The sequence below is a fragment of the Finegoldia magna genome, assembly GCF_003182075.1.
Taxonomy (GTDB): Bacteria; Bacillota; Clostridia; order Tissierellales; family Peptoniphilaceae; genus Finegoldia; species Finegoldia magna.
The window spans coordinates 57,672-98,768 of record NZ_QGTH01000007.1 but is presented as its reverse complement, the minus strand read 5'-3'; the positions used below and the strand labels follow the sequence as shown (position 1 = coordinate 98,768).

The 41,097-nt window shown below is 33.4% G+C and carries 35 protein-coding genes (1 of these 35 cut by a window edge); 26 read left to right on the top strand and 9 right to left on the bottom strand.

The window, feature by feature from the left end; translation table 11 throughout:
- Positions 1–114 precede the first annotated feature (114 nt).
- Together DES33_RS04355 and DES33_RS04350 are read right to left on the bottom strand one after the other, a co-directional pair.
- Positions 115–1,440 (bottom strand): Na+/H+ antiporter NhaC family protein, encoded by a 1,326-nt coding sequence (locus DES33_RS04355; RefSeq protein ID WP_094224290.1) that lies wholly within the window; start codon positions 1,438–1,440, stop codon positions 115–117.
- Entirely contained in the window at positions 1,427–2,500 is a 1,074-nt protein-coding gene (locus DES33_RS04350; protein ID WP_094224291.1) for a uroporphyrinogen decarboxylase family protein, read from the bottom strand. Before DES33_RS04350 ends, DES33_RS04355 begins: the two co-directional genes overlap by 14 nt.
- Positions 2,501–2,880: 380 nt before the next feature.
- Between DES33_RS04350 and DES33_RS04345 the strand changes: the two genes are divergently transcribed.
- From DES33_RS04345 to DES33_RS04285, 13 genes are all read left to right on the top strand, one after another.
- Positions 2,881–3,759 carry a GTP-binding protein gene (locus tag DES33_RS04345; protein ID WP_227930615.1) on the top strand — a complete coding sequence of 293 codons (879 nt, stop codon included), beginning with the start codon at positions 2,881–2,883 and terminating at the stop codon, positions 3,757–3,759.
- Complete coding sequence (locus DES33_RS04340) at positions 3,752–4,534, top strand: uroporphyrinogen decarboxylase family protein (protein ID WP_094224293.1); 783 nt, start codon at positions 3,752–3,754, stop codon at positions 4,532–4,534. Before DES33_RS04345 ends, DES33_RS04340 begins: the two co-directional genes overlap by 8 nt.
- A 1-nt stretch (position 4,535) precedes the next feature.
- The gene (locus tag DES33_RS04335; protein ID WP_094207607.1) at positions 4,536–5,189 is read left to right on the top strand and encodes a corrinoid protein; all 654 of its coding nucleotides are present in this window, start codon (positions 4,536–4,538) and stop codon (positions 5,187–5,189) included.
- Between the two features lie 7 nt (positions 5,190–5,196).
- Positions 5,197–6,222, top strand: coding sequence for an MtaA/CmuA family methyltransferase (locus DES33_RS04330; RefSeq protein ID WP_094208156.1), 1,026 nt, complete (start codon positions 5,197–5,199; stop codon positions 6,220–6,222).
- Positions 6,206–7,783, top strand: coding sequence for an ASKHA domain-containing protein (locus DES33_RS04325; protein ID WP_110058179.1), 1,578 nt, complete (start codon positions 6,206–6,208; stop codon positions 7,781–7,783). Before DES33_RS04330 ends, DES33_RS04325 begins: the two co-directional genes overlap by 17 nt.
- Before the next feature lie 2 nt (positions 7,784–7,785).
- Positions 7,786–8,232: a DUF4430 domain-containing protein gene (locus DES33_RS04320; RefSeq protein WP_225559912.1), complete on the top strand. Its 447-nt coding sequence runs from the start codon at positions 7,786–7,788 to the stop codon at positions 8,230–8,232.
- On the top strand, positions 8,232–8,741 hold the full coding sequence (locus tag DES33_RS04315) for a hypothetical protein (RefSeq protein ID WP_002835680.1): 510 nt from the start codon (positions 8,232–8,234) through the stop codon (positions 8,739–8,741). The genes DES33_RS04320 and DES33_RS04315 overlap by 1 nt, the downstream gene beginning before the upstream one ends.
- Positions 8,742–8,839: 98 nt before the next feature.
- Complete coding sequence (locus DES33_RS04310) at positions 8,840–9,580, top strand: YdjY domain-containing protein (RefSeq protein WP_094224296.1); 741 nt, start codon at positions 8,840–8,842, stop codon at positions 9,578–9,580.
- Between the two features lie 12 nt (positions 9,581–9,592).
- Complete coding sequence (locus tag DES33_RS04305) at positions 9,593–10,777, top strand: TVP38/TMEM64 family protein (protein ID WP_227930616.1); 1,185 nt, start codon at positions 9,593–9,595, stop codon at positions 10,775–10,777.
- A 178-nt stretch (positions 10,778–10,955) separates the two neighbouring features.
- Complete coding sequence (brnQ, locus tag DES33_RS04300; protein WP_110058178.1) at positions 10,956–12,251, top strand: branched-chain amino acid transport system II carrier protein; 1,296 nt, start codon at positions 10,956–10,958, stop codon at positions 12,249–12,251.
- A gap of 165 nt (positions 12,252–12,416) precedes the next feature.
- Positions 12,417–13,355 (top strand): ABC transporter ATP-binding protein, encoded by a 939-nt coding sequence (locus DES33_RS04295; RefSeq protein ID WP_110058177.1) that lies wholly within the window; start codon positions 12,417–12,419, stop codon positions 13,353–13,355.
- Position 13,356: 1 nt separating this feature from the next.
- Entirely contained in the window at positions 13,357–14,454 is a 1,098-nt protein-coding gene (locus DES33_RS04290) for an ABC transporter permease (RefSeq protein WP_110058176.1), read from the top strand.
- Complete coding sequence (locus DES33_RS04285) at positions 14,441–15,553, top strand: ABC transporter permease (RefSeq protein WP_110058175.1); 1,113 nt, start codon at positions 14,441–14,443, stop codon at positions 15,551–15,553. Before DES33_RS04290 ends, DES33_RS04285 begins: the two co-directional genes overlap by 14 nt.
- Positions 15,554–15,601: 48 nt before the next feature.
- Here DES33_RS04285 and DES33_RS04280 read toward each other — a convergent pair whose 3' ends face one another.
- Positions 15,602–16,867: a GntP family permease gene (locus DES33_RS04280; protein WP_110058174.1), complete on the bottom strand. Its 1,266-nt coding sequence runs from the start codon at positions 16,865–16,867 to the stop codon at positions 15,602–15,604.
- Between the two features lies 1 nt (position 16,868).
- The gene (locus DES33_RS04275) at positions 16,869–17,999 is read right to left on the bottom strand and encodes a glycerate kinase family protein (protein WP_110058173.1); all 1,131 of its coding nucleotides are present in this window, start codon (positions 17,997–17,999) and stop codon (positions 16,869–16,871) included.
- A gap of 103 nt (positions 18,000–18,102) precedes the next feature.
- On the opposite strand from DES33_RS04275, the gene DES33_RS04270 reads away from it, so the two are divergent.
- Positions 18,103–19,185 carry a CdaR family transcriptional regulator gene (locus DES33_RS04270; RefSeq protein ID WP_094207596.1) on the top strand — a complete coding sequence of 361 codons (1,083 nt, stop codon included), beginning with the start codon at positions 18,103–18,105 and terminating at the stop codon, positions 19,183–19,185.
- Positions 19,186–19,435: 250 nt separating this feature from the next.
- Here DES33_RS04270 and DES33_RS04265 read toward each other — a convergent pair whose 3' ends face one another.
- Together DES33_RS04265 and DES33_RS04260 are read right to left on the bottom strand one after the other, a co-directional pair.
- On the bottom strand, positions 19,436–20,293 hold the full coding sequence (locus DES33_RS04265; protein WP_249033609.1) for a YihY/virulence factor BrkB family protein: 858 nt from the start codon (positions 20,291–20,293) through the stop codon (positions 19,436–19,438).
- A complete protein-coding gene (locus tag DES33_RS04260) occupies positions 20,294–22,189 on the bottom strand; it encodes an alpha/beta hydrolase family protein (RefSeq protein ID WP_110058171.1) in 1,896 nt (631 codons plus the stop codon).
- 384 nt (positions 22,190–22,573) lie between these two features.
- Here DES33_RS04260 and DES33_RS04255 point away from each other — a divergent pair, with 384 nt between their 5' ends.
- The 4 genes from DES33_RS04255 (at position 22,574) to DES33_RS04240 (ending at position 27,385) form a co-directional block, all read left to right on the top strand.
- Positions 22,574–23,173: a hypothetical protein gene (locus DES33_RS04255; RefSeq protein ID WP_110058170.1), complete on the top strand. Its 600-nt coding sequence runs from the start codon at positions 22,574–22,576 to the stop codon at positions 23,171–23,173.
- Positions 23,174–23,291: 118 nt separating this feature from the next.
- Entirely contained in the window at positions 23,292–25,040 is a 1,749-nt protein-coding gene (locus tag DES33_RS04250; protein ID WP_110058169.1) for an ABC transporter ATP-binding protein, read from the top strand.
- Positions 25,041–25,143: 103 nt separating this feature from the next.
- Positions 25,144–26,304 carry a GspE/PulE family protein gene (locus DES33_RS04245; RefSeq protein ID WP_110058168.1) on the top strand — a complete coding sequence of 387 codons (1,161 nt, stop codon included), beginning with the start codon at positions 25,144–25,146 and terminating at the stop codon, positions 26,302–26,304.
- Positions 26,294–27,385 carry a type II secretion system F family protein gene (locus DES33_RS04240; RefSeq protein ID WP_110058167.1) on the top strand — a complete coding sequence of 364 codons (1,092 nt, stop codon included), beginning with the start codon at positions 26,294–26,296 and terminating at the stop codon, positions 27,383–27,385. Before DES33_RS04245 ends, DES33_RS04240 begins: the two co-directional genes overlap by 11 nt.
- Before the next feature lie 247 nt (positions 27,386–27,632).
- Here the strand turns inward: DES33_RS04240 and DES33_RS04235 are convergent, their stop codons facing one another.
- Positions 27,633–30,533, bottom strand: coding sequence for an insulinase family protein (locus DES33_RS04235; RefSeq protein ID WP_110058166.1), 2,901 nt, complete (start codon positions 30,531–30,533; stop codon positions 27,633–27,635).
- 173 nt (positions 30,534–30,706) lie between these two features.
- Here DES33_RS04235 and DES33_RS04230 point away from each other — a divergent pair, with 173 nt between their 5' ends.
- The 4 genes from DES33_RS04230 (at position 30,707) to DES33_RS04215 (ending at position 34,395) form a co-directional block, all read left to right on the top strand.
- The gene (locus tag DES33_RS04230; protein ID WP_110058165.1) at positions 30,707–31,468 is read left to right on the top strand and encodes an exodeoxyribonuclease III; all 762 of its coding nucleotides are present in this window, start codon (positions 30,707–30,709) and stop codon (positions 31,466–31,468) included.
- A gap of 9 nt (positions 31,469–31,477) precedes the next feature.
- Positions 31,478–32,323 carry an SDR family oxidoreductase gene (locus DES33_RS04225; protein ID WP_110058164.1) on the top strand — a complete coding sequence of 282 codons (846 nt, stop codon included), beginning with the start codon at positions 31,478–31,480 and terminating at the stop codon, positions 32,321–32,323.
- A gap of 36 nt (positions 32,324–32,359) precedes the next feature.
- The gene (locus DES33_RS04220) at positions 32,360–33,625 is read left to right on the top strand and encodes a dicarboxylate/amino acid:cation symporter (RefSeq protein WP_110058163.1); all 1,266 of its coding nucleotides are present in this window, start codon (positions 32,360–32,362) and stop codon (positions 33,623–33,625) included.
- An 86-nt stretch (positions 33,626–33,711) separates the two neighbouring features.
- Positions 33,712–34,395 (top strand): TVP38/TMEM64 family protein, encoded by a 684-nt coding sequence (locus tag DES33_RS04215; RefSeq protein WP_110058162.1) that lies wholly within the window; start codon positions 33,712–33,714, stop codon positions 34,393–34,395.
- A gap of 91 nt (positions 34,396–34,486) precedes the next feature.
- Here the strand turns inward: DES33_RS04215 and DES33_RS04210 are convergent, their stop codons facing one another.
- Positions 34,487–35,851 carry a UDP-N-acetylmuramoyl-tripeptide--D-alanyl-D-alanine ligase gene (locus DES33_RS04210; protein WP_110058161.1) on the bottom strand — a complete coding sequence of 455 codons (1,365 nt, stop codon included), beginning with the start codon at positions 35,849–35,851 and terminating at the stop codon, positions 34,487–34,489.
- A 2-nt stretch (positions 35,852–35,853) separates the two neighbouring features.
- Positions 35,854–36,906 carry a D-alanine--D-alanine ligase family protein gene (locus DES33_RS04205; RefSeq protein WP_094207581.1) on the bottom strand — a complete coding sequence of 351 codons (1,053 nt, stop codon included), beginning with the start codon at positions 36,904–36,906 and terminating at the stop codon, positions 35,854–35,856.
- Positions 36,907–37,078: 172 nt separating this feature from the next.
- Here DES33_RS04205 and DES33_RS04200 point away from each other — a divergent pair, with 172 nt between their 5' ends.
- The 4 genes in view from DES33_RS04200 to DES33_RS04185 are tightly spaced (at most 15 nt apart) and all read left to right on the top strand, a layout consistent with a single transcriptional unit that may run on beyond the window.
- The gene (locus tag DES33_RS04200; protein ID WP_110058160.1) at positions 37,079–39,457 is read left to right on the top strand and encodes a glycogen/starch/alpha-glucan phosphorylase; all 2,379 of its coding nucleotides are present in this window, start codon (positions 37,079–37,081) and stop codon (positions 39,455–39,457) included.
- Positions 39,444–39,776: a thioredoxin family protein gene (locus DES33_RS04195; protein WP_110058159.1), complete on the top strand. Its 333-nt coding sequence runs from the start codon at positions 39,444–39,446 to the stop codon at positions 39,774–39,776. Before DES33_RS04200 ends, DES33_RS04195 begins: the two co-directional genes overlap by 14 nt.
- 12 nt (positions 39,777–39,788) lie before the next feature.
- Positions 39,789–40,838: a magnesium/cobalt transporter CorA gene (gene corA / locus DES33_RS04190; protein ID WP_110058158.1), complete on the top strand. Its 1,050-nt coding sequence runs from the start codon at positions 39,789–39,791 to the stop codon at positions 40,836–40,838.
- A gap of 15 nt (positions 40,839–40,853) precedes the next feature.
- Positions 40,854–41,097, top strand: the beginning of a protein-coding gene (locus tag DES33_RS04185; RefSeq protein WP_110058157.1) for a hypothetical protein. It continues 311 nt past the right edge of the window; the window shows 244 of its 555 coding nt (coding positions 1–244); its start codon is at positions 40,854–40,856; its stop codon lies off the right edge, out of view.

Genomic DNA, 41,097 nt, shown 5'->3' with positions numbered 1-41,097 from the left:
TTAAAACAAAATTAAACGGAATGTCCCCTGTTATGTACAGATTACATTCCGCTTAAAATATTATTAAATTATTCCGTGTTTACGGGTTCAGGTCATATGAGGTGTTTTGTTTTACTATTTAGCGTCTGGAACTTCTGTAGCAGGATCAGATTTTGTTCCGAATCTTGTTATGATTGTTAGAATCATCATAGCTAACAATACGTATTGGTTTACCATGAATGGAAGAATATCTGTTGGTGCAACTTTTCCTGCAGTAAGTCCTGATGCGATTAAGATTTGTGCTCCGTAAGGGATAATTCCTTGGATAACGCAGCTTGTTGTATCCAAAAGTGATGCAACACGAGAAGGTGATACGTCGTATTCTTTTGTCATTTCAGCTGCTACTTGACCAGTAATCAAAATAGAAACTGTATTGTTTGCTACAGCAGCGTTTGTAAGTCCAACTAATGTTGCAATTGCAGCTTCAGCACTTTTTTGTCCTTTAACTTTCTTCTTAACTTTCATTATGATCCAATCAATACCGCCGTGTTTTCTAACCATGTAGGCAAGACCACCAGTGAACATTGATAATAAGAAGATTTCTAATACTCCTGTAAATCCTTTAAAAATTGTTTGTGACAACATAATTGTGTCGAACTTTCCGTAAATCATACCGATTATCCCAGCTAGTAATGTACCAGAGAATAATACCAATAATACGTTCATTCCCATTAATGCAGTTACAATTACTAATAAATAAGGAATTACATAAACCAAGTTGTAGCTTTCTTTAACCATTGTGATTGTTGTTTCTGGTCTTCCTATGATTGCGAAAATAATTGTAGAAATTATAATTGCTGGGAATGCAAATCTTGAGTTCATTACGAATTTTTGTTTCATTCCGATATTTTGTGTTCTAGTAGCTGCGATTGTTGTATCTGAGATCAATGATAAGTTATCTCCTGCCATTGCTCCACAAATCAAAGCTGCAAGCATAAGAGCAGGATTGATTCCTATTTTTTCGGCAACCCCGAAAACTATAGGTCCCAATGCTACTACTGATCCTACAGATGAACCAGTCGCAATTGACAAGAATGTCGAAATCAAGAAAATTCCTGGTACCAAGAAGTTTACAGGTACGATTGATAAACTGAAGTTTACAACAGAATCTACAGCGCCACTTGCCTTAGTAACTTGAGCAAATGCTCCAGCTAATAAGTAAATAATACACATGATAATTATGTTTTCATCGCCACAGCCTTTTACAAAATCGTCGGCTTTTTCGTTGATAGTTCCTTCAAAAATAATGAATGCTACAGCAACACCAATCATTATAGAAATAGGTGAAGGAATTTGATAGAATGGCATTTCTACTCCACGAAGTGACAATACTACACCTGATAATACATAGAATAGCACAAACACTACAAGTGGAAGAAGTGCTTTTTTATTTGGTTTCATTTTTTAGCTCCTTTAATCTTTTATAATTTCCGAATTCACGTCCGTATTCCATGAACGCATCGATATTTTCCATTTTTGTTCCTTTTGGAATTTGACAACCTGTAGACAACACATATCCACATGGAGAATCGTAACCGATGTCGATACATTCTTTTACAGATCTTTTAACATCTTCAGTATTTCCCAAATACATAACATCTACTGGAGGAACATTTCCTGTGATAACAATGTCGTTACCAAGAATTTCCTTAGCTTCCAATAAACTTTCACAGTTATCAAGTGAGAAGTTACCAATTCCAGAATCTTTTAATAGTGGCCACAAATCTTTAGAATCACCACAAATATGTAACCCTGCAGAAGAACCACAGTATTTTTTAACATCTGCAATATTTCTCTTCAAATATGGAAGTGAAAATTCTTCGAATTGTTTCTTACGAATCAAAGTAGTACTTGAAACTGGATCGGCAAATCCCATTCCAAATCCTCTACTACCAACTTCCTTAATGTATTCTCCGTTATTGATTGTTATGATATCCATAATTTTATGAACGGCATCCTTTTTCTTAACCATCCAACGAAGTAAAGTTTCAGTACCCAAAACACTTGCGGCTACAGAGAATGGTCCAGTCATTGCAGCACCGATTGATGCAACATCTCCGACTTGATCTCTGATTTTTTCCAATGCTTCGATTAACACTGGTAGCTTTCCATCTTTTAATGGATTGATGATTTTTAATTTTTCGATATCTTCGACCTTTTTCACAACTGGATCTTTTAGTTGGGAAATACTGTCTTCTGGATACCAAATTTCAGTTCCCATCGCTTCTGCCATTCCTCTTAAAGTAGTGGACACACTGATGGAATCGTGGTAGAACCTTTTGAACAAAGCTACTTCCGTATCGGCGATTACATCAGAATTTGAATAATAATCCCAAGTTTTATATCCCAGAAAATCACTCATTGTAACGCCCATATCAGGAACAACTGGAATTCTGTCCATTTCTTCACCTTTTGAGAAGGCCTCCATTCTCTCCTTTGGAGTCATCTCATCTTTGAACATATAAATCCTCCTTTTTAAATTTTAAAAATAATTTAATGAATTTGTTGCTATAAATTTCATTATAATTTTATCATAGAAAAATTCAGTCATTTATTGAAATATTTTATAAGTTGTAGTTTTTATTCATTAAAATTAAATAAAAACTTAATAAAATTGATTTGTAGGTTAAAAACATTTAATTTAACACAAAAATATTTTTGTGATAATGATTTCTTAATTGACAAAAAGGAATATAAGATAAAAATAATCATAAAAATTTATCATAGCAAAGTAGATGCTTTATCAAAATCGGAAAGTTGATTTATTTAATTATCCAATAAGTAATTATTATTTAGATAATATTCAATATATAATATGATAAAATTAGAGTGGGTGATAATATGAAAACAATAATAGTGTCGGGATTTTTAGGTTCAGGCAAGACAACTTTTATCAATCACATTTTGGGTTTTTCCAAAAATACTTTGGTATTGGAGAATGAATTTGGTGATGTGAGTATTGATTCAATGTTGATTAAAAACGACGATATAATTGAAATCAATTCGGGATGTATTTGCTGTGGATTGAAGAGCGATTTTAAGGAAATTATTCACAAAATCGACAAAGACCAATTTGAGTACATCATAATTGAGCCGACAGGAGTTGCAAAGCTAACGGATATATTGGAAGTTTTGAAAGACGAAGAGAATTTGCAAATCCAAAAATGCGTGACAATTGTCGATTGCGACAGTTACATTTGCTTTCACGATGATTTCGGAGAATTTTTCAATGATCAAATAAAAAATGCTGATATAATATACATAACGAACATTGAAAACTTGGAAGAAGAAAAAATCGAAGAAGTGAAGAATTCAATCGAACAATTTAACAAGCATGCAATTATTCATAAGGAAGATTTCAGAAAGATAAATCCAAATGATATTGTAAGTGAATTTTATGATAATAAAAAGCAAGACAAACACGAATGTTGTTGTCACGGTGACGGTCACAAATGCTGTGGCAAACACCATCATCACGACCACGATAAGCATTCTCACGAGGATTCTAAGTTTAAGACCAATGTTCAAAAGAAATTGAAATTCAATTCAAAAGAAGATTTGGAAAAGTTTTTGGATTCAAAAAGTATCGTGAGAGCGAAGGGAAATGTAGAGATTGCAGATAAGAAAGTTTTCGTTAGCAAAACTTTGAGTGGATTAGAAGTATCAGATTCGTTATCTGATAGCGATGATTTTGTAATAATCGAGGTGAATAATGAGTAAAGTTGGAACTTATGATTGTATTGTAATGGAAACTACACCCATCACTGATCCGGGATTATTTGAAGATGCGGACTGTTTGGTTGAATATTTTAAGGACAAGGATTATGCGAGTATTCCGATGTCTTCTACATTAGAATCAGAAGCCATGGGTGCTGTTGCAGAACTTGGAAAAGTAAGCAAGTACAAGTACGATAATGTGGATGATATTGTGATTGATTTTGATTACAATCAAAAACATGTTAAGGCTTTGTTTGAAGCAATTGATAAGATGAAGGATGATAAAAGAGTAATTGTTGAGGTAGCTGGCCCATTGGTTATATTAGATAACTTGGCAAGCTCTGAGGTGGTTTTCAGATCTTTTAGAAAAAAACACGATAAAATCGTTGAACTTTATGATGAAATCAGAAAAGCTTTGGTGGAATATATCGAAAAATTGGTTGACAGTGGAATACAATTGATTAGTTTTTCCGATAGTTTGGCGGGTGCTGATATTATTGGTCCTAAGCAAATGCAGTTATATGTGGACGAGTTTTTGATGAAATTTTTGGAAGATATTCAAAATATCGACAAGCCATTTAATTTTCACTTATGCCCAAAATCAACGATGGCGTTGATAAGCTTGGATAAAGCAGAGTTTAAACCTATTGAAAATGACGAAGAACAAAGATACGTAGACTTTTTGTTTGAAGGAGAACACAAGATTTTCGGAGACAGATGTATGAATTTGTCAGATAAGAAATTTAAGAAGATAAATGAGATTTTAATTAGGGGGTAGTATGAATACACAACAAGAATATTTAGATAAAATGGCAGAAATGGTAGTAGAAATGGAAGATGAAGACATCGCTGAGGTGTGCCAAGAATATATAGACAAGGGATTTGATGCTAAACAAGGTATCTTCGACGGACTTATTAAAGGTATGCAACAAGCAAGTAAGCTTTTTGATGAAGAAGAATATTTTATCACAGATATTTTGCTTTGCAGTGATGCAATGTATGCTGGTTTGGACGTTTTACAAAAACATGTAGAAATGAATGACGACGACATACTTGGCGTTGGGGTTATCGGAGTTGTTGAAGGAGATACTCACGATATCGGAAAAAACTTGGTAAAATTGATGATGCAAACTGCAGGATTTAAGATGATTGATTTGGGTCGTGATGTTAAATTACAAAACTTCATCGATGCAGCAGTCGAAAACGATGCTGATTTGATTTGTATGTCAACTTTAATGACAACTACTATGGACAACATGGGTAAAGTTATCGAAATGTTAAAAGAACAAGGTCTTAGAGACAGATTCAAAGTTATGATCGGTGGGGGACCTATATCTCAAGCTTTTGCTGATAAAATCGGTGCGGATTCTTACACTGAAAATGCTGTAGAAGCTGTAGAAGCTGCTAAGAAATTAGTTGGAAAAGATAAGTAGGACAGAAATGATTAACGAAAAAGATAGATTGAAGAATGCTTTAAATCATATTTTCATCGACAGAATTCCTGTGATTTGTCCGGGGGGAATGATGAATATGATATCCAAAGAGCTAATGGAATTGAAAGATATCTATCTTCCAGAAGCTCACTTGGATGCTAGGAAAATGGCTGATTTGGCAAAAGCTATCTACGACGAGAAAATTTTTGAGAATATCGGAGTTCCATTCTGCATGACGATTGAAGCCGAAGATATGGGTTCTGTTGTCGATTTTGGAAATGAAATTTATGAACCACACGTTATTGAATACGCATTCGATAACATCAAAGATTGGGAAAAGATAAAAGATTTCAAGAAGGAAGATTCCAGAAGTGATATCGTGATTGAGGCTATTAAAATCTTGAAGGACGAAGAAAAAAACGCCCCAATTATTGGAAATATCACAGGACCTGTTAGCACTGCATCATCAATAATGGATTCTGTAAAATACTACAAGGCTCTTAGAAAAGACCCACAAAGAGTTCACGAATTTATGGATTATGTGACAGATCATTTAATAGAATTTGCGAATAGACAAATAGACGCAGGAGCAGATGTTATCGCAGTTTCAGATCCTTCTGGTACTGGTGAAATTATGGGACCTAAATTCTTCAAAGAATTCACTGTACAATATTTGAATAAGTTTTTGGATGGAATAAAAGACGTTCCAAAAATTGTTCACATATGTGGAAGGATGACTCCTGTACTTGATTTGTGCAACGACATTCACTCTGATTGCTTGAGCTTCGACTCAATCGTATCTTTGAAAGATGCGAAGAAAGTTTTGAAGCATCACGTGTTGATGGGTAATGTGTCGACTTATGCGCTTGAATATTCAGACAGTGAAAAAATCCAAAAACTAGCAAAAATATCAGTAAACAACGGATCAAATATCCTGTCTCCAGCTTGTGGAATAGGTATGAGATCGCCACTTGAAAATTTGAAATCAATAATAACAGCATCTAAGAATTACGATTATGAAGATAAGAATTAATAATTTAAATAGAACAATTGAATTAGAAGACAACAAAAGCTACAATTTGATGAATGCTTTGCTTGAAAACGACATCTACATCGATAACTCATGCAATGGTAAGTTAACTTGTGGTAAGTGTAAGATAAAAGTTGTAGAAGGAAATGTCAACGAAATAACTGATACCGAAAAAAGACTTTTGAAAAAAGAAGAAATCGAAAACGGCGTTAGGCTTTCGTGTGCAGTTACAATGAGTGGAGATGTTATCGTGGAAACTTTGAGCGAAAACAGCTCCATTGATGTGCTCGATTCAGGAGATATGCCAGAATTTGAAAAACAATACAGAGACGGCTACGGGATTTGCGTGGACATTGGTACTACAACTGTGTGCATGAATTTAGTAGATTTGAAAACTGGAGACATCATCGCGAAAAACTCCGCACTTAATGCCCAAACAAAGTACGGCTTGGATGTGCTTACGAGAATTACGTTTGAGTTTGAAAATGAAAATGCAGCGAAAATTCTCCAACACAGCATTGTAAGTTCTATGAATAAACTTATTGATAAAATGATTGTCGAATCAAAAATCGACAGAAAAGATATAAAAGAAGTTGACATTGCGGCGAACACTACGATGGTTCACATGCTTTTGGGAGTGGATGCAAGAAGCTTGGGGAAATTCCCGTACAAACCAGTGTTCACTGAAGCAAAGAGTGTGATGTGCGAAGATATTGGACTGAATTTGGACGCAAAATTGTACACTTTGCCAAATGTTTCAGCGTATATTGGAGCAGATATTGTAGCAGGTGCTTATGTTACTGATATGAGAAACAGAGAAAACACACTGTTTATAGATATCGGTACGAACGGCGAAATAGTTTTGAAGACTAATGATAAATTATATTGTTGTTCTTGTGCAGCTGGTCCTGCACTTGAAGGTATGAATATAAAATGTGGAATGAGAGCAGAACAAGGAGCCATCGAAGATGTTTTAATTGACGGGTCAAATGTCAAATTACAAACTATCGGCGACAAACCTCCAAAAGGAATTTGTGGAAGTGGTATTCTTGCTGTAATCAGTGAAATTGTTAGAAATAAAATCGTCAACAAGAGAGGTAGGATTATCGATCCAAACTCTGTCGATGATTTTAGAAAAGATTTGGTAAGAATTGTAGATGATAAAAGAGAGTTCATGATGACTGATGAACTTGTTATCACGCAATCTGACATCAGACAAGTGCAACTTGCAAAAGGAGCGATACTTTCTGGTTTTATAAAACTTTTGGATGAAGAAGGATTAGATATTTCCGATTTGAACGAATGTATTGTCGCAGGTCAATTTGGAAGTCATTTGAAACCGTCTTCAATCGTAGGTGTGGGAATTCTGCCTTACGAAATTGAATCCAAAATAAGTTATGTAGGTAATTCATCTTTAATAGGGGCGTACATGTGTCTAATGAACGATAAAATAAAGGAAGAAATGTCCACTCTTGCTGAAGATATGAATTATATAGAATTATCAATGACAAAGGACTACGAAAAAATATTCGCTAAGGCGATGGAATTTCCAAAGGAGAGATGATTATGAAGAAAAAATTATTGGTATTAATGATGCTTGTGTTCTCATTGACAGCTTGTAACGCTGACAAAGATAAGGCCCAAGAGCCACAAAAAACAGAACAAACACAAGAACAAGCAAAAACAGACGAAAACAAAACAGAAGAAAAAGCTTCTGAGAGTGAAGCTACTAAGGTTTCAATCGTTGTAATGGATGAAGTTAACAACAAAGAAATCTTAAAAGAAGATGCAGAAATCAAAAAAGATGAAAACTTGCAATCTTACCTTGAAAAAAATCACAAAGCAGTTTTTGAAAAAGGTATGATGACTGAATTAGAAGGCGTAAAACAAGATCCAGCTAAGAAACAATACTGGATGTATTATGTTAACGATAAAATGGCAGAAGTTGGAATCGGCGATTACAAAGTTAACGAAAACGACAAGATAGAATTCAAATTTCAAGAAATGAAATAATGAAAACTAGTGATTTGACTAGAATTGCAATATTATCAGCAGTATGCATCCTGACAAGAATTTATTTGAATATAATTCCGAATGTAAAAATCTTGTCGGATGTCATACTGATACTTGCAATTGAAAAAAACCTAAAAGAGTCACTATTTGTAAATGCAGTCACGATGGTAGTCACAAGTTTTGTGCTTGGATTTGGAATATGGGTTTTGTTCCAAGTGGTAGACTTTTTCATCTTGGCTGTATTTAACTATGCAATTTTCAATGTATTTAAATTGAAAAAAACATTGGTAACGAAAACTATCGCATTGTCTGTGTCGGGATTTTTGTATGGACTTATAATCACGTTGATGGAATGCATGACTGTCATGGGGATGAATGTATTCATTGCAAGATACATGACATCAATTCCGTTTGATATCAACCATATGATAGGAAATGCTGTGATATATATTTTTCTGATATACAAATTAGAAGACTATATTACCGGCAAGAAAAAAATCATGAATTAAAAATCTTAAAAAATATTTCATTGACTTTAATTTGTATACAGTATTAAACTTATATGATATAATAAAATCAAATCAAATTGATAATGGAGGGATTATTTATGAATTTAAGAAAAAAATTATTGGCTGGATTGTTATGTCTAGCAATAGTAGGATTAGCTGGCTGTTCACAAAAAGCAGACGATAAAAAAGAAGAAACAAACAATACTCAAACAACTGAACAAGCGAAAGATGATTCTAACAAAGAAGAAAAGAAAGAAGAAAAGAAAGCTGATGAAGTAAACGGTGTTTCTTTGGATAACCCAATCAAAGTTGACAAAGAAGCTAAGAAAATTACAGTATTATCTTCAGTTAACGGAAAATACTTCACAGAAAACACAAGACATGCTTCTGTAAATACTGACGGTAGTAACGGAGCAAAATCAGTTCTTACTGCTTATGCTACTCCAGAAGATTTCTACAACGCATTAATCGAAATTGGTGCAAAACCTGGTGAAAATATGACTCCAGATAATGCAGCTGAAACTCACGTTGAAGGATCTAAAATAGGTGCTACTGTAACTTGGGAAGGCGCTGGAAAAGATTACGACATTAACGAAGTAATAACAGATAGCAATGGAAAGAAAATTGATTTTAGATTTGGTGGAAACTTAGAAAGAGCAAAAAACAAAAAAACAGGTTGCCTAACTTGCTTGGACTCTTGTCCAGTAGGAATTATTTCTAATACAACTTACACTAATGGAGCTGTAGAAAAGAGAAACGAAGTTAAATTTACTGGTAACCCTGATGTACTTCCAGAAGATGGAACTTATGTAGCTGTAACTTATACTCTAGAAGATTAATAGAGGTATCAAGTGAAAAAGTTAAGGGCGATATTTTATTATTTAACTACGGGCGTAGCCATCGGGGTTTTATGTTGTTTACTTTTGTTATTCAACGTAAATTTTGAGATGATGGTTAGCCAGCAGCTAGTAATGTTTATCTTTACGGCTTTTGGATTGATACTAGGAATTGCTTATACAAATATCAACAGATATGTATTCTTTGCTTTGGAAGCGGCGATATTCTTAATTGCACTAATAGGTGGGAAAACTCAAAGTCTTATCTACATTGTAAAAGAGTTTATAATGTATCATGGACCAGTTAAGAATATTCTCGTTCCTACAATCGCAGTTATCGTAATTGTTAACTTAATCAACCTCTATATAGTTCTTACTCAGAAGAAATATCAAAAGTATTATAGTAGAGAAGAACGTAAAGCTATGAGAGAAGAAGAAGTTAAACTTAGCGATTTAAGAGAAGAAAAAACACCTGAAGAAATAGCTGAACTTAAACACAAGAGAAAAATCCAAAGAATTATCGCTTTAATTATTCTTGGAGTGTTGTTGGGATTATATTTCTTCGTACCTTCAATCAAAGCAAAGACTAATGAAGCCTTCTCCACGATTTCAAAATTAGATACGGATGTCGTAGTAGCTTATTTGAGATCTTACGGAAAACAAGCAGCAGTCGTATCATTTGTTTTAATGATATTACAATCAATCGCGGCCCCTATCCCAGCATTCTTGATTACTTTATCAAATGCTGCAATATTTGGATGGGTTAAGGGAGCTATGCTTTCTTGGTCATCAGCGATGGCAGGAGCTGCACTTTGCTTCTTCTTAGCCAGAGCTTTGGGAAGAGATGCTGTTGAAAGACTAACAAGCAAAGGTGCTATGGAAAGTGTTGACGTATTTTTTGAAAGATACGGAAAATATGCAATATTAATTTGTAGACTTTTACCATTTGTTTCATTCGACTTTGTAAGTTATGGTGCAGGTCTTACTAACATGGGATTCTGGTCATTCTTCATAGCGACTGGAATTGGTCAATTACCTGCAACAATTGTTTATTCATATGTTGGAGGAACATTGACTGGTGGAGCGCAAAAACTTTTCTTGGGTCTTTTGACATTGTTTGCATTATCAATCATGATTGGTATAGCTAAGAAAGTTTACAACGACAAACAAAAGAAAAAGGGCGGAAAAGTAGTAGAATAAAATTATAATCATAGGTCATTGATGTGGCCTATGATTTTTTTGCAAAATTTTATTTGTAAAAATCTTACGCTTTATTTTGATAATGGAATAAATAAATTTGACAATAAAACTTTTTAGAATTAAAATTTAATTATGAAATCATTTTCTATAAAGATATAGAAATACATAGGAGGATATTTTGAATAAGAAATTTAAGGACGTCATTATCGTAGGATTTGCATTATTTGCAATATTCTTTGGCGCAGGAAACCTGATTTTTCCACCTTATTTAGGTGTGCTTTCGGGAACTGAGTACAAAAAAGCGATGCTAGGATTTTTGTTGACAGACCCTGTACTACCTATACTTGGCGTAATCATCACCGCTAAGCTAGGTGGAGGAGCAGAAGATCTTGGAAAAAGAGTTGGGAACAAATTTGCTAAGATTCTTGGAACCGTTATCATATTAACCATTGGACCGCTTTTTGCAATTCCTAGAACTGCAGCGACAACTCACGAAGTTTTTGTGTCGAAAGTTTTTCCAGGAACTCCAGAATGGGTAACTGCATTAATATTTTTTACGTTGACTGCGATTTTTGTATTTAATGAAACGGGAGTTATCGATAAAATAGGGAAGTATTTGACGCCAGGATTGGTAGTTATTTTATTAGTTATTATAGGTAAGTGTATCGTAGATCCTATTGGTGTTATGAATATCGCAACCGAAAATCAGATATTTATGAAAGGATTTGCAGAAGGATATCAAACCATGGACGCTCTTGGAGCAGCACTTATGACGGGGATTGTAGTTTCAGATTTGAAAAGAAAGGGATATGTCAATGACGAAGAAAGATTGAAGCTTGTCAAGTGGGTTGGACTTGTGGCATTTGTTTTATTGGCGATTATTTACGGTGGATTGATTTATGTTGGGGCGACAGCATCCAAGATTTACACAGTTCAAAACACAAGAGTGGACATATTACTTGGAACTGTGCAAAATATTTTAGGTTCAGCTGGTAAAATAGCCATAGGAATTGCAGTGTCATTGGCATGTTTGACTACATCTGTTGGGCTCAGTGCGATTGCTGGAGATTTCTTCTCGAATATTACAAAAGACAAATTGGGCTACAAACCAATTGTTTTGGCAACAGTTGTGATTTCTGGTGTGCTTTCACTTGTTGGGGTTGAAGCGCTCATTAAAGCAGCAGTTCCAATATTGTCGACAGTTTATCCAATTATTATGGTACTTATATTTTTAGGAATTTTCGAAGAGCATATCAAATACGATTTAATATACACAGGGGCAGTGCTTGCGACATTTGTTGTGAGTTTCGTAGAAGTTTTGAATAAAAATTTCAAAATTTTACAAGGTTTTGCGGATGCAATCAAAACCCTTCCTCTAAGTTCTGTTGGATTTGAATGGTTGTTGCCAGCGATTGTTACGGGTGCAGCATTCGGAATAATTGCTTATATCCAAGATAAAAAGAAATTAGCATAGACGAAAAATTTCAGCATAAAGTTGTTCTTTGTGCTGATTTTTTTGGCAAATTTAAGGAATTTAGTGATTTTATAATTAATTTTGCACTTTGTTTACAAACTTTTTACACAATAATGATTGATTAATTATATAATAAAGATAGAAATAAAATTTATGGAGGATTTTATGGAAAATCTTATAGAGGTCAGAGGTCTTGTAAAAAAATACAAGGAACTTACTGCGGTCGACAATTTGGATTTGGACGTGAAAAAAGGAGAAATTCTGGGACTACTTGGTCCAAATGGTAGTGGGAAATCCACAACTATCAATTGCATGTTGTCGCTTTTGAAAAAAGATTCTGGAAGTGTGAAGATTTTCGGAAAAGAAATGTCTGCTGATGCTTATGATATCAAAAAAAGGATTGGCGTGGTGTTTCAAGATGTCGCAGTGTATGATGAGTTGACTGTCTACGAAAACATCGACTATTTCTGTGGATTGTACATACAAGACAAATCTGAAAGAAGTAAGCTTGTGAAAAGGGCGTTGGATTTGGTAAGTCTGAATGATTTTGTTAAGTTTAAACCGAAAAAATTATCAGGAGGTTTACTAAGAAGACTTAACATAGCTTGTGGAATTGCACATAAACCTGAGCTAATTATCCTAGATGAGCCTACAGTTGCTGTTGATCCGCAATCTAGAAATAGTATTTTGGAAGGCATAAAAAAACTAAACGAAGATGGATCAACGATAATTTATACATCGCATTATATGGATGAAGTTGATTTCTTGTGTGATAATATCGTGATAATTGACAAGGGCAAAGTCATTGCAAAGGGCTCATCGGAACAACTCAAAGATATGATAGAAATGAACGAGAAGATAAGCTTCACAGCGAAAGAATTAAATGAAGATGTGATATCTCAAATCAAAACTCTTCCACACTTGATGAGCTTTGAAAATAAGGACGATAATGTTAAGTTGAATTTTTCTCATGGAGATGGGTATTTGATGAAGTTGATTAAACTTCTCGATGAAGAAAATGTTCAGTACAGTTCTTTGAATGTCGAAAAGCCAAGTCTTAACGATGTTTTCTTGGAATTAACGGGCAAAGATTTGAGGGATTGATATGTTTCTACATTCATTTAAAAATACTTTTAAGCTGCTTTTGAGACAAAAAGCGATGCTTTTTTGGGCGTTGTTGTTTCCAATTGTTCTGGGGATTTTCTTCAAATTAGCATTTGGAAATATCAATGAAAATAGTAAATTCAAAACCATTGATGTAGCTGTTAATGAAACTCTTATGCAAGACGATAATTTCAAAAACTTCATTAATGAGATGGAAGATGAAAAATATTTCAAGGTTGTAGAATCAAAAAACGAAGATATATTGAATACTAACGAAGATGTAAAAGCGTACATTGATTCATTAGACAAAATCTACACGAAAAAATCTGGTATTTCTGAGACAATCGTCGAAACTATTATGAATTCATATTCTCAAAAAGTATCCATGATAACTAAGATAATGCAGAAAAATCCGACGGCTGATATCGGGAAAATCTTAAATGTAGACGATCACATCAAAGACGTTTCAAGAAAAAACATGAATCCTGTGAATGTGTTTTTCTACACGCTTTTAGGGATGACGACGATTTACGGATATATGTGGGGACTTTTCGTTAGTTTCCAATACGAAGCGAACTTGTCTACAAATGCGAAGCGTAACGCAGTTTCTCCAACTAAAAAAAGCGTAATGCTTTCTGCATCAGTTCTAGTCAGCTGGATTATCAATTTTGCAATCACAGTTTTATTTATCGCATATTTGAAATACGCACTTGGAGTTGGGTTCGGAGATAGGATAGGAGCATTGATTGGACTTGCAAGTATTTCATCTTTTTGTGGAGTTGCTTTTGGCATCTTAATTGGAGTATCCAACAAAAAAAGTCTTGATACAAAAATCGGAATGGGAATCGCTATTACGATGCTGATGTCTTTTTTAGCGGGAATGATGGTTCCAGAAATAAAAGTAATCATCGCAGAGAAGCTTCCCATTATCAACAAAATAAATCCTGTTGCTGTCGTTACAGATGCGGTGTATTCATTGTATTATTACGATTCGATGGCACGATTTAACAAAGATATAATTAACCTTTTGATAATTACAGTTGTATTTGTCGTAGCGTCACTATTTTTCATGAGAGGTAAAGAGTATGAGAGTCTTTAAAAATTATTTTAAAATCACATGGGCACACAAAACTCCTATACTTTTGTACACGATAATATTTTTCGTATTGATGAGCTTTGCGACAAAAAACACGACACAAACTTCCTACAAACCCGTTGATGTAAATATTTATGTGCAAGACAAAGCGAACACCAAACTGTCCAAATCTTTGTACGATTATTTGGACAAGAACGCCAAGATAAAAACAATGGATGAAACAATCGTAGACGACAAACTTTTCTATGATATTATAAACGCAGCTGTAATAATTCCAGAGGATTTCGATAAAACAAAGGAAGTTTTGTACAAAGTTGCCCCTAATAATGCTTATGCGATGGATATCAAAGAGAAGATAAATATTTATCTAAGCCAAGTAAGTTCCTACGAAAAAAGTGGATTTACTGAAGATGAGGCTATAAAAAACGCGAATGAGGATTTGGACAAAAAAATTAATGTCAGCATTAAAGAGGGAAGTGTAAATTCCAAAAAAGATAAATCCAAATTCTACTTCAACTTTTTAAATTACCTGCTACTTGCACAAGTAATATTAGTCGTTTCAAATATCGCCTTGGTCTACAAAAAACAACCAATTCTTATGAGAAACAACGTATCACCATGTCCAAGAACTAGAATTAATATGGAGTTGATGCTGGGTCATATCGTCACAGGACTTGTGTTCTGGTTAATTTACATGATACTTTTCTGTGTTTTGTACAAATACGATTTTACAAAGACTCACGTCAATCTTATGATGCTTAATTCGTTTGTATTCACGATATCTGTGGTGTCGATGGCTGTGATGATATCAAACGTAATCAAAAATTCTAACACAGTTCAAGGAGTAATGAACATCGTTTCACTAGGATCGTCGTTTTTGTGTGGGGCATTTGTTCCGCAAGAATTACTAGGGAAAACTGCATTGAGTATAGGTAGAATTTTCCCAGGATTTTACTATATAAGTAACAATGAAATTTTAGAAGAATTTCCGGAAATATCTAAAATTCTTCCTAATCTTTTGATAATATTAGGATTTAGCGTAGTATTTATAGTGATTTCTGTTTTGGCAAAACCAAAAGGTAACGATAATATCAACAAATAAAAATAAGGCTATGAGTTGTGTGCTCATAGCCTTTACTTTTGAGAAAAATTATTTTGTAATTAAATATACTAATACTGATGCGATTGTAGTCGTCAAACCTACAGCAGCTTCGTAAGGAATGATTTTCAATCTGTCAGCGATAGACATTTTGACAGATCCACCAGTTGCATGGAAGAATGATCCGTGAGGAAGTGAGTCGATAACTGTAGCACCTGCATGAACCATAGCACCAGCATTTAGTGCAGTTACATTTGCATCGATTAATGATTTGGCGAATGTTTGAGATGCTATTGTACTTCCAGCAGTTGTACTTGCTGTTGCACCTCCCATTAAAATACCCGCTACTGGAGCAAGTATAAATGCAGGAAGATTAAATGCAGTAATCAAATTAATCATATCAGTTTGTAGTGTTGAATTTTTGATAATTCCTGCTATTGTTCCCGTACCGATTAAAAGTGCGCAAACTCCGATTATTTTTGAGAAACCGTAGTTGACATATTCTTTGGTATTCTTAGTTTCTTTTGTAGCTAATAAGCACACAAATCCTCCCAAAGGAAGTGCAATCAATGGGTCGATTGTGATTTTGGCAAGTGGTCTAAGTGCCAATAAAACAATTACAGTAACGGGACCTATAATTGATGCGAAGAAACTTGGCAAGTTCGTTCTTTCAGAAGATTCCAAATCAGTAGAATCAATAACATCAGTTTTTTTCTTTGCTAAAGCCATTGCAATAATAATCGTTACGATTAATGCGCAAATTGCAGGAATGATATTCACATACATCAAAGATGTAAGATTTAGTTTGAATCCTTCAGCAGTTGCAATAGTGTTTGGGTTAGGGCTGATTACATTACCAGCTTTTCCTCCACCAATCATAGCCAATAAAATGCTGGATTTGGAAAGATTTGATTTCTTACCAACTGCAAGGGCGATAGGTGCACAAGTGATAACTGAAATGTCAATGAATACACCGACAGCACAGATAATCATAGTAGAAATCGCAATAGCAATCAAAGCCTTTTGTTCGCCTAATTTTTTGATAATCGTGTCTGCGATTTTTTCTGCAGCGCCTGTTTTAACCAAACAGCCTGCCAAAATACCACTTGTCATAATTCTTAGAACTGAACTCATCATTGATTCAGAACCTTTTACCATGGCAGACACAGTTCCCACAAGTCCGCCTCCACCGATAAGTCCACCAACCAAAGCGCCTATGATAAGTGCGTAAGTTGCGTGGAAGTTTTTGATGATTAGAAAAATTGATAACGCTAAGCCAATCAATGCTCCAATCGTTGAAAATGTTACGTTGTCCATACTACCTCCATAAATTTATTAATTTCATTATTTGGTCAACACTTCTGTACAAGTTTTCTTCTGAAACTTTTTTATCCATAGCTTCATTTGTTTGCATACATTTATTAAGAATAGGGAAGAATGCATCGATTCCTCTTTCATTAACAGAGACTGCATCGTTATCGCAAACGCCGCAAAAAGCGATGACTTTTTTGTTGTATTTCTTTGCGAGCTTTGCAATTCCTACAGGAGTTTTTCCCATAGATGTTTGGAAATCCATCTTGCCTTCGCCTGTGATAACCAAATCAGAATTTTTGATTAACTCATCTGCACCAAGCATTTCCAGAATTATTTCAATTCCTGGTTTTAATTCTGCATTTAAATAATTTTTGAAGGCATATCCCAAACCACCAGCAGCACCAGCTCCCTCAATCGTATCATTTGCATCAGGAATAACTTTTTTTGTAACTTCGTGATATTTGCCCAAAAGTTTATCCAATTCTTCGACTTGTTTTGGAGTTGCGCCTTTTTGTGGTGCAAATACTCTTGCCGAACCACGTTGTCCACACAATGGATTATCGACATCACAAGCTATTTGGAATGTGCATTCCTTAAGTCTTTCGTCGAAGTTTTCCAAATCAATTGTTTCCAAATCTATAATTCCTATTGGACCGTTTGAGATTTCGATTCCATTTTTGTCAAAAAATCGCGCTCCCAAACTTCTTAGCATTCCCATGCCGCCATCTGTAGTTGCAGAGCCACCGATTCCAATGATAAATTCTCGGATATTTTTATCCAAAGCGTCCTTGATCATATCGCCAACTCCGAAAGTCGTAGCATTCATTGGATCCAAGTTATCTTTTATAAGGGTAAGTCCGCTGGATTCACTCATTTCCATAATTGCAAGTTTATCATCTACTATCAAATATCTAGCTGTGTGATGTTCCATCAAAGGATTATGTACATCGACTTCAACTATTTTAGCGTTTTTAATATCCTTTAATGAATCAATAGTTCCTTCTCCACCATCAGCAACAGGTTTTACTATTACTTTGTTTGAAGGATTTTTTTCACAAGCTTTTTTTATGATTTCTCCTGCTTCCAAAGAACTCAAACTGCCTTTAAAAGAGTCTATCAATACTAATATATTCATAACAACCTCCTATCTCAATTTTATAACAAACGATTGCACAAATGTATGTTTTATGTAATAATAATGTTAAATGAACAAATAAATTTATTATTATGGAGAACAAATGAGAATTTCAGATCACACTGCAAAAATGATAGTCGAAAAATTAAAAGATGTTATTGATTACGATTTGAACTTTTTTGACCAAGAAGGATATATTATTTATTCTACAAATTCAAATAGAATTGGCACTTATCACGAAGCTGCGAAGGAATGCGTAAAGCAAAACAAAACCATATTTGTTGATAATGAAAAAGAGTACGTTGGAGCAAAGAAGGGAATTAATATCCCGGTTACAATCGATGGAGAAATCATTGCCGTTATCGGCATCACTGGAAACAAAGACGAAGTTATGAAATACGGAAACATCATCAAAAAAATGACCGAAATACTCGTAAAAGAACAACTCGTTGAGAAGAATAAACTCAAGAAAAAGGACATGAACAAGTATTTGTTTGAGAGCTTGATAAATGAGTTGGACGATTATGGATTGTACAGATATCTGGAAAGTGAAGACGAAAAATACGTAATAGTCGGGAAAAATTCCGAAAACAGATTTTTGTTGAAAGACTCCGATAAAATTTACAAAATCTTGGAGAATAATCTGTCCAATAATTTCGTATACAGCGTTTTTTACGGAGAAATTGTAATTCTTTCAAACAACGTAGATAAGATTATCATAAAGAAAAAACTGGAGAAAATTAGAAACCAAATTCACGATGCCATCGATAGTAGGGTGTATTTTGGCATCAGCGGGTCATTCAAAATGATTAGCCAATTTAAGAAAAACTATGATAATTGCATGGTTGCGTTGGATTGGTTGGATAATTTGCAAAGAAAAGACTGTGTTGTGGATTATTCCACATTGGATTTGGGAATTTTGCTTGGAAGTATCAAAAAAGACAGAATCAAAAAATTCAAGCAAGTCGTATTGAAAGATATTTCCGACGAAGATTACAATATTTACAAAGATTTGATAAAAATTTATGCGACAAATAATCAAAGCATAACAAAATGCGCAGAGGATTTGTTTGTGCACAAAAACACCGTTCAGTACAGACTGAATAAACTTAGAGATATCACAGGACTTGACCCTAGAAATGTAGAAGATTTTATCAGGTTGTATTTAGCTTTTATATTGAATTAAAAAAGTTGAAAGAGTAGTAAAAGTAGAAAACTCTCATGTTAAGAACATCATACGGAAAAAATTGATATAATTTCAAATCGAACAAATCCGTCCAAAATCGCACCGCGTAAGCGTTAGCGTGCTTGCGATTTTAGGATTTTGAGATTAAGAAATTAACAATTTTTGTAGTCTAGATGTTCGTGCATGAGAGTTTTGCTACGTATTTTTTCCATCTTAGCATGATGGTTTTCTACTTTACGAATAATTTATTCTAAGTTGAATATATAACGCCTCTTTTAACTTGGTCGTAGTTGGCTGTGATTTCTGCTGAAATCAAAATTATTTGTGAAGATAAATTAATCCACACAAAAAGTGCGAACACGCCTACCAATGGACCGTAGGTTAAGGACATATTCGAAATGTTGGATACGTAGAACGAATACAACACTGTAATTAAAAGCCATCCGATGGTTGCGATAGTTCCTCCTAGCATTGCGGATTTCCATTTGATACTTCTCGTTGAACCAAAATCAGGTGCGAATTTGTATAGCAATGTGAATCCAAAAATCATGGATACAATAGGTATTAAATATCTAAAAAATTGCGCCAAAAATGATATCCTGATTTTCATGTATTGTTCAATTAATCCGAAAATCAAACCACCAAATGCGATAAATACCAATGTCACCATCAACAATAAAAGTAGTACCACGGTGAACAGAATGCTTTTAAGTTGTGTTTTCAAAAATCCATTCTCGCTTCTCACATCAAATGCTTTGTTCATAGCTTTGATTAAAGATTTCAAAGCTTTAGAACTAGACCACAACGCCACCAACAAAGAGATGGAAAGTACAGATGAAGATCTATTACTTATAATCGTGTTGATTAATGTCATTAGTATATTTCTCGTTTCAGAGGGAATTACTTCCATCCATTTGAAAATCAAATCAAGTTTACTAGCAGCAACCATCAACACAATATTTAATAAAACTATTAGAAATGGCACCAAGCTCATTATAAAATGATAAGTTGTCTGTGCGCTTAATAATGGGATTTGGTCTTCTTTTATTGATTGCAGTAATTTTTTGAAGAACAAATTCTTTTTTTCTTTTTTCTGTTTTTTCATCATCTACCTCAAATATTCATCGAACCAATCGCAGATTTCTTTTAATCTTCTAATTCTGTTTTTAGGTTTTCCAGAACGTGAAAGTTCGTGGTTTTCTCCGTAAAACATCACAAACCTTGTTTGTGTGTTGTTAAGTTTCAAAGCTTGAAACATTTGCATTCCTTCAGACAGCGGACATCTGTAATCTTTTGTGGAATGAATAAAAAGAGTTGGAGTGTGTGCATTTTTTGCGTATTTTAGCGGAGATTTGTCCCGCAATTTATCATAATCATCTAACACTGTTTCAGTGTGGTTTTGATCCGTTCCAAAATAATATCCAATATCTGAAATCAAACTGAAAGAAATCCAATTTGAAATCGAACGTTGGCTTATAAAACAATCAAACCTGTCAGTGTGAGTCATCATCCAATTTGCCATGAATCCTCCGTAAGATCCTCCGGTGTAGCCAAGTTTGTCGATAGGGTATTTGTCCATAACAATATCTGTGAATTTCATCAAATCTGAATAATCTACATCTCCGTATTTTCCTCTTATATCCATAAATTCATTTCCATATCCGTCACTTCCACGTGGATTTGTATAGAAAACAAAATATCCTTTTGCAGACAATAACTCCATTTCGTGAAACAAAACTTCACCGAAAACAGTTTTTGGACCGCCGTGTACGGACAAAATGCCTGGATATTTTTTATTTTCGTCGTAATCTTTTGGATAAATCACCCAGCCTGTGAATGAATTACCATCATTTTCAAACGTAAACTTGTCTTTTTTGCTTATATGATATTCGTCATTATTCAAATGAGTTAATTGTTCTTCGTTTAATTTGTAAACTTCTTGTCCGTGATTTTCAGTTATCAAGACGTAGTAAACATCATCGTTTTTTACAGAAATCATATTGATAGAATGATTTGTGGAGAAAATCTTTTCGAATTTGTAATTCTTATCCATTCTCAAAATCGCACTGCCATATCCTTCTAAAATCACAAAATACATGAACTCGTCAGTTTTTTCGATTTGACTACCAGAAGAATATTTCAAATCACAGCCTATGGAATTATACAAGCAGTAATGCTCTTCGTTTAGCTTTATAGCTTTATTATCTACAATTTTGTAGATTTCGCAGTCTTGGTTTAGTCCATGTTCTTTTCCATCTGTGGCGAGAATCACAATATCGTCATTGAAATATTTCGCAGACATTATCATAAAACCTTGTAAAATCACAGACTCTTTTCCAGATTTCAAATCGTATTCAACTAATTCATCTTCGATTTTCTTTACGTTTTCGTAGGAATTTCTCACGAAAATAAGTTTTGATTTGTCATCATTGAGATCGACTGATGAAATATTTGAAAATTCATCTGTTAGTATATCCATTTTGTAGATGCTTGGAAAATACCTTGCAAGTCTAGTTCTTTTTTTGTCGGTAAATCCAACTGCATTTTCAAAATAGGGTAGTTCTGTGAGAACTTCGATATCTTCGTTTTTTTCTTCTTCTGTGATTTTATTCATTTCGTGATGTCTATCGAATTCGTATTTTACGATAAAAGAATCTTCCAATTCGAAAAGAATTTCAGCGTTTTTCAAATCAATGTCGAATTCTTTTACAGCTTCTCCACCATCGACAGGAAGTCTGTAAAATGATGTTGTGTCGGAATCTTCTTCTTTTTCTGAATTTCTCATAATTAATAAATCTCCATCATTCAATTCAAAAAATGAAGAGTCCTTGTTGGAACTTGTGAAGTTTTTATTGTCTCCTACTTTGTGTATGTTAGAATCGTATTTGTTTTCTTCTATATTAGCTGTGGTTGTAACACAGAAAATATCGTCTGAATTTTTTAAAGCTTTTAACTTTGAAATAAATGTAAAGTCTTTAAATGAATCGTAATCGAAATATTTCATATAACTCTCCTCCATTTATATATTAAGATAATTATAACATAATCGACTGCTACGATATACTTTAGGAAAAGTAATACATTGAAAATGAATTGAATTTTAATGTAAGTATTTTGAAAGTTTGATTATATTTATTAAACGAGTGTTAAATAAATGTAGTGAAAATGCATTTCAAATAAGTTATACAAATTTTTTCCACAAAAATTGACGATAATTTGTGGAAAAAATTTGGCTTATTTCAAGATATCCACAAAGTTATCCACGTTATCCACATTTATCCACAAAAACTTACCAACAATTTGGGATAAAATAGCGTGAATAATTTTTGAATATCAACTGAATAATTTATAGTTTTTTTATGGTATTATATATAAGAGGTGAAAACGAATGAAGTTGGATGAAGATTTTTCAGATATAAAACAAAGAATTATGATGAATTTGAAGACAAGAAACCTGTATTTTAAGACGTTAAGTGAATGTGAGAAACTTTTGGATATTGATTTGATGCAGTTACAAAAAAAGGGCTCATTTCCTACAGAAGAATTGTACAAATCGGAACTTCGAAAGGTCAACAACTACATTGAAGATTTTTCTAATGTGAGTATAGCGAATAAATTAATAGAATTTGTGTATTACTTTTTGTTGATAACTTCTGTTGGACTTTTTACCAATCTAGTTAGAAATTTCTTAGGATTGGAATTTAAACAAATTTCAGTGTCTGCAGTTATACTTTATTTGACGATGTTTGCAGCTGTAATTGCAACTCCGATTATAATTTCCAGAAAAGAAAAGAGATTTCATGACAGTAAATTCAGATACATTTTGATTGCCATATCAGCGATTGGAATTGTTTTGTTTTCATATTTTTCGATTTTTTCAGGACCAGTGAAGCAAAATTTGTTCACACTGAATATTATTATTTACATTTTAATATTGGTAGGATTTTTTGCAATTACAATATTAATGAAGAAATTATCCACAAAATAAATTGGCCGCCGAGTTTGAAATCAGATTGATTTTGAATTTGGCGGTTTTTGTATTATGTAAAATAATTTAATGTGCTATAATTGTTGTATTGGTTAATTTTAAAAGAAAGGATACAAATATGAAAAGAAATCTCAATCTGATAAAAAGGGTTATGCCTTATTTTAAAAAATACAAATTCATTTTGATGTTTGATTTGTTCTGTGCTGCTCTTACTACACTTACTGATATGGTGTTGCCGATGATTTTGAGAAGACTAACAAATGCAGGGCTTGGAACATATTCTTTGACAAGAGAAATGATTTACAGAATGGCGGCTTTGCTTTTGGTCATCAAAATAATTGATTTGTTGGCAGGATACTATATGACAAAAACTGGTCATATAATGGGAGCAAAGATTGAAACGGACATGAGATACGATGTGTTCCAACATTTGCAAAAACTTTCTGATTCGTATTTTAACGAAACAAAAGTCGGACAGATTATGGCGAGAATTACATCTGATTTGTTCGATATAACAGAATTTTCACATCACTGTCCAGAAGAATATTTTATTGGATTTATTAAAATAATAGTTTCATTCGTAATCTTAGTTAGATTAAATGCATTATTGACGGTGATTTTGTTCTTATCAATTCCTTTAATGATTGTGTTTGCATCTAAATACAACAGAAGAATGCGAAAAGGATTCAAAGAACAAAAACATCACATCGGGGTGTTGAATGCGGATATCGAAGATAGTTTGCTTGGGGTTAAAGTTGTAAAATCCTTCGCAAACGAAGATGTAGAAATCGAAAAATTCCAAAAAGGTAACAAGAAATTCTTGGATATAAAATCAGAAACGTACGCATCAATGGCTGGATTTAACACGATAACAAAAGCGTTTGATGGAATAATGTACATTATCGTGGTTTTATTCGGTGGACTTTTCCTAGTCGAAGGGAAGATGAGTAGTGGGGACATCGTAGCATTTATCCTCTATGTTCAAACGTTACTTACAACTGTGAGAAGAATTGTAGAATTTACGGAACAATTCCAACGTGGAATGACTGGTATCGAAAGATTTACGGAAATTATGGATCAAGATATCGAAATTTTCGACGACGATGACGCTGTGGATTTGGAAAATGTCAAAGGTAAAATCGAAATAAAAGATGTAAGTTTCAAATACAATAACAATAGCGAAAATGTGTTGAACAATATTTCATTTACTATAAATCCTGGACAGAAAGTTGCATTGGTTGGGCCTTCAGGTGGAGGAAAAACGACGTTGTGCAATTTGATACCTAGATTTTACGATGTAGAAGACGGAGAAATTTTGGTGGAAGGAATTGATGTTCGAAAAATCAAACTTCAATCGCTTCGTTCAAACATCGGAATGGTTCAACAAGATGTGTATTTGTTCAGTGGAACTGTCAGAGAAAATATTTTGTACGGAAAACCAGATGCAACAGAACAAGAAGTAATCGATGCAGCAAAAGCAGCAGGAGCGTACGATTTTATAATGAACTTGGAAAATGGATTTGACACTTATGTTGGAGAGCGTGGAGTAATGCTATCCGGCGGTCAAAAACAAAGAATTTCAATCGCGAGAGTTTTCTTGAAAAATCCACCTATTTTGATATTAGACGAAGCTACATCAGCGCTTGACAACAAGAGCGAATTTATCGTGCAAGAATCATTGGAAAACTTGGCAAAAGGAAGAAGCTCACTTACAATCGCCCACAGACTTACAACGGTTCAAAACGCAGATTTGATTTTGGTGTTGACTGAAGATGGAATAATCGAACGTGGAACGCACCAACAATTAATGGAACAAAAAGGATATTATTATAATTTGTACACACAAGGTGGCAGATTATTGGTGTAAATAAGAAGATATCAACTGCAATGCAGTTGGTATTTTTTTATTTGTAGATTGATTTAATTATTTTAATGATATAATTAAATTAGATATATACAAGGAGATAACAATGGAAATCAGCGATAATATTTTATTTGTAAATTCTATAATTAATGATGCAATCAGAAAAAATTCCAGCGACATTCACATCGAACCATTTGAAGAAAATGTCAGGATTAGATTCAGAATCAATGGAAGTTTGGTGGAATACAAAACTGTGGACAAGAGCATGCATTCAAAGATAATTACTAGAATTAAAATAATGAGTGAACTTGATATTGCAGAAAAGAGGCTTCCACAAGACGGCAGAATTACATATACTTACGAAAATTCGAAGATAGATCTTAGAATTAGCATTATCAACACAATTCACGGACAAAAATGCGTTATTAGAATTTTGAATCCAGAATCTTTTAAAATCGGGATGCAAAATCTTGGGATTTCTGAAAGTGAACAACAAATGATAGAAGGATTTACTAAATTTGAAAATGGAATGGTATTGATTTGTGGGCCGACGGGAAGTGGTAAAACAACAACGCTTTACACAATGCTAGAACGAGAAAATACAATCGATAAAAATATTATCACGATTGAAAATCCAGTCGAGTACAATATTTTTGGAATCAATCAAATTCAAATCAACGAAAAAATTGGATTGAGATTTGATAATACGCTGAAGTTTGTACTTAGACAAGACCCTTCTGTAATAATGGTCGGAGAAATCATAGACTTGGAAACTGCGAAGCTTGCGATTAGAGCATCTATCACTGGACACAAAGTTTATTCAACAATTCACACAGACGATTGCTATCAGTCCATAATCAGACTTATGGATATGGGGATTGAAGATTACATGATAAGAGCATCTCTTAAAGTTGTTATCGCGCAAAGATTGGTGAGAAAATTGTGTCCTCATTGTAAGAAAAAAGTCACACCAACACCTTCACAAATGGAAGTTTTCAGATCGAACGGATTAAATCCAACTGAAATTTACGAGCCAGGAAATTGCGATGAATGTAGTTCTGGTTACGAGGGAAGAATGGCTGTTATGCAAATACTAAAAATCGACGATGATTTGAGAAGTTTAATCAAAAAAGATATGAACTTGAAATCCTTGAAAAATTACGGTGAAGAAAATAAAATAGACAGTTTGTTCAAAAAAGCGCTAATTCAAGTATCACTTGGCAACACTTCATTTGACGAAGCAATGAGGTTGTACAATGAAGATTGACAGTTTATTAAAAGAAGATAGCATCTTAAAAAAAGAAATAAATCTCAAAGTATCGAAGAAAAAACTGTTTTTGTTTTTGAGACAGTTTTCAATTCTTCTGAACGCTAAGATTCCAATCATCGAAATCATTAATCTACTTAAAGAACAAAAAGAATTCAAACAACTTAAACCGAGTTTGGACAAAGTATCTGAGAATTTGAATAATGGAATGAACGTGTCGGAAAGTTTTTCAAATGACAAAAACTTCGATATGTTTTTTACCTCAATGATGAAACTAGGAGAAGAGAGTGGAAGGCTCGACAAAGTAGTCTACGATTTGAGCAAATACTATGAGAGAACTTACGATATCAACAAAAAAGTTCAAAACGCGATGATTTATCCGATAATTTTGACAGTCACAGGAATTGTAATGCTGATATTTATGCTTAAAAACGTCATTCCTACATTTGTAGATTTGTTCGAAAGCTCTGACATGGTACTGCCACTGTCTACAAGAATTTTAATTTCATTATCAAATGCAATTAACGAAAAAGGATTATTGATTTTAATTATTTTACTTTTAATAACAGCAGGAGGTATCATAGCATATCGAAGAACAAAATTTGGATATTATTTGGATAAATTCAAAACGACCAAATCAATTTTTGGTAAACAAAGAAAAATTATAATCTCCTCAGAAATTGCGAGGAGTTTGAGCATAACTCACAAAAATTCCATGACGATTTTGGATGGACTCATTATAATTCAAAAATCCATGAAAAACAAATACTACAAACAACAACTTTCCGATATTTTCAGAGAAATAGAATCTGGAGAGTTTACACTTGAAGAAGCGTTCAATAAAAGAAAAATTACTCCGCAAGTGTTCAACTCCATGCTAAAAGTTGCAGAAAACACTGGTGAGTTGGGCGATATATTCGAAAAACTTTCAGAATTTTACGACGGGGAAGTGGAATATGCAATCAAATCATTCATTAGCATATTAGAGCCAATGCTTATAATCTTCATGGCAATAATCGTAGGATTTATCGTAATATCTATTACCATTCCAATGTTTGATGTTATAAATTCGTTTAATTAAAAAACTGTGTTATAACATACTAACGCTCACGCACGAATATCTAGACTACAAAAATTGTTGATTTCTAAATCTTAAAATCCTAAAATCGTAAGCACGCTTAGCTTACGCGGTACGATTTTAGCCGGATTTTTTCGATTTGAAATCAAGTCAATTTTTTCCGTATAATATTCTTAGCATGAGCGTTGAATATTTTATTAAAAAAGCATTGAATATTATCATCAAAAAAAGAGGGCATATGCCCTCTAATTTATTCTACATTGATTATTTTGTCGAAAAGATTTGCATCTTCATCTATCTTTGTATCATTTCCTACAACTACTAAGTGATTTTCTTTCATTGCTTTTTTGATTATTTCAGCAAATTGCTTCAAGTCATCTACTGTTGTGTGTAGCATATTTTCAAGATAATTTTCATAATCTTCTATCGTTCTTCCAGACAAATACATGTTAATCGAACGACTTCCTTTTGTGAATGTAGTCATTGGTGGGTTGAATTGGTTTACAGTTCCAATGATGAATTGTTTCATTTCTTTTTCATCAAAGCTCATGTTTTCGACAAATTTGTCGATTTGATCGTAGATGTCGATTGTGTTTTTGATGTTAGGGTCTCTGTAGGAATACACATATAATATTCCATTTAAGCTTACGCTCATTCCAACTCCATAGGCTCCGCCTTTTGCTCTGACTTCGTTGTACAAGAATGAAGTGTTCAATATATTTGTCAACACAGTTATTTTGGAATTGTATTCAAACCCGTATTTTTTTAAATCTGCTGATTTTACAACGTAATTCACATTTGAAGATGTCTTGTATGCTTCTTTTAATTTGAAGAATTTTGTTGGAGAAGATTTGATGTCGATTTTTTCTGTGTGCATTTTAGAAATCAATGATTTTTGTAATTTGTCGAAGAATTTGTTTGCGGATTCTTGTTCGTTTATTATGCTTACAATCATATCGTTTGAATTTACGATTTTTTCGTAGTAATCTTGTAATTTCTTCAAAGTGATGTCTGCTTTTTCATCGAAATCATTCAACACGTCGCACAATTTTTCGTAGTAGCTAATTCCTGAACATTCATCTTCCAACACGCTTTTTTCTGAGAATGATGCCATTGATCGTGTCAACGCGAATTGGTTTCCTGCTTCAAGTATTCTTGTTTTATATTCTTGTTTTAGATTTTGAAGGATATTTTTGAATCTATTTTTGTCTTCAAATTTTACATTAAACAAGTATTCTTCCAATATTTTAATACATTCGTCTTCTGTTTTTTCTATTGTTTTGAAGCTGAACACAAACTTGGATTTTAAATCTTGACCGTTTTTTGTATTGTTCAAATGAATTGCCGTAAATATTCCACCTGATGCAAGATATGTTTGAGTGTATAATTTTTTGTAGTCGTAATTTGTAGTATCGCTTAGTCCGATATAATCGGATAGAAGTGACAAATAGAAGTAATCTTTTTGCGAGAACTTCGACAAATCAAACATAAATGATGCGTAGTGAATGTTTGATGTGAATAGATTTGGATTTAAGAATGTGTAATTGTCGATTTTCTTTTCGATTCTTTCTACATCTTCAAGTTTTGCGTCAATATCGGAAAGTTCCAATGTTGGAATAGTGTCTTTTTGTTCTTTTGTGTCTTCTTCTGATTGGAATTGTTCCAAGTTTTTGTTCAAATCTACTAATTCATTCAATTCTTCATCAGACAAGCTTTCCTTGTATTGTTTTAAATTTTCCTTAACTTCGTTGTCTTTTTTCAAATTAAGACCTGGTGTTGCCTTCAAAGATAGTATCAATTTAAAATTGTTGTTTAACAATTTTTCTTCGATGAATTTTTCGTAGTAATCTGTATCGATTAATTTTCTGCATTCTGCAAGAGTTTCTGAGAATTGCAATTGGTCGTAGTAGCTATCTGAGTACATGAAACTTAGAGCAGATTTTAAGAAATAGATAACTCCTTTTGTGTGGAAACTTCCAGCTTCTTTCAAATCATATTCCAATTTATTGAGAGTAGAAGTAAGTTCGTCCTTGTCGATTCCGTTTTTTACGATGTTTTCTAATTCTCTTTTAACCAATGATTCAAATTTTTCAGTGTTTTTTACATCTGAGTTCTCAGCGATAACACCCATTGTGATTTCTTGGCCGTAAGATGATACGCTCTCTACAGATTCACAGATGTTTTCTTGCAACAATTTTTCCTTGATTATTGCGGATTCGTTGGAGAATAATACATCACTTAAAATAGTTGAAACAAATGCGTCTTTTACATTTGTGATGTGTCCAACATTTGAAGCATATACCAATACATCTTTTCCGTCAGGCTTTTCGTCTTTTGATATATTGTATTCGACTTGGACTTTTTTAGCTTTCTCAAATGGTTTTTGGTAAGGAATGTCTGAGTCGATTTTTTTGTAATCATATTCATCCAAATATTCTGACAAATGATCCAATTCTTCTTCGATATTTCCATTTCCGTAAAAATAAATAAACGAATTTGATGGGTGGTAGTATTTGTCGTGGAATTCCAAGAATTTTTCGTAAGTTAAATCTGGAATGTTGTAAGGATTTCCACCCGATGAATGTGCATAAGTTGTATCTGGATACAAATATTTGAACAATTCATCGAAAATAATCGTGTAAATTGAACTGTAAGAACCCTTCATTTCGTTGTATACTACACCATTGTATTTGATATCATCATCGACATTTTTTATTTCGTAATGCCATCCCTCTTGATAGAAAATATTTTTCTTTTCGTAAACAATTGGATTGAAAACTGCATCCAAATAAACGTCCACAAGATTTTTGAAATCCTTGGCGTTACGACTTGCTACAGGATAGCAAGTTTTATCTGGATAAGTTATCGCGTTCAAAAATGTTTGTAGCGATGACTTTACCAAGTCCATAAATGGTTCACGAGTTGTGTATTTTTTGGATCCATTAAGAACTGAATGCTCCATTATGTGAGCGACACCTGTACTATCTTGTGGAATAGTCTTAAAAGCAATTGAAAAAACTTTGTTTTCGTCATCGTTAGAAAGCTTCAAAACCTTTGCTTTTGTTTTTTCGTGTTCGAAAAGAAATGCAGTAGAATTGATGTCTGACAATTCTCTCGTATCTATTAATTTAAAATTTTTATAATCTTGCATAAAAATCTCCTTTTTTCTTTTTAATATATTATATCAAATTGCGAAAACTTAACAAAATCACAAATTTATTAAAATTTCGTTTATTTGGGTATAAATAATTGTTAGCTACATTCACAAATATCAGTTTTTAAAACTGTATATGATATAATAAATAACAAATAAGAGGTGAGAATATGAAATTAATATCATGGAATGTTAACGGATACAGAGCCGTTATGAAAAAAGGATTTAAGGAAGCATTTGATAATTTGAATGCGGATATTTTTTGTTTACAAGAAATAAAAATGAAAGAAAATCAAATGACTGAAGAAATGGAATTTGAAGGTTATCACAGATATTCCTATTCAGCTAACAAGGCTGGTTATTCTGGAACTTTGGTTTACACAAAAGTTGAGCCGATTGGAGTAAGTTTTGGGATTGGAATTGATGAACACGACACTGAAGGTCGTGTGATTACTTGCGAATATGAGGACTTTTTCTTGGTAAATGTCTACACTCCGAACTCCAAACAAAAATTAGAACGCTTGGATTATAGAATGGTGTGGGAAGATGAATTCCACAATTATTTGAATATTTTAAGAGATAAAAAACCTGTAATTGTGTGCGGGGATTTGAATGTAGCCCACAATGAAATTGATTTGAAAAATCCACAATCGAATAGACGTTCTGCAGGATTTACTGACGAAGAAAGAAATAAAATGTCACTTTTATTAAATGATGGATATGTCGACACTTTCAGATATTTTTATCCAGATAAAACAGATGAATATTCTTATTGGTCCTACTTTGCAAAAGCGAGAGAAAGAAATGCTGGCTGGAGAATTGATTATTTTATAGTAAGTGATGATTTGAAGGACAATCTTGTGGATGCGAAAATTCACCAAAGCATAATGGGCTCAGACCATTGTCCAGTTGAATTGGAGATTAATTTTTAAGGAGATATTATGACTAGAAATAGAATTTGGATAAGTGGAGCAGATGGAAAAATCGGGAAAGTATTACAGAAATATTTGGATCCTTTGGAAGACGAAGTCTTAGCAACGGATAAATACATTGTAGACATTGTAAATTCCGATGAAACTTCAATATTTGCCAGAAGAAATAGACCGAATATAATCATAAATTGTTCTGCGCTTACAGACCCTGTAGCTTGCCAAGAAAACCCAGACGAAGCTTTCAGGGTAAATGCGTTGGGTGCAAGAAACATGGCGGTTGCAGCGAACACTGTGGATGCAAAAATAATTCACATGTCAGCAGACGATGTGTTCAGTGGACAATCCAGAAGTGCATACAGAGAATACGACACTCCACATCCTACGACAATGTATGGAAAAAGCAAATTGATGGGAGAAAATTTCGTAAGGGAATTCAGTGTGAAACATTTTATTTTGAGAACAAGTTGGTTATTCTCTCCGGTAAATCACAGGGTTGAAGATATTATAAAAGAAGCGCAAGAAACAGGAAAAGTTTACGTTCCTAAAGCGCAATATTCTTCTCCGACAAGCGCATATCAATTAGCAGAATTTATCGTGAAATTAATGGATACGTACGATTACGGAATTTATCATGCATCATGTGAAGGAGTCGCTAGTAGAAAAGATTTTGCAGAAGAAATTTTGAAGATAAAAGGAATTGATGCAGAAGTTATCGAAGATGAAAACTTGAGAATAGAAGGTCACAGACCAGATTTTACAGCTTTGGAAAACTTCTTATTGAACACTTCTCAAATTTACAAATTCACAGATTGGCAAACTTCTCTTCAAAAATATATCGAAAAAAATAATTTATAATTTTAAAAATGAATTTATAAAAAAGGAAAGATGTTTATGAAAAAAAAGAAAAAAAGAGGACTGACAACTCAAATATTCATTGGATTATTTCTGGGGTTGTTGGTAGGAATAGTTTTTAATCTATTTGTCCCTTCATCATATATAAAAGATACCATTTTAGTTAATGGAATATTCGACGTATTGGGGCAAGGATTTATCAGATTAATGCAAATGCTCGTTGTTCCATTGGTGTTTTTCTCATTAGTAACTGGTGCGATGAGCATGGGGGATACTAAAAAATTAGGAAAAATCGGAGTCAAAACACTTGTGTTTTATTTGTTCACTACGGCTTTGGCGATAACTTTGGCGCTATTATTGGCATCATTTATAAAGCCTGGAGTTGGAATTGATCTTAGCAAAGTGAGCCAGGCTGTCCAAGCAGACCCTGCGAAGGCAGTTTCAATAAAAGATACTGTGCTCAATTTGATTCCTACAAATCCAATTCAAGCTATGGCTGAAGGAAATATGTTGCAAATAATTTTCTTCGCATTGTTAGTTGGAATTATTTTGGCGAATTTGGGAGAAAAAGCACACAACGTAGCAAATATTTTCGAAGAATTCAACGACATAATGATGGATATGACTATGATTGTCATGAAGTTTGCACCAATAGGTGTATTTGCTCTTATCACAAAGACGTTTGCAACTTTAGGATTATCTGCAATATTCTCTATGTTAAAATACATGCTCACAGTAGTTTTAGGATTGATATTGCAACTTTTCTTAGTTTATATGGTTTTATTGACTATTTTTGCAAAAGCAAATCCATTCAAATTCTTGAAGAAATTCTTCCCAGTTTTGGGATTTGCGTTCTCCACATCATCTTCAAATGCAACAGTGCCAATGAACATCAACAAATTGGAAGAACTTGGAGTTAGCAGGAAAATTTCTTCATTTACTATTCCACTTGGAGCAACTATCAACATGGACGGAACAGCAATTATGCAAGGAGTTGCAGTAGTATTTGCAGCGAACGCTTACGGAATGCAATTGACACCACAAAATTTCTTGACAGTAATTGCTGCAGCGACACTTGCATCAGTAGGTACTGCGGGAATTCCATCTGTTGGATTGATAACTTTATCCATGGTATTTAATTCAATCGGACTTCCAATATCTGCGATTGCAATGATAATGGGAATAGACAGAATTTTGGATATGATTAGAACAGCGATAAATATCACAGGAGATGCCGTGTGTACAGTTATCGTCGCTAATAGTTCAGGTGAAGAATATTTTGATAGAGAAAAATTTAATTCGTAAATTATAATAAACGATAAACACTTATAGAATATTTCAATAAGTGTTTATTTTTTTATCTGATATAATGAATATAAGGAGGGATTATTTTGAAATTAGAAAATAAACATATTAAAAAATTTGTCGTAATTCTCATTGTAGTTCTTGCGTTTGTATTTATCAAACCACTCAGAGAAGGCGTAACGAACATGTCAAAAGCTTTTAAAGATCTTGAAAGTGTAAAAGCGTACATCAGATCGTTCGGAAAGACTGCGGTTATAATTTCATTCTTGATGATGATTCTTCAATCAATTGCAGCGCCAATTCCAGCTTTCTTCATTACATTTTCTAATGCAGCTATTTGGGGATGGGTTAGAGGAAGTATATTATCTTGGACATCTGCAATGGCTGGAGCGGCGCTTTGTTTTGGTATTGCGAGATTTTTGGGAAGAGATATTGCAGAAAAATTTGCCACAAAAGGAGCATTGAAGGAAGTAGAAGGATTCTTCGACAAATATGGCAAGAACGCTATTTTGGTTGCAAGATTATTGCCATTTGTTCCATTTGATCCGATAAGTTATGCAGCGGGATTGACTCCGATGGGATTTTGGGAATTTTTCATCGCGACAGGAATTGGTCAACTTCCAGCGACTTTGATTTATTCTTATGCAGCAAGTAAATCGACAAATCCATCTACATGGGTAAAAGGACTTATTATTTTATTCGGAGTGTTTGCACTTGGAATGTTGATGAAGAGAATTTATAACGATAAACAAGCAAAGAAAAACATATAAGAAAGCCTCAAACTTTCCTAGAAATAAACAAGCCCTTATGCACTTTTGTACATAAGGGCTTGTTGTTTTGATATTATTTAATATTTTGATGTTAAATTTCTTTTATTTGTTCGACTAATTTATCGAATTGCATTGCATGAGATGCTTTTACTAAAATCAATGTGTTGTCCACGATTAATTCTTGCAATTTTTCTAGCAATTCTTCTTTTGTTTCAAAGTAGAACACTTTATCTTCTGCAAAGTTTGTACGTGCTCCTTTGATTATGTTTTCTGCTAATGGTCCAGTTGCCAATACGTAGTCGATTTTTTCGGGATTGATTGATTTTCCGATATTTTTGTGAAGAGTTATTTCGTTGTCTCCAAGTTCTAGCATATCACCTAATACGGCGATTTTTCTAGAATAGCCGTGCAATCCGTAAGCTGTTTCTAAGCAACTTGTAAGTGATTGTGGATTTGATTTGTAGCTATCGTTTAAAATATGGAATTTATCTAGTAGGATAAGTTCGTTTCTCATTCCCGTTAATTCGATTTTTTTCAGCCCTTTTGCTACATCTGAATAATCCAATCCCATAAGTTCAGCTACTATTATTGACATCGTAGCGTTGTACATTTGATGATGTCCCAACAATTCTATGTTGAACACGTGATCGTTGATTGAAAATGTCGATCCTGTTTCATCAGCTTTAATCATTTCCATTCTATAATCGCTGTCTGGTTTTATTCCAAAACTTATAGTCTTTTCTGGTAATTTGTATTCTTGTTTTACTTCTCTGAGAACTGGATCGTCGTTATTTAAAATAAATATTCCGTCTTCTTTTAATCCTTCAAGGATTTCGAATTTAGCTCTGGCAATATTTTCTTTTGTTTTCAAATTTAAAAGATGACTGTCGCCGATGTTTGTAATCATTGCGATATCAGGATGAGCGATATTAGTAAGTTGACTGATTTCTCCAAAATTTTCTGTTCCCATTTCAAGAACTGCAACTTCTGTGTCATCATCTATGTCAAATATCGTCTTGGATAATCCGATTTCGTTGTTGTAATTTTTTTGTGTTTTAACGACTTTGTACTTTTCTTTTAATAAAGAACTCATTATATCTTTTGTAGTTGTTTTGCCATTGGATCCTGTGATGGCGATTACTTTACAGTTTAAACTGTTGATGTATCCTCTAGCTAAATCCATCATAAATTCTTTTGTATCATCTACTTCGATTACTGGATAATCGTTGATGTTTCTGTAATCCCTGTTAACTACACAACAAGATGCGCCCTTTTCAAAAGCCATCTCTATGTAATTTTGTCCATCGAAATTATCTCCTCTAAGAGCGATGAACATGTTGTCTTTTTGAATAGTTCTTGTATCTGTGGAGATACCTTTTACCATTACATCATGGTATTTTTCATTTATAATCGTGTTAGTAAGTTCTGTTATTGTTTTTAAATTTCTTGTTAACATATTTACCTCTCTAACTTATATGCTTTATTTTTTTCGTATTCTTCAACAGCCAAATCAATCAAGTTGTCGAATACTTCTGAAACACTCATATCGTTAGTGCATTTCCACAAAACTGGAAACATTGAATGTGGAGTTAGTCCTGGAACTGTGTTGATTTCATTCACCCAAAGCTCATTGTCTTTTACGAACATATCAACTCTTGAAAATCCTGACAAACTCATTAATTTGTACACTTTTTCTGCCAAATGTCTTGCTTTTAATTCTAAATCTTCATCCATTGGAAATGGTGTAAGCATTTCTGTTTTTGAATCGTTATATTTTGCATCGTAATCGAAAAACTCTACATCGTGTATTTGGTATACACCCGGACGTGATGCAACTGGATTGTCATTGCCCATAACTGCTATCTGAAGTTCAGGACCAATGATTTCTTCTTCAACTAAAATTCTTCTGTCGTATTGAAATGCGTTTTGGATTGCTTGTTCCAATTCTTCTTCTGTTTCTGCTCTCATAACACCAACAGATGAACCAGCGTTACATGGTTTTACATAAACTGCCTTGGATGTTTTGTCGAAAATTTCCTTCAAATTGTATTCATCGTTTTTGCAAAGCACGACGTATTTTGCTTGAGGAATTTTGTTCAATTCGAAAATATCGTTAGTGTATCCTTTGTCCATGCAAAGTGCAGAACCCAACACATTACATCCTACAAATGGCAAATCCAAAACTTTTATGAAACCTTGGATTGTTCCATCTTCGCCATAACTTCCGTGAATTGCAGGAAATATTACAGTATTTTCAGGATTGATTTTACTGATACAATCGCTGACAGATTCTATTACAGAAAGCTCAGTGTCAAGCACTAATTCGTCGTCGGATTTTATTTCTTCAGTTATGTTTTCTTTCATTATGAATTTTTTATCGCGGCGAACGAAAATCGCACTTACATTGTATTTTTCTTTTGATAAATTATTTATTAATGTTCTAGCACTTGTAATACTTACTTCGTGTTCAGTACTAGGACCGCCATATAATACATATATATTTTTTTGCATAATTTTTGTCCTTTCTTGTGACTCATTAATATATTACTATAACTAAATCATTATATCAATAAAATAGAAAAATGTATCATTTTTGTTGATTTTAAGAAAAAACAATACAAATTTAATAGGACTATTTTACAAATGTGGTAAAATATAGTTGAGCTAAGAATAGGAGGATTTTATGAAAAAGGAAGAATTTTTGTTGCAATTTGAAAAAAACTTATTTAATATGTTTGGAAAAGATTTACAAACTTCTACTGAAAAAGAAAAATATATAGCTTTTTCTAAAATAATAATGAACGAATTGGCAGAAGATTGGAAGAAAACTTCTGATAAACACAAAAATTCACGAAATGCCTACTATTTTAGCGCGGAATTTTTGATAGGAAGATCTTTGGGAAATAATTTGTTGAATATGGGTTTGAACGAAGAATATTCACAAGTTTTAAAAGAATTGGACATCGACATCAATGATTTGGAAATTCAAGAAGAAGATGCAGCTTTGGGAAATGGTGGTCTAGGAAGACTTGCGGCATGTTTTATGGAAAGTGCAGCGAGTTTGGATTATCCATTGACAGGTTATGGCGTGAGATATCGCCAAGGACTTTTTAAACAATATTTTCACAACGGATTTCAGATGGAAGTCGGAGATAATTGGACATTGGACAAGGATCCTTGGTCAAGACGTGTAGAATCTGAATCCAAAATCATTAGATACAAAAACCAAGTCGTAAAAGCAGTTCCTTATGATATGCCAGTTGTAGGCTACAAAAATCATGTTGTTAATACTTTGAGGTTGTGGCAGGCGGAATGTGATGACGGATTTGATTTTCAAAAATTCAATAATTTTCAATACGACGATTCAGTAAAAGAAAAAAATAGAGCAGAAGATATCACGAGAGTTTTGTATCCTAATGATATACAAAGACCGGGAAAAGTTTTAAGGCTTAAACAACAGTATTTTTTCAGTAGCGCATCTATTCAAGATATAATCGAAAAATACGAGAAGAATTTCCCAAATGATAAGGATTTTGAAGATTTTTCAAAATACAATACTATCCAATTAAACGATACTCATCCTGTTATGGCTATCCCAGAAATGATGAGAGTTTTGATGGATGATAAAAAACTTTCTTGGAAACAAGCTTGGAATGTTACAAGCAATGTGTTCAACTACACTAACCACACTATTTTACAAGAAGCAATGGAAAAATGGAGTGTAGATGTTGTAGAGGAAGTGAGTCCTAGAATTATGGATATTATCGCTGAAATCGACAGGAGATTTGTCAGCGATTTGGTGGGATTGTATTATTCTGTAGATAGGATAGATAATCTCAGAATTGTGAAGGACAATACTGTTAATATGGCTCATTTGGCAATATTAACATCCGTAAAGATTAACGGCGTTGCTAAAATCCACACAGAAATTCTGAAAAACGAGACATTAAAATCATGGCACGATTTGTATCCGGATAAATTCGTCAACAAAACAAATGGAATTACTCCAAGACGTTGGCTATTTTATTCAAATCCAGAGCTAACGAATTTTATAACAGAACTTTTGGGAGAAGATTGGAAAACTGATCTAACAAAATTAAAGGAGATTGAAAAATTCCAAGACGATGACAAAGTTTTGGCTAGATTAAGAGAGATTAAACTCAACAACAAAATCAGACTGAAAAAATACATTAAGGAGCATGAAAACATCGATGTAGATGAGAACTCTATTTTTGATATACAAGTTAAGAGACTTCATGAATACAAGAGACAATTGTTGAATGCTTTTCACATTTTGAATTTGTATTATAAAATCAAAAACAACGAAGTATCCGACATTCCAAAACAAACATATATATTTGGGGCGAAGGCAGCGCCGGGGTATTTCAGAGCAAAGGCTATTATAAAATTCATCAATGAAGTTAAAAATCTCGTGAACAATGATGATGTTGTTAACAAATATATCAAGGTTGTGTTCTTAGAAAACTTCAACGTATCAATCGGAGAATTGGTGTATCCTGCAGCAGATGTGAGTGAGCAGATTTCGACTGCGGGAAAAGAAGCTTCGGGAACTGGTAACATGAAGTTTATGTTAAACGGAGCGTTGACTGTGGGAACTTACGACGGCGCTAACATTGAGATTTTCAATCACGCAGGTGAAGACAACAACTTCCCATTTGGAGCGACTGTTGAAGTATTAAATTCCATCAGAGACAGTTACAATCCAGTTGAGTATTATTATAAGGATGAAAATATTAAACGCGTTATTGATACTTTACTAAGCGATTTGATCAATGATAGTGGATCATTTATGTTCTTGGACATTTACAATTCGCTTGTAAACAGAGATTCGTCATTTAAATTGGACGAATATTTTGTGTTAAAAGATTTCAATGATTATGAACAAATTCACGAAAAGATTTTACAAACTTATTCTGATGAGAAAAAATGGGCTATGATGAGTTTGATGAACATCGCTAATTTCGGAGAATTTTCATCGGATAGAACTATAAAAGAATATGCAGAAGAGATTTGGAGGATAGTACCAAATGAAAAAATTTAAAAAGAGTGATATTAACTCTAAGATATTTAACAAAGGAAACAAGATTTTATTTTTCTACGCCGACGGGATTTGTCCATGTATTCCGGCGAAAAATGATTTGGAAGATATCGAAAAATCATTTCAAGGAGAAATAGAATTTTACGAATATTTAGCTAAAAAAGTTAGAGAAATTGACAAGGACGAGATAATTACGCATTACGATGCGTTGCCTCTACCTACGACTTTATTTATAAAAGATGGCAAAATCATCGACAGACTTGTAGGGGATAACTCAAAATCGACATACAGAAATTACGCGAACAAATTATTGGATGAATAAGAGGAGATAGTATTGGCTAATTTATTATTTGAGGATAGAATCAACGAAATATTAGATACTCTTAGGCTTGAGAACGATCTTGAAAACACCAAAATTACTTTTTGTACTTTTGATGAACATCATTTCGACAAACATCAAACCACAGACATCGATGATATCGAATTGAGAAATGACAGGATAAATTGGATATATATCACAGGATTATCAGATACAGATAATTTCATAAAAATGAAAGAAAAATTCAAAATCCACCCTCTTATAATAGAAGACATGTTGGATGTGGAACAAAGGACGAAACTAGAAGCTTATGATGATTATTTGTTCGTGGTAACAGATACTGTGGATTATGATATGTTCAACAGTGTAAAAGAATTGTCGTTTAACCAAGTTTCTTTTGTTTTGAAAGAAAATTTGTTAGTAACTGTAGAGCAAAACAAAACCACATCATTTGACAGAGTTTTGGACAAGTTAGAAAAAATTCCTGTTTTTAGACCGAAAACTACAGATGGACTATTGCTTTTGTTAATGGATGCATTTATCGACAACTACTATCAAATTTTTGATATTTTGGGAGAATACATAGATGATTTGGAAGACGTTATGATGACTAATCATGATGACGATATTCTCAGAGAACTTTACACTATGAAGAAAAACCTAATATTTTTGAGGAAGACTTTGTGGCCTTTGCGTTCAGTTATCAATGAAATTTCGAAGTTCAGAGTAAATTTGGTAAGTCACAACATATCTATTTACATGAGAGATTTGTACGATCACATAATCCAAATGCTTGAATTCATAGAAGTGTATCGCGATATGATTAACTCCATGATAGATGCTTTTGACACTAATATCTCCAACAGAACTAACGAAGTAATGATGGTATTGACTGTGTGGTCGACGATATTTTTGCCTTTGACATTCTTAACAGGAGTCTATGGAATGAACTTTAAATATATGCCGGAACTTCAAGGAAAATACGGATATATTTTGTTCTGGGTTACGGCTGTTGTGATTACTAGTGTTATGATTTATTATTTTAAAAAGAAAAAATGGATGTAATATAAAGGAGATTTTATGGAAAACAGTACTTTTTTGGCATCTGATTATGAAAAAGAACAAATTGATGCTATTAAAAAAATACTGCGAGTGTATTTTAGTGGAGATATTGAATTTAGCAAAAATTTTTCTGAATTGAAACCAAACATAGACAACCAAAATTTGAAAGAAGTTTTGAATGAACTGGACGACAAAATAACCAGAGATGATTTGATAAGATATGTCAATGATATCAACATAATGGCTTATAATGAGGAAAATA

Excerpts from the sequence above, each read along its gene's own strand:
- DES33_RS04205 (WP_094207581.1), bottom strand. The coding sequence starts at position 36,906 with ATGCAAAAAAATATATATGTATTATATGGCGGTCCTAGTACTGAACAC.
- DES33_RS04245 (WP_110058168.1), top strand. The coding sequence starts at position 25,144 with ATGGAAATCAGCGATAATATTTTATTTGTAAATTCTATAATTAATGAT.
- DES33_RS04225 (WP_110058164.1), top strand. The coding sequence starts at position 31,478 with ATGACTAGAAATAGAATTTGGATAAGTGGAGCAGATGGAAAAATCGGG.
- DES33_RS04265 (WP_249033609.1), bottom strand. The coding sequence starts at position 20,293 with ATGATGAAAAAACAGAAAAAAGAAAAAAAGAATTTGTTCTTCAAAAAA.
- DES33_RS04355 (WP_094224290.1), bottom strand. The coding sequence starts at position 1,440 with ATGAAACCAAATAAAAAAGCACTTCTTCCACTTGTAGTGTTTGTGCTA.
- DES33_RS04295 (WP_110058177.1), top strand. The coding sequence starts at position 12,417 with ATGGAAAATCTTATAGAGGTCAGAGGTCTTGTAAAAAAATACAAGGAA.
- DES33_RS04350 (WP_094224291.1), bottom strand. The coding sequence starts at position 2,500 with ATGTTCAAAGATGAGATGACTCCAAAGGAGAGAATGGAGGCCTTCTCA.
- DES33_RS04330 (WP_094208156.1), top strand. The coding sequence starts at position 5,197 with ATGATTAACGAAAAAGATAGATTGAAGAATGCTTTAAATCATATTTTC.
- DES33_RS04285 (WP_110058175.1), top strand. The coding sequence starts at position 14,441 with ATGAGAGTCTTTAAAAATTATTTTAAAATCACATGGGCACACAAAACT.
- DES33_RS04280 (WP_110058174.1), bottom strand. The coding sequence starts at position 16,867 with ATGGACAACGTAACATTTTCAACGATTGGAGCATTGATTGGCTTAGCG.
- DES33_RS04240 (WP_110058167.1), top strand. The coding sequence starts at position 26,294 with ATGAAGATTGACAGTTTATTAAAAGAAGATAGCATCTTAAAAAAAGAA.
- DES33_RS04235 (WP_110058166.1), bottom strand. The coding sequence starts at position 30,533 with ATGCAAGATTATAAAAATTTTAAATTAATAGATACGAGAGAATTGTCA.
- DES33_RS04255 (WP_110058170.1), top strand. The coding sequence starts at position 22,574 with ATGAAGTTGGATGAAGATTTTTCAGATATAAAACAAAGAATTATGATG.
- DES33_RS04315 (WP_002835680.1), top strand. The coding sequence starts at position 8,232 with ATGAAAACTAGTGATTTGACTAGAATTGCAATATTATCAGCAGTATGC.
- DES33_RS04260 (WP_110058171.1), bottom strand. The coding sequence starts at position 22,189 with ATGAAATATTTCGATTACGATTCATTTAAAGACTTTACATTTATTTCA.
- DES33_RS04210 (WP_110058161.1), bottom strand. The coding sequence starts at position 35,851 with ATGTTAACAAGAAATTTAAAAACAATAACAGAACTTACTAACACGATT.
- DES33_RS04220 (WP_110058163.1), top strand. The coding sequence starts at position 32,360 with ATGAAAAAAAAGAAAAAAAGAGGACTGACAACTCAAATATTCATTGGA.
- DES33_RS04270 (WP_094207596.1), top strand. The coding sequence starts at position 18,103 with ATGAGAATTTCAGATCACACTGCAAAAATGATAGTCGAAAAATTAAAA.
- DES33_RS04320 (WP_225559912.1), top strand. The coding sequence starts at position 7,786 with ATGAAGAAAAAATTATTGGTATTAATGATGCTTGTGTTCTCATTGACA.
- DES33_RS04250 (WP_110058169.1), top strand. The coding sequence starts at position 23,292 with ATGAAAAGAAATCTCAATCTGATAAAAAGGGTTATGCCTTATTTTAAA.
- DES33_RS04340 (WP_094224293.1), top strand. The coding sequence starts at position 3,752 with ATGAGTAAAGTTGGAACTTATGATTGTATTGTAATGGAAACTACACCC.
- DES33_RS04310 (WP_094224296.1), top strand. The coding sequence starts at position 8,840 with ATGAATTTAAGAAAAAAATTATTGGCTGGATTGTTATGTCTAGCAATA.
- DES33_RS04345 (WP_227930615.1), top strand. The coding sequence starts at position 2,881 with ATGAAAACAATAATAGTGTCGGGATTTTTAGGTTCAGGCAAGACAACT.
- DES33_RS04200 (WP_110058160.1), top strand. The coding sequence starts at position 37,079 with ATGAAAAAGGAAGAATTTTTGTTGCAATTTGAAAAAAACTTATTTAAT.
- DES33_RS04290 (WP_110058176.1), top strand. The coding sequence starts at position 13,357 with ATGTTTCTACATTCATTTAAAAATACTTTTAAGCTGCTTTTGAGACAA.
- DES33_RS04275 (WP_110058173.1), bottom strand. The coding sequence starts at position 17,999 with ATGAATATATTAGTATTGATAGACTCTTTTAAAGGCAGTTTGAGTTCT.
- DES33_RS04325 (WP_110058179.1), top strand. The coding sequence starts at position 6,206 with ATGAAGATAAGAATTAATAATTTAAATAGAACAATTGAATTAGAAGAC.
- DES33_RS04335 (WP_094207607.1), top strand. The coding sequence starts at position 4,536 with ATGAATACACAACAAGAATATTTAGATAAAATGGCAGAAATGGTAGTA.
- DES33_RS04230 (WP_110058165.1), top strand. The coding sequence starts at position 30,707 with ATGAAATTAATATCATGGAATGTTAACGGATACAGAGCCGTTATGAAA.
- DES33_RS04195 (WP_110058159.1), top strand. The coding sequence starts at position 39,444 with ATGAAAAAATTTAAAAAGAGTGATATTAACTCTAAGATATTTAACAAA.